Annotated in this window: 46 protein-coding genes and 1 riboswitch (2 of these 47 only partly in view); of the genes, 24 read left to right on the plus strand and 22 right to left on the minus strand. The window is 65.6% G+C overall.

Annotated elements, in window-relative coordinates:
- The 4 genes from AB0362_RS15785 to AB0362_RS15800 all read right to left on the minus strand — a co-directional run.
- A protein-coding gene (locus AB0362_RS15785) for an ESX secretion-associated protein EspG (protein ID WP_317809262.1) crosses the window boundary here: on the minus strand, positions 1–358 show its start. It extends 467 nt beyond the left edge of the window; 358 of the gene's 825 nt are visible here — the first part of the coding sequence; the start codon lies at positions 356–358; its stop codon lies off the left edge, out of view.
- Positions 355–1530 (minus strand): PPE domain-containing protein, encoded by a 1176-nt coding sequence (locus tag AB0362_RS15790; RefSeq protein WP_317809264.1) that lies wholly within the window; start codon positions 1528–1530, stop codon positions 355–357. Before AB0362_RS15790 ends, AB0362_RS15785 begins: the two co-directional genes overlap by 4 nt.
- Positions 1531–1606: 76 nt before the next feature.
- Positions 1607–1918: a PE family protein gene (locus tag AB0362_RS15795; RefSeq protein ID WP_032381057.1), complete on the minus strand. Its 312-nt coding sequence runs from the start codon at positions 1916–1918 to the stop codon at positions 1607–1609.
- Between the two features lie 88 nt (positions 1919–2006).
- Positions 2007–2573: a histidine phosphatase family protein gene (locus tag AB0362_RS15800; RefSeq protein ID WP_317785787.1), complete on the minus strand. Its 567-nt coding sequence runs from the start codon at positions 2571–2573 to the stop codon at positions 2007–2009.
- Positions 2574–2631: 58 nt separating this feature from the next.
- Positions 2632–2787, plus strand: a riboswitch (cobalamin riboswitch).
- A 47-nt stretch (positions 2788–2834) separates the two neighbouring features.
- On the opposite strand from AB0362_RS15800, the gene AB0362_RS15805 reads away from it, so the two are divergent.
- Positions 2835–3029, plus strand: a complete 195-nt coding sequence (locus AB0362_RS15805; RefSeq protein ID WP_032396459.1) for a CbtB domain-containing protein — start codon at positions 2835–2837, stop codon at positions 3027–3029.
- A complete protein-coding gene (locus tag AB0362_RS15810) occupies positions 3020–3811 on the plus strand; it encodes a CbtA family protein (protein ID WP_317785788.1) in 792 nt (263 codons plus the stop codon). The genes AB0362_RS15805 and AB0362_RS15810 overlap by 10 nt, the downstream gene beginning before the upstream one ends.
- A 166-nt stretch (positions 3812–3977) precedes the next feature.
- Here AB0362_RS15810 and AB0362_RS15815 read toward each other — a convergent pair whose 3' ends face one another.
- Both AB0362_RS15815 and AB0362_RS15820 read right to left on the minus strand, forming a co-directional pair.
- A complete protein-coding gene (locus AB0362_RS15815) occupies positions 3978–4310 on the minus strand; it encodes a metallopeptidase family protein (RefSeq protein ID WP_082073870.1) in 333 nt (110 codons plus the stop codon).
- A 13-nt stretch (positions 4311–4323) separates the two neighbouring features.
- Positions 4324–5409 (minus strand): septum formation family protein, encoded by a 1086-nt coding sequence (locus AB0362_RS15820; protein ID WP_317809266.1) that lies wholly within the window; start codon positions 5407–5409, stop codon positions 4324–4326.
- Between the two features lie 34 nt (positions 5410–5443).
- On the opposite strand from AB0362_RS15820, the gene AB0362_RS15825 reads away from it, so the two are divergent.
- Together AB0362_RS15825 and serS are read left to right on the plus strand one after the other, a co-directional pair.
- Positions 5444–5836 (plus strand): ankyrin repeat domain-containing protein, encoded by a 393-nt coding sequence (locus tag AB0362_RS15825; RefSeq protein WP_317785790.1) that lies wholly within the window; start codon positions 5444–5446, stop codon positions 5834–5836.
- Positions 5837–5847: 11 nt separating this feature from the next.
- The gene (gene serS / locus AB0362_RS15830) at positions 5848–7101 is read left to right on the plus strand and encodes a serine--tRNA ligase (protein WP_317809268.1); all 1254 of its coding nucleotides are present in this window, start codon (positions 5848–5850) and stop codon (positions 7099–7101) included.
- A gap of 7 nt (positions 7102–7108) precedes the next feature.
- On the opposite strand, the gene AB0362_RS15835 is transcribed toward serS, so the two are convergent.
- Positions 7109–7987, minus strand: coding sequence for a hypothetical protein (locus AB0362_RS15835; protein ID WP_317809270.1), 879 nt, complete (start codon positions 7985–7987; stop codon positions 7109–7111).
- A gap of 82 nt (positions 7988–8069) precedes the next feature.
- Between AB0362_RS15835 and AB0362_RS15840 the strand changes: the two genes are divergently transcribed.
- Together AB0362_RS15840 and AB0362_RS15845 are read left to right on the plus strand one after the other, a co-directional pair.
- A complete protein-coding gene (locus AB0362_RS15840) occupies positions 8070–8810 on the plus strand; it encodes a lysophospholipid acyltransferase family protein (RefSeq protein WP_068045361.1) in 741 nt (246 codons plus the stop codon).
- A 9-nt stretch (positions 8811–8819) separates the two neighbouring features.
- Positions 8820–9305: a GNAT family protein gene (locus AB0362_RS15845; protein ID WP_094638946.1), complete on the plus strand. Its 486-nt coding sequence runs from the start codon at positions 8820–8822 to the stop codon at positions 9303–9305.
- On the opposite strand, the gene AB0362_RS15850 is transcribed toward AB0362_RS15845, so the two are convergent.
- Entirely contained in the window at positions 9306–10724 is a 1419-nt protein-coding gene (locus tag AB0362_RS15850; RefSeq protein ID WP_317809271.1) for a HAMP domain-containing sensor histidine kinase, read from the minus strand.
- A complete protein-coding gene (locus AB0362_RS15855; RefSeq protein WP_317809272.1) occupies positions 10721–11404 on the minus strand; it encodes a response regulator transcription factor in 684 nt (227 codons plus the stop codon). The genes AB0362_RS15850 and AB0362_RS15855 overlap by 4 nt, the downstream gene beginning before the upstream one ends.
- A 127-nt stretch (positions 11405–11531) precedes the next feature.
- Here AB0362_RS15855 and AB0362_RS15860 point away from each other — a divergent pair, with 127 nt between their 5' ends.
- Positions 11532–12143, plus strand: coding sequence for a hypothetical protein (locus tag AB0362_RS15860; protein WP_317809274.1), 612 nt, complete (start codon positions 11532–11534; stop codon positions 12141–12143).
- A 72-nt stretch (positions 12144–12215) separates the two neighbouring features.
- Here the strand turns inward: AB0362_RS15860 and AB0362_RS15865 are convergent, their stop codons facing one another.
- From AB0362_RS15865 to AB0362_RS15890, 6 genes are all read right to left on the minus strand, one after another.
- Positions 12216–13628: a DUF222 domain-containing protein gene (locus AB0362_RS15865; protein WP_317809276.1), complete on the minus strand. Its 1413-nt coding sequence runs from the start codon at positions 13626–13628 to the stop codon at positions 12216–12218.
- Between the two features lie 140 nt (positions 13629–13768).
- On the minus strand, positions 13769–14344 hold the full coding sequence (locus tag AB0362_RS15870; protein WP_317809277.1) for a DinB family protein: 576 nt from the start codon (positions 14342–14344) through the stop codon (positions 13769–13771).
- A 5-nt stretch (positions 14345–14349) separates the two neighbouring features.
- A complete protein-coding gene (locus AB0362_RS15875) occupies positions 14350–15093 on the minus strand; it encodes a CPBP family intramembrane glutamic endopeptidase (protein WP_317532912.1) in 744 nt (247 codons plus the stop codon).
- A gap of 19 nt (positions 15094–15112) precedes the next feature.
- Complete coding sequence (locus AB0362_RS15880; protein ID WP_068044992.1) at positions 15113–16384, minus strand: DUF3533 domain-containing protein; 1272 nt, start codon at positions 16382–16384, stop codon at positions 15113–15115.
- Between the two features lie 113 nt (positions 16385–16497).
- On the minus strand, positions 16498–17010 hold the full coding sequence (msrA, locus tag AB0362_RS15885) for a peptide-methionine (S)-S-oxide reductase MsrA (protein WP_068054290.1): 513 nt from the start codon (positions 17008–17010) through the stop codon (positions 16498–16500).
- Between the two features lie 57 nt (positions 17011–17067).
- Positions 17068–18099: an NADP-dependent oxidoreductase gene (locus AB0362_RS15890; protein ID WP_094614758.1), complete on the minus strand. Its 1032-nt coding sequence runs from the start codon at positions 18097–18099 to the stop codon at positions 17068–17070.
- A gap of 75 nt (positions 18100–18174) precedes the next feature.
- Here AB0362_RS15890 and AB0362_RS15895 point away from each other — a divergent pair, with 75 nt between their 5' ends.
- Entirely contained in the window at positions 18175–19011 is an 837-nt protein-coding gene (locus AB0362_RS15895; RefSeq protein ID WP_317809278.1) for an HAD family hydrolase, read from the plus strand.
- Between the two features lie 79 nt (positions 19012–19090).
- Here the strand turns inward: AB0362_RS15895 and AB0362_RS15900 are convergent, their stop codons facing one another.
- Complete coding sequence (locus AB0362_RS15900) at positions 19091–21322, minus strand: N-acetylmuramoyl-L-alanine amidase (protein WP_317809279.1); 2232 nt, start codon at positions 21320–21322, stop codon at positions 19091–19093.
- A 182-nt stretch (positions 21323–21504) separates the two neighbouring features.
- Between AB0362_RS15900 and cobM the strand changes: the two genes are divergently transcribed.
- The 16 genes from cobM to AB0362_RS15980 all read left to right on the plus strand — a co-directional run bounded on the left by cobM (position 21505) and on the right by AB0362_RS15980 (position 45721).
- Positions 21505–22248, plus strand: coding sequence for a precorrin-4 C(11)-methyltransferase (gene cobM, locus AB0362_RS15905; protein ID WP_037187168.1), 744 nt, complete (start codon positions 21505–21507; stop codon positions 22246–22248).
- Positions 22245–22994 carry a precorrin-6A synthase (deacetylating) gene (gene cobF / locus AB0362_RS15910; protein ID WP_317809280.1) on the plus strand — a complete coding sequence of 250 codons (750 nt, stop codon included), beginning with the start codon at positions 22245–22247 and terminating at the stop codon, positions 22992–22994. The genes cobM and cobF overlap by 4 nt, the downstream gene beginning before the upstream one ends.
- Before the next feature lie 67 nt (positions 22995–23061).
- Positions 23062–24291 carry a UDP-galactopyranose mutase gene (gene glf / locus AB0362_RS15915; RefSeq protein WP_317809282.1) on the plus strand — a complete coding sequence of 410 codons (1230 nt, stop codon included), beginning with the start codon at positions 23062–23064 and terminating at the stop codon, positions 24289–24291.
- Complete coding sequence (locus AB0362_RS15920; protein ID WP_317809284.1) at positions 24288–26195, plus strand: glycosyltransferase; 1908 nt, start codon at positions 24288–24290, stop codon at positions 26193–26195. Before glf ends, AB0362_RS15920 begins: the two co-directional genes overlap by 4 nt.
- Complete coding sequence (locus AB0362_RS15925) at positions 26173–26709, plus strand: phosphatase PAP2 family protein (RefSeq protein WP_052047296.1); 537 nt, start codon at positions 26173–26175, stop codon at positions 26707–26709. The genes AB0362_RS15920 and AB0362_RS15925 overlap by 23 nt, the downstream gene beginning before the upstream one ends.
- The gene (locus AB0362_RS15930) at positions 26706–27611 is read left to right on the plus strand and encodes a decaprenyl-phosphate phosphoribosyltransferase (protein WP_068054311.1); all 906 of its coding nucleotides are present in this window, start codon (positions 26706–26708) and stop codon (positions 27609–27611) included. The genes AB0362_RS15925 and AB0362_RS15930 overlap by 4 nt, the downstream gene beginning before the upstream one ends.
- Positions 27589–29454 (plus strand): flagellar motor control protein ZomB, encoded by a 1866-nt coding sequence (gene zomB, locus AB0362_RS15935; RefSeq protein ID WP_317809286.1) that lies wholly within the window; start codon positions 27589–27591, stop codon positions 29452–29454. Before AB0362_RS15930 ends, zomB begins: the two co-directional genes overlap by 23 nt.
- 219 nt (positions 29455–29673) lie before the next feature.
- Positions 29674–30684: an alpha/beta hydrolase family protein gene (locus AB0362_RS15940; protein ID WP_176460222.1), complete on the plus strand. Its 1011-nt coding sequence runs from the start codon at positions 29674–29676 to the stop codon at positions 30682–30684.
- A 327-nt stretch (positions 30685–31011) separates the two neighbouring features.
- On the plus strand, positions 31012–32025 hold the full coding sequence (locus tag AB0362_RS15945) for an alpha/beta hydrolase family protein (RefSeq protein ID WP_068054320.1): 1014 nt from the start codon (positions 31012–31014) through the stop codon (positions 32023–32025).
- A 216-nt stretch (positions 32026–32241) separates the two neighbouring features.
- Complete coding sequence (locus AB0362_RS15950; RefSeq protein WP_317809288.1) at positions 32242–34143, plus strand: alpha/beta hydrolase-fold protein; 1902 nt, start codon at positions 32242–32244, stop codon at positions 34141–34143.
- An 83-nt stretch (positions 34144–34226) separates the two neighbouring features.
- Positions 34227–34775, plus strand: coding sequence for a DUF732 domain-containing protein (locus AB0362_RS15955; protein WP_317809290.1), 549 nt, complete (start codon positions 34227–34229; stop codon positions 34773–34775).
- A gap of 12 nt (positions 34776–34787) precedes the next feature.
- Positions 34788–35741, plus strand: coding sequence for a cutinase family protein (locus AB0362_RS15960; RefSeq protein ID WP_317809306.1), 954 nt, complete (start codon positions 34788–34790; stop codon positions 35739–35741).
- 207 nt (positions 35742–35948) lie between these two features.
- The gene (locus AB0362_RS15965; protein ID WP_094687486.1) at positions 35949–36947 is read left to right on the plus strand and encodes an LLM class F420-dependent oxidoreductase; all 999 of its coding nucleotides are present in this window, start codon (positions 35949–35951) and stop codon (positions 36945–36947) included.
- Positions 36948–37128: 181 nt separating this feature from the next.
- The gene (fadD32, locus tag AB0362_RS15970; protein WP_149407724.1) at positions 37129–39027 is read left to right on the plus strand and encodes a long-chain-fatty-acid--AMP ligase FadD32; all 1899 of its coding nucleotides are present in this window, start codon (positions 37129–37131) and stop codon (positions 39025–39027) included.
- A 43-nt stretch (positions 39028–39070) separates the two neighbouring features.
- Positions 39071–44173, plus strand: a complete 5103-nt coding sequence (gene pks13, locus AB0362_RS15975; protein ID WP_317809292.1) for a polyketide synthase Pks13 — start codon at positions 39071–39073, stop codon at positions 44171–44173.
- Between the two features lie 3 nt (positions 44174–44176).
- Positions 44177–45721, plus strand: coding sequence for an acyl-CoA carboxylase subunit beta (locus AB0362_RS15980; RefSeq protein WP_317809293.1), 1545 nt, complete (start codon positions 44177–44179; stop codon positions 45719–45721).
- A gap of 95 nt (positions 45722–45816) precedes the next feature.
- On the opposite strand, the gene AB0362_RS15985 is transcribed toward AB0362_RS15980, so the two are convergent.
- From AB0362_RS15985 to AB0362_RS16010, 6 genes are all read right to left on the minus strand, one after another.
- Positions 45817–46788, minus strand: coding sequence for a hypothetical protein (locus AB0362_RS15985; protein ID WP_317784811.1), 972 nt, complete (start codon positions 46786–46788; stop codon positions 45817–45819).
- Positions 46789–47113: 325 nt separating this feature from the next.
- Entirely contained in the window at positions 47114–50326 is a 3213-nt protein-coding gene (locus AB0362_RS15990; protein ID WP_317810234.1) for an arabinosyltransferase domain-containing protein, read from the minus strand.
- 181 nt (positions 50327–50507) lie between these two features.
- The gene (locus AB0362_RS15995; RefSeq protein WP_317810219.1) at positions 50508–53678 is read right to left on the minus strand and encodes an arabinosyltransferase domain-containing protein; all 3171 of its coding nucleotides are present in this window, start codon (positions 53676–53678) and stop codon (positions 50508–50510) included.
- 10 nt (positions 53679–53688) lie between these two features.
- Positions 53689–55458, minus strand: coding sequence for a glycosyl transferase (locus AB0362_RS16000; protein WP_366235856.1), 1770 nt, complete (start codon positions 55456–55458; stop codon positions 53689–53691).
- A 93-nt stretch (positions 55459–55551) separates the two neighbouring features.
- Positions 55552–56742 carry an FAD-dependent oxidoreductase gene (locus AB0362_RS16005; RefSeq protein WP_366235857.1) on the minus strand — a complete coding sequence of 397 codons (1191 nt, stop codon included), beginning with the start codon at positions 56740–56742 and terminating at the stop codon, positions 55552–55554.
- Positions 56743–57671 carry the 3' portion of a cytochrome P450 gene (locus tag AB0362_RS16010; RefSeq protein ID WP_317784816.1) on the minus strand. 460 nt of this gene lie beyond the right edge of the window, so 929 of the gene's 1389 nt are visible here — the last part of the coding sequence; the start codon falls outside the window, past its right edge — the gene reads right to left on this strand; it ends in the stop codon at positions 56743–56745.

Consider the following 57671-nt stretch of genomic DNA (forward strand, 5'->3'; position numbering starts at 1 on the left):
ACACCGTCATCCGATCGTCGGATGCAACGCAGATCCGAGTGGTCGGAACGGGCTCTGGGTTCTCGACGTCGAAGACGCGAGCCGAGACGTACCAGTGAGGTTGTTCGAGAACTCGCATCCACTGCTCGAGATCCTCGTGGACGTGGCCGTCGGTGATCAGGCCGGCGTTGTTCAGTGCGCTGCGCCCGTGCTCGAGCGCGCGATCTCGGGCACCGACGTCGTCGAACCGCGGGAACACGTCCAGGACCACCGGTAGTTCGGCGATCGACAGTTCCTCGACGAGGAAGTCCATCTCGTCCACGCCGAGTGAGGCGATCGGTAGCGTGTGGCCCACCGGCACGGTTCCCAAGTCGATCAACGGCCGTTCCCGCTGGTGTGGGGCAGGGTCGGGTCCGCGCCGATGACGGACGGCGCGACGGTCCGGCCGTCGGAGAAGTGCTCGAATTGCTTGAGGTAGTCCGGGGTCTCGTGTTCGTCGTCCTCGGCCTGCCCGCGCGTGCCGGAGGCAGGAGCGCCTGCCGCGCCCGTTCCGCGCTGAGCGAGGCCGGCATCGGCCGAGGTGGGTGCGCCGAACGCGGACGGACCGCTCTGGCCTGCACCGGCCTGCATCGAGCCACCACCGGCGGGACCCAACGCGGAACCGGGCATTCCGACGCCACCGCCGATGCCACCGAGCCCGGCAGCTCCACCTGCCCCGCCGAACGACACCGGACGCGTGGACGCCGGACCGACAGCAGGAGAGGCCGAACCACCGGGTGTGAATCCACCACCGGCCCCGACGCCACCGGACAGGGCACTCGACCCGATGGTGGACGCAGCGGTGGCGACGGTCGAGACGCCGGTACTGGCGATGGAGGTGGCAGCACTACCGATCTGACCGGCCGCCGCCGCGACGCCGGGGTTCTGGGTCGCGGCCATCAAGCCGCCGATTGCGGCCTGGACCGGAGACGTCATGAGTGCTCCGTTGGCGAATTTGCCGAGGCCGCTCCCGGAATCGGAGACGATGGCCGGCGGGTGATCGAACGTCGTCTGGACGATTCGGTGCGAGGAGACCAGCTCGAAGCCCTCCATCACCATCGCAGCGCGGATGTCGAGCAGTCGATCGGCCACCTCGGCAGCCTCGTAGCTGCCGTTCATCACGCCACCCGTCGAGGCGGCGGTGACCTTGGCGGCCTGCACGGCTCCGATTTCGACGAGCGAGGGCATGGTCGCCAACGCGACACCGTACGAGGTTCCTGCGGCCGGGGCCTCCACCGAGAGCGCCGCCGCCTTGACTGCCGTGGCGGCGGTCCAGGTCGCGAAACGGCCGAGCGCAGCCTGAGCCAGCAGTGCCGACTCGCCCTCCCAGCCTGCGGTCAGAGCCGCGGTGACAGCGGCAATGCTCGCCGATGCCTCGGTGAACGCCGCAGCGACCGAACCCCACGCGCCGCCGGCGACGTGCAACGGCACCGGTCCCGGCCCGAGCAATCGCGTCGAGTTTCCCGTCGCCGTGCGTGGCAGCCACACCACACCTGTCACTCCGAGCGTCATCCTCTGGCCCCCATGATGTTCGAGCTTCGTGTCGTTTCGAGCGTTGTGTCTTGGCGTTGCGGTCGAGTGCGGTGCGTCAGATTCCGGGTAGGCCGGGTAGGCCCCCGGCCGTGTCGTCGTCGGTGGCCACGTAGTCCGCAGCCTGTTTCCGCAGTTCCTCGGCCGCTCGGTGCAACTCCGAAATACCCTGCGCTGCAGCAGGTCCGAAGGTATCGGCCGCGGTGCCGAAGAATCGTTCGGTGAGCAGCGAGACCTCGTCGGTACCGGGCGGCAGTGGCCGCACGGGGATTGCCGTCGCAGTGACAGCCGCCTGCAAGCGCGCGGCGACCGCATCGAGTTCGGAGGCAGCGAGCTGCAGGGCCACCGGATCCACCTTGATGACGGTCATGAGCCACGCTCCCTGATCGAAGAACTTTGCGCTGTCGGTAGGTAAGACGCCGCCGTGTTCGGTTCGGTTCCCTCCACGCGAGAAAAATTCAGACGAACTTCTGGGCCACCGCGCCGACAGTCCAGACGCCGCCCCGATGGCTGACCGACGTGCGCGTCAGCGGGGAAACGTCGACCCGCCAAAACGAGCGGATCGGGGCGTCCAACACCAGCACCACCACGGCTCGGACGACGGCAGGAGAGGTCACCGCCAGAGTGCGGCCGGGCGTCGATCCAACAGCGCTCAGCCACTTCTCGACGCGAGAGAACAACGCGTCGAGAGATTCTCCGCCGGGAGGAACGAACGCCGGATCGCTCAGCCAGGCCATCGCGTCGGCGTCGGGCAGATCGGTCATCTCGAGACCGGACCACCGGCCGTAGTCGATGTCGGCCAACGCGGGCTCGACGGAGATCTCTGTTCCGAACACCTGCGCGGTGGAGATCGAGCGGGCTTCCGGGCCGGACAGGACGCGGTCGGCGCGGGGAAAGTCGGTCACAGCGGCGAGATCGCGCAGGCCCGCGTCGTCGAGTGGTTCGTCGCCGGGAAACCGGCCGGTGCGCATCGCGTCGGTTCGCGCGTGAGCGACCAACATCAGTCGGGTCACGGGTGCGGGCACTGCGTCATTGTGGCACCGCAGCTTCGTGGCATCGAGCTGCAGTCGGTCGGGACAGCGATTGACACAGAGTCCGGAGCGATGCCACAGTTCGCTGGTAATACGCGATGTACGCAGGTAATCCGGTGAAAATCCGGAGCGGTTGCGCCACTGTGATCGACGTCGGCGAAATGCCCGAATTCGAGAGTCAGAAAACTCGTTCATCGCATGGCCGTCCCCGTTTTCGAGCGGGGACTACGGGACGCACAATCCCAGGAGGACACCATGGCAATCATTCACGCACCCAGTAATACGACGGAGTCGGCTGCTCTTGCCGTCATCGTCGCCGCAACGATTCTGCTCGCTTTCGTCGTGCTCTACCTCGTCGGTTTCGATCAGGGCGCGATCTCCCGCAGTGGCATGTACATGCACGAGTTGATGCACGACGGCCGCCATCTGCTGGGCCTGCCATGCCACTGACCGACACCCACGGCCGGCCGCTGCAGGGCACATTCGTCCAACTACTGGTGCGAGGTCTGCTCGCCGGACTTCTCGCAGGCCTGCTCGCCGGAGCAGTCGCCTACGTCGTCGGTGAACCGCACATCGACTCGGCCATCGCCATCGAGGAAGCGGCCGGAGCGGACGCTCATCACGCCGAGACCGATGCGGCCGCGCACTCCCACGGCGAGGACGCACTGGTCAGTCGAGACGGACAACGCGTCGGACTGTTCCTCGCCACCGGACTCGCCGGCCTGGCGCTCGGCGCGATCTTCGCCTCGGCGCTGCACTACGGGCGACGCTTCACCGCACTGCCGGGTTCGATCCTCGCGCTCGTCGGAGCCGGTGCGGGCTGGTTGGCCATCGAAGCGGTGCCCTTCTTCAAGTACCCGGCGAACCCACCGGCCGTCGGAGATCCCGAGACCATCACCCAACGCACCTGGCTGTGGTTGGCGTCGGTGATTCTCGGTTTGCTGGCCGTCGCGGTGGCCGTCTACGCGGCGAAGGCGGTGGCGTCGCAGCATTCGGTGGCGATTCGCGTCGGAGCGCCGTTGCTGGCGTTCCTGGTTGTGGTCGGCATCGGTTATGCGTTGCTGCCCACCGTCAACGAGGTGGGCGCGGACTTCCCGGCAACCCTGCTGTGGGAATTCCGACTGTCGTCCCTGGCCACCCAGGCAACCCTGTGGCTGGCCTTGGGATTGGGATTCGCATTCCTCACCGATCGCGCTGCTCGACCCACTCGCCGAGAGACAGTCGCGGCGTAGCCCTGCTCCGCGTCAATGGACCCTTGCACGGCTGAGACGTATGCAAAGTGCCATCGACGCGGGGTGGTCGGCTCACGCCGGGGCGGGTGGATGGACCCTTGCACTGCCCAGACGTATGCAAGGGTCCATTCACGCGTTCGGGGGGGCGGGCGACGAGTGAGTGCCGTCAGCCGAATCCCAGTTGATGCAGTCGCTCGTCGTCGATGCCGAAGTGATGTCCGATTTCGTGGGCGACGGTGATCGCAATTTCCCGTCGCGCCTCGTTTTCGTCGTCGACCATCTCGAGGATCGGTTTGCGGTAGATGGTGATGACGTCCGGTAGGTGGCCGCTGTATTCGTAGCGCTCGGTCAGTGCGATGCCCTCGTACAGTCCGAGGATGTCCTCGGTCGGGTGCTCTTCCTCGACGAGAACGACCACGTTGTTCATGAAGTCGGTGAGCTCACGCGGCAGAGTGTCGAGGGCGTCGGACACTGCTTCCTCGAAGTCGACGCGCGTCATGTGCGTGGGAATGTCACCCTCCGGTGGTGATCGGTGCGGCACCGGGCAGCGGTGTCGGCAGTGCGCGGCCGTCGGGAGCGGAGGGCGGCGGGACGGGGGCTGCACCGTTGATGAGGATGTCGCCCTTGGCGGTGCCGACGATGGTCGCGAAACCGCCGGAATCGAGTTCGGCACCCACCGAGCACGTCACCTGGCGACTTCCGGCCAGCCAGCTCGCGACGTCGATGGTGTCCCAGAACAGGGTCAGCGTCTTGTCGCGCAACGCGGTGTCCGAGCCGAGGTAACCGTTGACCGCGTCGGTGCACGTCCGCTCGAGGTACGCATCCTGGTCGCCCTCGGACGGGTGCGCGCCGGGGAACTGCTGCGTCAGGTTGATCACCGACGCCACCTCGTACGCGTGCGGAGCGGCGCAGTCCACCGGATCGGCCGGCACGTTCTGGTTGATGCCGATGCAGGTTCCGGTAGGCCAGACCTTCGACTGGTCCTGATCGAGAATCGACCCGGTCATCTCCATCAACGCGCCGGTGTTCGACGGCATCTGCACACCACAGCGCAGCGTCCGCTCACCCTTGGCCCATCCGGCCTGACTGGGGAACATCAGTCCGACGCCGAAGCGTCCGTTCGGATCGAATTTGGCACCGACGTAGTCGTCGACGGCGGCCGCGCAGTGTTCGTCGCGCAACTCGCTGAACCGGATGGAACCGGGATACGCCGCGGCAGGACCGAACTCGACGCCGGGGTAGACGCTCATGTCGATGTCGCGAGCCACCTCGAAGCGATGGGGATCGGCGCACGAGACCTCGGCGAGGTCCTGCCGATCGGTCTCGGGATCGTCGGTGGGCGTCCACTGCAGGCAGGCACCAGGGTCGGCGGCACCGAAGGAGGACGCCGAAACGGGCCCGTCGGTCGCAGGCCCACTGGCCGTCGCATGAGTGGTGATCTTCTCGGGTGTCGAGAACCCGTCGGAGAGAAAAACCGTCGCCCCGGCGGCCAGCACCGCACCGACCGCAACCATGGCGAGTCCACGTCGAGCTGTGGTTGCAGACAGTGTTCGCCGAGACTTCTCGCTCGTCGGGGGGTCTGTTTCGTATCCGGACATCGCCCTCCATCATGCCCGAGTATGTTCGGTCCTCATGAGCGACCCAACGGGTGACGACGACCTCAGCGAGCTCGCCGGTCGACTGTTCGCGATGGCCCGCACCGGTGACGGCACCGCTCTGGCGAGTTACGTGGACGCGGGCGTTCCGGTGAATCTGCACAACGAATCAGGCGACACGCTGGTCATGCTCGCCGCGTATCACGGCCACGCCGACGCCGTGCGTGTGCTGGTCGAGCGTGGTGCCGATGTGAACAAGCCCAACGACAAAGGGCAGACCCCACTCGCGGGCGCGGTCTTCAAAGGTGAGGACGAGGTGGTGCGCGTGCTCGTCGACGGTGGAGCCGATCCGCACGGCGGCCACCCGTCGGCGATCGATGCCGCCACGATGTTCGGACGCGAGGACTATCTGGGGTTGCTCGGCAAGTAAGGTTCGTTCTCGTGATCGACCTGAAATTCCTTCGCGAGAATCCCGACGCAGTGCGCGCCTCGCAGCGCACCCGAGGCGAGGACCCCGCTCTCGTCGACGCACTTCTGGGTGCCGACGCGTCCCGCCGGGCCGCGGTGCTGGCCGGCGATCAGCTGCGTGCCGAGCAGAAGGCGCTGGGAAAGCAGGTCGGTAAGGCCTCCGCCGAGGACCGTCCGGGTCTGCTCGCCGGGGCATCGGAACTCGCCGCCAAGGTCAAGGCCGCCCAGGCCGCCGAAGCCGAGGCCGACGCAGCCCTCGACGCGGCCCACCGCGCGATCTCCAACATCGTTCAGGACGGCACGCCCGCAGGCGGCGAGGACGACTTCGTGCTGCTCGAGACCGTCGGGCAGATCCCGGAGTTCGACTTCGAGCCCAAAGATCACCTCGAGCTGGGTGAGTCGCTGAAGTTGATCGACATGGAACGCGGAGCCAAGGTCTCGGGCTCGCGCTTCTACTTCATGACCGGTTACGGCGCATTGCTGCAGCAGGGATTGCTCCAGCTCGCCGCCCAGAAGGCCGTCAAGAACGGCTTCACGATGATGATCCCGCCGGTGCTGGTTCGCCCGGAGATCATGTCGGGAACCGGATTCCTCGGCGCACACGCGGACGAGATCTACCGCCTCGAAGCCGACGACCTCTACCTCGTCGGAACCTCGGAAGTTGCTCTCGCGGGTTACCACTCGGGCGAGATCATCGACCTCGCCGATGGCCCGAAGCGCTACGCCGGATGGTCGTCGTGCTTCCGCCGCGAAGCGGGCAGCTACGGCAAGGACACCCGCGGCATCATCCGAGTCCACCAGTTCGACAAGATCGAGATGTTCTCCTACATCAAGCCCGAGGATGCAGCGGCCGAACACCAGAAGCTGCTGGAGTACGAGAAGGAAATGCTCGCCGCAGTCGAGTTGCCCTATCGGGTCATCGACACCGCAGGCGGCGACCTCGGCTCCTCGGCCGCTCGCAAATTCGACTGCGAGGCTTGGGTTCCCACCCAGAAGGCCTACCGCGAGCTGACCTCGACCTCGAACTGCACGACGTTCCAGGCCCGACGCCTCGGCGTGCGGTACCGCGACGAGAACGGCAAGCCCCAGACCGCAGCGACGCTCAACGGCACCCTCGCCACCACCCGCTGGATCGTCGCGATCCTCGAGAACCACCAGCAGGCCGACGGCACCGTCCGCGTCCCCGAGGCGCTGGTGCCCTTCGTCGGGACGGATGTCTTGAAGTAGAACTGGCTCAGGCGATGTCGCCGATGCAGTAACCCTCGCCGCCGACGGCCAGCACGAACGTACGGTTCTGGTACGCCCCGGACCCGTCGATGATGTCTGCGTTGACCTGGGTGTAGATGCCGTTCTGCCCGGTGACGAACACGCTGTCGGGATCGAACGAGGTGATGCCGGGCAGGATGTTCGGATTCTGCACCAGAGGCGGCGCAGTGGGAACGCCGGTGCCGAGGGCATCCCAGGTCTGACGCCCGTCGCACACGAGTGGATAAGTCTCTTCCACATCGCTGGGGTTCACCGGAATCCCGGCCAGACGCCCCAGGTAGCGATCGACGGTGTAGACGGCGTCTGCCGCGTCGAACACGGGGGCGGTGCCGGTGGGGTAGACGGTGGGGCACGCATAGCCGGACGCGATCTCACTGCGCTTGATGCCGACCGTGGAGGTGGGGCCGGTCCACGTGACGGCGTACTGGCCGTCGACGCCGGGGGTGGCGACGGCAGCGAGGATGGCCTGGGCGTCGACGTACATCGCCGGGATCTCGGTGGGCGGAACCGTCCAGCACCGCGCCGTGACGACGCCGATTCCGCCGCCGATGAGATCGCCCACGAACGGTCGCAACGCCATCGCGGCGTCCGGGTTTCCGGGAACCTCGCCGACGGGTGGGCCGGGCGGGATCGGTGGGGTCGTGGTGGTGGTCGGGGCTGCCGTGGTCGGAGTTGCCGCCTGTGAGTCGTCGCTCGGTGTCTCGGTGGTGCTGCTGGCCGAGTCGGGTTGCTCCGCCGGGATTCCGACTGCCGAATCGCAGGCTCCGACCAGAGCGAGTATTGCGATCAGCGGCAACGCGGTTCGGGTCACTCGCTTCCGTCGCAGTGGTGCCGCTCTGTTCTTCACTCGATCTCTCCCCGTTGCTCTACCGGACCGCAATCGCGCGGACCTTCTCTCCTACCCCGTCCACCGACTACGCTAACGGACTGTGGAACCCGTCTACCGATCAGTCATCGGCATCGCTCGTGCAGTGTTCGCGTTCGAGGGCCTGAAATTCGATGTCAAGGGCGAGGAACACATCCCTGCCACCGGCGGAGCCGTCATCGCCGTCAACCACACCGGATACATGGACTTCACCTACGCCGGGCTGCCGCCGCGACGGGTGAAGCGCTACATCCGGTTCATGGCGAAGAAGGAAGTCTTCGACAACAAGATCTCCGGCCCGATCATGCGCTCGCTACGGCACATCCCTGTCGACCGTGGAGCCGGCGCGGAGTCGTACAAGTCGGCCGTGGAGAGCCTGCGCAACGGCGAGCTCGTGGGCGTGTATCCCGAGGCGACCATCAGCCGCAGCTTCGAGATCAAGGAATTCAAGTCCGGCGCAGCACGCATGGCCATCGAGGCAGGCGTGCCGATCATCCCGACGGTGATCTGGGGCGCGCAGCGCGTGTGGACCAAGGGATACCCGAAGCGGTTGGGCCGCACCAACACTCCTATCTCGATTGCTGTCGGTGAGCCGCTGCCTCCGGTCGGTCCGCCGAACGAGCTGACCGAGAAACTGCGTACGGTGATGCAGAAGATGCTGCTGGAACTGCAGGAGAACTACCACCACGAGCCGGGCGCGTACTGGGTTCCGGCACGATTGGGCGGCAGCGCACCGACTCTCGAAGAAGCGGACAAGCTCGACGCCCAAGACCTCGCGGCCCGTGCCGCGAAGCGGGCCGAGTAGAACTGTGCGATGAACCTCCGCGGTGAACGGGTCGTGTTGCGGCCCGTCACCACCGAGGACGTGCCGGAGCTCCGCCGAATACTGCACACCCCCGAGGTGTACGCGCGGTGGGGCGACGAGGACGCCGACGAGAACTGGCCGTTCGACAACCCCGAAGAGCATCGATTGGTCGTCGAAATCGACCGCGCAACAGTGGGATTGATCCAGTACGGCGAAGAGACCGATCCGATGTACCGGCATGCGTCGATCGACATCTTCCTGGACCCGGCGGTGCACGGTCGCGGCGTCGGAAAGGACGCCGTGGGCACGCTGGTGCGATACCTGACAGTCGACCTGGGTCATCACCGCTTGGTGATAGATCCGGCCGCCGACAACGCGGTAGCGATTGCCTGTTACAGCGCAGTCGGTTTCGAGCCCGTCGGGATCATGCGCAAGTACGAGAAGGGCCCGACCGGCTGGCACGACAGCCTGCTGATGGACCTGATCGTCGAGTAGCTACCGATCTACTCTCGGCAGTGTCAGGCGGAATCTCGCGCCTGTAGGCCCTGCGGCACAGACGAGTTCGCCTCTGTGCGCTCGCGCCAACGTGCGCGCGATCGACAATCCGAGCCCGACGCCGCCGGAGGAACGGTCCCGCGCGGAGTTGAGTCGAACGAGCCGCTCGAAGATGCGCTCACGGTCCGCCTCGTCGACCCCGGGGCCGTCGTCGTCGACGGTGACGAACGCCTGTGAGTCGGCCCCTGTCTGCACTCGGATTCTCCCGCCGGGCGGAGTGAACCGAGCGGCGTTGTCGAGGACGTTCGACAGAATTTGCTCGACGCGGCCCACGTCCACCCTGACCGGTACCGATTGCGATGCGTCCACCTCGAACCGAACCTGTGGGGACAGCAGTGCTGCGCGCTCGACGGTGCGTCGGACCACATCGGTGAGGTCTGCATCGGTCAGCTCGAGCTCCGAAGTATTCTCTGCGCGAACGGAATCGAGCATGTCACCCACCAGGCGCGACGCTCTGGAAGATTCGCCGACGAGGAGTTCGCTCCACCTGCCGACCCGATCGGGGCGGTGCTCGGCGTCGCGTTGCAACGACTGAGCCAGCGCCGAGATCCCGGCCACCGGGGTGCGCAATTCGTGGGCCGCGTCGGCCAGGAATCGGCGCATGTCCTCCTCTGCTCGACGCGCCGATTGCGCTGCAGCAGCCTCTTTGCTCTCGGCGTTCTCGAGGGCGTCGAGCATCTCGTCGACGGCCGATGCAGTTCGCCCCAGATCGGTGTTCGGCTTGGATGGAAGCAGCCGTCTACCCCTGTCGCCGTTGGTGATTCGGCGTGCAACCGATGTCATCGAGTCGAGGGGTGACAGTGCGCGCCGCACCGCATAGGTGAGCGCGGCCGCGGCCAACAACAGCGTCACGGCTCCGGCGACCACCATGAGAAGTCGCAGTTGCTGCCGAACATCGGCGATGGCCGTGGTGTCGCCCAGCAGCGAGAGCGTTGATCCGTCCGGTAGTGGCTCGGTGATCTCCAGTGAATCCGATGGTGGGGCAGGGGGATTGGGCGGACCAGGGGGAGCGGGAGCGTCGGAGGGGCCGGGAGGCGGTGTGGCCGGCCCGGGTCTGTCGTCCCGAGATCGGGCCTCGCCGCCCGGCACACCGTAGACCGTGCCGTCGGACGTGGTGACCCGAACTCGAATGGCATCGCCCTGCAACGCCTGCACCAGATCCTCGGAGCCGACGCCGCTCTCGACCAGTTCGACTGCGCGGTCCGCTCGATCGGTCAGTCGTGCATCGAGATCGCGGCGGAGCTGCTGTCCCAGAACGACATCCACCGAAAACCCCACCACGACGAGCAGAACCGCGAACAGTACGACGACGGTGGCGACCACGCGCTTGCGCAACGAGGGTGTCGGCGTGTGATTCACTGCGGCGCTCGCAGTGCATAACCGAGGCCACGGACAGTGTGGATCAACCGCGGGCCATGGGTCTCCATCTTGCGACGCAACGCACTGATGTGTACTTCCACCAGGTTGGCGTCGTACGCGCCGTAGCCCCAAACCGATTCGAGGATGGACGTTTTCGAGACGGTGCGACCGCGCTGCGCGACGAGGAAGGTTGCCAGCCGGAGTTCGGTCGCCGTCAGATCGAGCACCTGACCGGCGCGAGTGACGACGCCGGCGGATTCGTCGACCAGTAGATCGCCCACTTGGATCGCATCCGAGGATCTGCCGCGTCTACGCAGCACCGATCGCGCTCGGGCAACCACCTCGTCGAGTTGAAACGGCTTGACCACATAGTCGTCGGCACCGTCGCTCAAACCGCGCAGTCGGTCCTGGAGCTGGTCCTTCGCGGTGACCATGATGATCCCCGCGTCACTGCTCTGGCGGACGACGTCGATGAGAACGAACCCGTCCCGCGTACCGGGCAGCATGACGTCGAGGATCACCACGTCCGGGCGGAAGCCTGCCATCGTGGTCTCGAAGCCGTCGCCGTCGGGCAAGGACGCGGCGGTGAATCCCGCGTCCTCGAATGCGGCCACCAGCGCTTCTCGGATGGGCAGCGAGTCCTCCACCACCATCACCCGGGGAGCGGAACTGTATGTCATTCCTCGATTGTCACTCACCAGCTGAAGTGATCCTGAAGATACGCGCGGCTTCAGGGTGACTTCAGCTAGCGGCGGCAGGGTCGGTGACAGAACGAAACGAACGAGACAGTCCGAACAAGGAGTGAACGTGAACGATCAGACCCAGCCGATCCCGGCGGCATCGAACCCGGCCGAGCCCGCTGCTCCCCAGCAGAACAAGCCGAAGCGATGGAAGGGCCGTGTGCCACTGGTGGCAACAGCGGCCGCGGGACTCGCAGTAGGGGCGCTTGTCGCATCGGCAGTCTTTGCTGCCACCGGGCCGGACGTCTCGCCCGGAGTGTCCACGGTCGCGTCGTCGTCGACGCTCGGGGAGCGTACCGACGGCGGTGGCGGGTCGGATGTACCTGCGGTGCCGGCCGCTCCGGACTCCGGTGACGGATCGACGGCTCCCACCCCGTCCGACGGTGCTACCCCGCCTGCTCCGGGTAATGGCGAAACCCCGCCTGCTCCGCCCGCGGGTGGTCCGGGCAAGGGTGGTCCGGGCAAGGGTGGACCGGGAGAGGGTGGACCGGGTAAGGGTGGGCCGGGTGCCCTGTGCGCACCGGAAGACGGTGCGACGCCGCCTGCTCCGGCTGATGGTTCGACGCCGCCTGCTCCGCCGACTCCGGGTGCTGAGGGAGACGATGCGACTGCGCCTGCACCCCCGGCTCCGGCTGATGGTGCGACGCCTCCCGCGCCGCCCGCAGCACCCGCTTCCTGAATCAACCTCTTCCAGCCCCGCACCGTATTCTCGGTGCGGGGCTGGTGTCGTTGTGTGGACGGTGTGCTCGGTTCAGGCGATGTGGGGGCCTGCTCGGGCGTGTGATGGTCTGGGTTCTCGATACGGGTCGACGGTTGCTGGCGGTACGAACCAGGGGTGGTTGTCGGTGCCGATGAACACTTCCCAATCGGAGTGGTGCATGAGGCGGTGATGGAATCCGCAGAGCAGAACCAGGTTGTTCATGTCGGTGGGTCCGCCGTCGCCCCAGTGCCAGGTGTGGTGTCCTTCGGTCCAGGCGGCGGGTTTTCCGCAGCCGGGGAATGCGCAGCCGTGATCGCGGGCGGTGAGGGCTTTGCGTTGTTTGGCGGTAATGGTGCGGGCGGTGCGGGCGAGGTTGAGTGGGTTGCCGTTCTCGTCCATCACGATCGCAGTGAGGACACAGTCGCAGGCGAGTTGGCGGGAGGTGTTGCGGGAGAGCGGTCCCATCCACGGCAGCCACCCGACCGAAGTGCCGTCGCCGAACAAGTCGCGATACGCGCCGCGATCGGCGGCAGCTCCCGCAGCGCTGCCGGCCTCGGGTTCATCCGCCGCGTCCGGTTCTGCCGTGTCGGGGCGGATCGGGCCACCGGTGTTGATGTCGACGGGATCGACTGTGTCGGTGTCGGATTCTGTTGCTGCGCGTGAGGTTTCGTCGTCGGTGATGTCGTCTTCGCCGCCGCAGTTCTGGAGGTCGGTGAGGTCCTGCAACCGGATGTGCAGGTTCAGGTGGGGGCGTTCTCCGCCTTCGATGGGGCGATCACTGGAGGCGAGGTATTGGTCGAGGATGTGTCCGAAGGCGTCGGCTCTGCGCCGGGCGGGGCTGCGCTGGTCTTGGGTGCCGTCGGCGGCGGGGTGGGGTTCGGTCAGCGGGGAGAGTGCAGTGAGCAGCTTCTCGCCGGTGACAGCGTCGAAATCTCCCTTGAGCACCAGCCGACCGTTCAATGTTGTGGAGGCGAAGAGTTCGTTGCGGTCGGTGTTCTCGGCGGGTGGTTTCTTGTTACCGAAGCTGTCTTCGAGTCTGGTGATCGCTGCTCGGATGCGGCCGGTACGAGCGTCGGGTCCTGTCGCAGATTTGATCAAGGCTGCGCGGGCCATGTCGCGACCCTCTTCCGGGAGATCCTTCGGTGGTGTTTCGGCGAAGGTGAGGATCAGGGCGGCGTGGTCGATGGTCATGACGCCGGTGTTGACGGCGTCGGCGATGTCGGGAAACGCAGCCATACCGCGGGCGAGGGCGACGATCTTGGTGGCTTTGGACGGTGAGAGCAGGGTGGTGGAGGTCAGCCAGCCGGCGGGTCCGGGGAAGCCGAGTTTCTCGCGGGTCACGCGGGTGTCGATCTCGGCGACGAGGGCGATCCGCCGGGCTTCGAGCAATTGGATCCGGTGGGAGACCGCGGCGGCGTCGGCGAGCAGTTCGCTCTCGCTCAGTTGCCAGATCTCCGTGGTCATGGGAGCAAGTGTATCGAACAGGTGTTCTATGTACAACCATAGTGCAATCGAAAACTATTGCTCTGCAGAACTATTCGAGATCTAGAACCTGTCGGTGGCGTGTGATAGGCGTTGGTGGAACCTGACGTCAGGCGATGCGCTCAGTCAGCTTCTTTGGCAACGGTTTCCAGCTCGGCTCGATATGCGGCCCACCAGGCTGCGTCGCCGTCGGTCATGTTCTCGTTGCCGAGTCGTAGGCCTACGGAGTTGTCGATGAGTTCGCGCACGATGTCCGCATGCCCAGCGTGCCGGTTGGTTTCGGCCACGAGGTGCACGAGCACGCGGTGCAGGGTTACTTCCTGCTTCTCGACGGGCCAGTGCAGGACGCGTCCGACGGTGTCGAGGTCGTTCGTCTCGATGGTCCTGTCTGCGTGCTTCCAGGCCTCGCGGTACAGGGCGACAATGGATTCGGTCGATTCGTCGGCAGCGGCCCACATGTCGGAGTTCAGGCGGGCCATGGCCGCTGCCTCCAATTCCGCGAACCGAGCTGGAAACTCACGTCCGAAGGTGGGGCCGAAATAGCCGTATTCGACGATCGACAGGTGCTTGATCAAACCCAACAGGTTCGTACCGGTCGGCGTCATCGGCCGTCGTTTCTGGTATTCGGTGAGGCCGTCGAGCTTCCACAACATGTTCTCGCGGGCAATCCGCAGGTACTGGTGCAGCTCGTCCTTCATGCCGTTCAGCTCACCGACGCGTGCCAGACGAGAGCGGCAGCCAGCGCACCGAGTCCGTTCAACGACCAGTGCAGGGCGATGGGCGCGATCAAACTGCCGCTACGACTACGCAGCCACGTGAACACGACACCCGCCGCCGCAGTTGCCACCACCGCCAGCGCTATGCCGACGATCTGCCCGAACAACCCGCCGCCGAGAAATCCGCTCAGCCCCACGTTGCCCGCCGTCAGTCCCAGCGAGGATGCGATGTGCCACAGACCAAACAGCAAAGACCCTGCAGCGAACACACCCCGAGCCCCATAGATGCGGCCCAAGGTACCGTGCAGCACCCCGCGGAACGCCAGTTCTTCCGGGATGACGGTCTGCAGGGGGATGACGATCATCGATGCGACGATGGCGGCGGAGACGGTTGCGTATCGGTCGGCCATGAAGAACGGGCGAGTCAGTGGCAGCAACGCGCCGATCGCGACGACAGTGAGGACGACCCCGACGGCTCCGAGTGCGTACAGGGATCCGGTCTTCCACTGCTTCGGAGACAGTCCCAGCTCGGCCCATCCCAGACCGCGTCGGTTCGCCAAGACGACGAGCAGAACAGCGGCGATCGGGACCGTCGCGATACTGGCCCACACCGTGGTGAAGTGCGCGATGAGGTTGGTGCCTACGAGCACGAGGACGACGATGGCGACGTCGAGGTAAGCGTGGAAGGTGCGTCGGGGTGCCACGCTCCCGGCTGGATTCACAGCAAGCATTGGATCGAGTGTACTGGCGTCAGCTGTGAGTGACCGATGAATCGAGGCTTCGGTCGAGGCCTTTGCCGTCGTAGATGCGGGTGAACACCACGCCGAACACGAGTCCGATGAGCAGGCCGAGAGACGTCATGCCCACCGAGTGCTGCAGGCCTGCGTCGAGCGAGGCGTTGAAATACAGGATCGAGCGGGTGCCGAGGAAGATCTGATGCATCGGCTCGAACTGCGCGAGCCAGGTGAAGATCGGCGGACTCGCTTCGAGGGGGATGGTGCCGCCCGATGACGGCAACGCCAGGATGATGAACACGATCAGATTGATCAGCAATCCGGCCGTGCCGAACGCAGACATCACCGCCAACGCCGTGATGCCCACCGCGGTGATCGCGAACGCGCCGTACGTCCACAGGGTCCATGCATGGGTGATCGGCATGCCGAGCAGATGGCTGATCAGCAGATACAGGGCAGACACCAGCATGGCGAGAACGACCATCACGAGCCATTTCACGAGCAGCGTCTGGAAGCGGTTGATCAGGGTCGGTCCGCGGTGGATGTACTTGGGACCGATCTCTGTGGGTGTGAACCCGAGTAGTCCGTCGACGAGTGCGCTGACGATGGTCGCTCCGGTGAAGCCCGCCAGGACGAGCAAGAGCGCGTAGTAGAAGGCGGACAAGCCACCGCCGGTGCCGTCGGGCAGAGGATCGTATTGGGCAACGATCACATCGATCGGTTGTGCGAGGGTGAGGGCACTCGCACCGGCGAGCTGAGTATCGCCGAGCTGCTGGCGCACCTGTTCGGTGATCTGTTGTCCTACAGTTTCATTGACCGACTCGAATGCCGGTGACGCCACTCCGGTCACGAGCGACATCCCGAAACTGCCGGCACGTGGGTTGGTGTAGACCGTGATGATCGGCTTCTCGACGTCCCCGGGAATCACACTCGCCTGAGCGAGGATTCCCATCCTCTTGGTGAAATCGCTCGGGATGACGATGGAGCCGTAGGCCTCTGCCGTCGACAGCAGTGATTGCGCCTGTGCCGGACCGACTTCCCGGAAGTCGACCTTCTCCGAATCGACGTTCTGCAGCAGACCCTCGACGATGTCGTTGCCGATGTTGCGCTGCTCGCCTGCGAGGGTGTCGCCCTCGTCCTGGTTCACGATCGCGATGGGGAGGTCGTGCAGATTGTTCCTGGGATCGAGCACACCGCCCAGGTACAGCGCGGCGAGGAACGACATCAGTGCCGACACCACCAGGATGGGCGCGAGCCAAAAACGCGGCGAACGAAGGACGTCGGCCATCGACCGAGGGGTTCTGTCGGAGGTCACCGGATCAGTGTCACAACTTCGGCTCCCATGTGCGCGTTTATTCGTAGCAGGCTACGAGTAAACACGCACATACGGCGCAGCCGCTCCTAGGCGTTGGCCCGACGCGGCAGCTTCCATTCCGGACGCACCCAGTGGCAGGTGTATCCCTCGGGGTACTTCTGCAGGTAGTCCTGGTGCTCGGGCTCGGCCTCCCAGAAATCTCCGGCCGGGGTCACCTCGGTGACGACCTTGCCGGGCCACAGTCCCGACGCGTCGACGTCGGCGATGGTGTCCTCGGCGACGCGCTTCTGCTCGTCGTTCAGGTAGAAGATCGCCGAGCGGTAGCTGGCTCCGATGTCGTTACCCTGACGGTTCTTGGTGGTGGGGTCGTGGATCTGGAAGAAAAACTCCAGCAGATCGCGGTATGTCGTCTGGGTGGGGTCGTAGACGACCTCGAGGCCCTCGGCGTGATTGCCGTGGTTTCGGTACGTCGCGTTGGGGACCTCGCCGCCGGTGTAGCCGACGCGGGTCGAGATCACTCCCGGGAGCTTGCGGACGAGCTCTTCGGCTCCCCAGAAGCATCCTCCGGCGAGAATGGCGGTTTCGGTGGCTGCAGACATCGTTGCTCTCCTATTTCTTTATCGGTCGATACGTGGGGTTCAACGAACGAGGCGGCGTCATAATTCCGAGTCGTGGGTGCGTTCGCCGACCTCGAGAACCAGCTTGCCGGTGTTCGCCCCGTCGAACAGCAGGTTCAGGGTCGATCCGAAAGCGGGGACGCCGCCGATCTCGATCTGCTCGCGTGCGGTCATCTTGCCGCTGGTGAGCAGTTCGGACAGCGCGTCGATGCCCTCCTGGTAGCGATCGAGGTAGTCGAAGATGATGAACCCCGTCATCGATGCCCGATTGATCAGTAGCGACAGGTAATGCGCCGGGCCGGGCTGCGGGTCCGTCGCGTTGTAGCCGGAGATGGCTCCGCACAACACCACTCGCGCTCCCTTGCGCAGTCGGGAGAGGGCCGCGTCGAGAATTTCGCCGCCGACGTTGTCGAAATACACGTCGATGCCCTTCGGTGCAGCCGCCTTCAGGCCCTTGTACACCGACTCGTTCTTGTAGTCGATCGCCGCGTCGAAGCCCAGTTCTTCGGTGAGCCACGCGCACTTCTCGGGTCCACCGGCAATGCCGATCACAGTGGCTCCCTTGGCTTTCGCGATCTGCCCCGCGATACTGCCCACGGCACCGGCGGCTCCGGAGATCACCACGGTATCGCCTTCGGTGAGCTTGCCGACGTCCATCAGACCGAAATAGGCCGTGAGCCCGGGGAATCCGAGTGCCCCGAGCCAGGTGGGAGCAGGCGCGATGGATTCGTCGACTTTCTGTACCCCCGTACCGTCCGACAGTGCATGCTCGGTGACGCCGAACGAACCCGAAACGATCTCTCCGACTGCATAATCGGGATGGTGGGATTCCAGCACCCGGCCCACGGCGTGCGCCCGCATCACCTCGCCGATGCCGACGGGCGGCACGTACGAGCGCGCATCGTTGAGCCAGCCGCGCATCGCCGGGTCGAGAGAGACGTAGTCGACGGTGACGACGAATTCGCCGTCGCCAGGAGTGGGAATCGGTTCCTCGGTGAGGTTCCACGTCGATTCGTCGGGACGTCCCACCGGGCGCTGAGCCAGCCGGATCTGACGGTTCACAGATGTCATCTACCGTTCCTTCCACATCGAAGACGTGCATGTCGAAAACAGGGCACTTCGACACTAGGGCAGAATGACGTCACGATGACCAACGCGCCGAACACCACCCGCCCCGCCCCCCGACTCGTCGCAAGCGACGTCGACGGCACCTTGCTCGACCAGCACGAACGTGTCACCGAGCGCACCAAGCGCGCCGTCTCGGCCGTCGTGGCCGACGGAGTTCCCTTCGTGTTGTCCACCGGCCGGCCGCCGCGGTGGATCCACCCCGTCGTCGATCAGCTGGGATACGCGCCGATGTCGGTGTGCGCCAACGGTGCGGTCATCTACGACGCCGCCAACGATCGCGTTCTCAGCGCCGAGACGCTCTCGGTGCAGACGCTGCAGTGGTTGGCCGATGTCGCGTATCGCGCGCTCCCGGGCTGCGGACTTGCCGCCGAGCGAGTGGGGCAGACGGCTCACGACTCGGCCACGCCGCAGTTCGTCAGCTCCCCGGGATACGAGCACGCCTGGCTGAACCCGGACAACGTCGAGATGACCGAGGACGACGTGGTCGACGTTCCGGCCGTCAAGCTGCTGATCCGGTTGTCCGGTTCCACCAGCGGACACATGGCCGACATCCTGTCCCCACTGATCTCCGGTCGAGCCGACCTGACGTTCTCCACCGACAACGGACTCATCGAGCTGTCGGCACCGGGCATCACCAAGGCATCGGGCCTGGCCAAGGTCGCCGAGACTCTGTCGGTGGACGTCAAGGACATCGTGGCGTTCGGCGACATGCCCAACGACGTGCCGATGCTGTCGATGGTGGGACTGGGCGTCGCGATGGGCAACGCGCACCCCGCTGCCGTCGCGGCAGCGAACGAAGTGACCGTCACCAACGCAGAAGACGGAGTGGCACAGGTTCTCGAACGCTGGTGGTGACCCTCAGGTCTCCCGGTGTATCCGAACACGACAAGGGCCGAGTCACCACGGTGACTCGGCCCTTGTCGACTGTCGGAACTCAGCCCGCGGGTGCGGGCTCCGGTGCGGGAGCAGGCTCAGGTGCAGGAGCCGGTTCCACCGGTGCTGCGACGGGGTTCTGCATCTCCGCGTTGTAGGTGTCGTTGTACGTCTTGATCACCGTGGTGACGATTCCGGTGAGCTCGTTGAAGATCAGCGAACCGTTCTCGAAGTCGGTCCGGAAGCCCTCCGGCACCCGGAACTCGTCCGTGATCGGCAGACCGAGCACGCCGTCGACGCCACCCTGCTGCGCGTACTGCTGGAAGATCTTGCCGATCACGGCCACGGCCTGACCGGCCATGTTGGTGATGATCTCGCCGTTGGCGAACTGCGCCTTCTCACGGCCGCCGCTCACCTGCACCAGACCGCTCACCGGAACGCCGAGCGAGCCGGTTTCTCCGCCCGACGCCAACCACTTCTGTGCGACGGGACTGGTCGCCGCCAGCCGCTGCAGCTCGGCGACCAGGGCCGGGATGTTCTCGCCCAGAGTGGAACTGGCGTCCGTGCCCGGTCGTGACGGTGCCGGGTCGGTCACCGCGGTATCGGGTGCGGTATCGGGAGCATCGGGCGATACCGGAGTGGCATCTCCGCCGCCGAGGTTGGCCGCAGCGATGTCGCGGATCTCCCCGAGCCGTGCGTATCCGGAGTCACCCGGGCATTCGGTGTTGCCGACGTCGCGGTGACCGAAGATCACCGGCAGGTCGACGCTCTTGCCCTTGCCGACGAACGTGAAATCCGTTCCCTCCGAGGTCATCGTGGTGGTGCCCTTCGGGTCGAGACCGGCCTTGCCGAGTCGCCATCCGAGGAACTTGCCGACCGAATCGATGGTCTCCTGCGAGGGATCCTCGTTGGAGTAGTCGCCCATCATGGCGATGCCCATCGTGTTCTCGTTGAACCCGCCCGAGTGTGCGCCCTGGACCGGCTTGTCCAAGCCGCCCGCGCGGCCCTCGAAGATCTGGCCGTACTTGTCCACGAGGACGTTGTAGCCGATGTCGCACCAGCCGAGTGTCTGCGCGTGGTACGCGTAGATGGCGCGAACGATCTCGGCCGATTCGGACTTGGAGTAGTCGTTGCTGCCTGCGGTGTGGTGCACGGTGGCACCGCCCAGGAAGTCGTCGACAGTCGGTGTGGCGCAACGAATCGACTCGTCGGCACCCCACTGAGCGCGGGTGATGACCTTGGGGCCTGCGTCACCGGCGACGGGAGTGGCGATGTCGTTCAATGCCGAGTCGACCGGCGACGTGCCGGGGGTGATGAGGACGGCGCTGATGTCATTGACCGCAGCAGCCAACTGATCCGCCGTGCCTTCCGGCGCGGTTTCGGGCTGGGCGGGATCCACTGCAGGTGCTTCGACTGCAGGTGCCGGGGCCGCGGGATCTACCGGGGCCGGATCCTGTTGGCGCAGTGGCTTGCTCGACGATGCCGGGGTGTAGCCCAACGGCTGTTCCGCAGCAGCGGGAGCCTCGGCTGGAGCGTCGGCGGCAGGCAGTTCGACGACCGGAACCTCGGGAACCGGTGCAGCCGCGAAGCTTTCGGGAGCTGCACTGCTCGTCAGCGGCGTCAGCAGAACCTGCACCGCGTTGGTCAGTCCGACGAAGATCGGTTCGGTGCCCTGCTTGGCAGGCGCGGGAGCCGAGTCGTCCGCCGTGCTGTCCACCGGCGCAGTCTCCAGCCACGGGCCCCAGGATCCGTCCTCGAGCTGGCGGCGAACCTGAGCGGTCGCACCGTCGAGCTGTTCGGAGGTCAGGGCCACCATACTGAACGGGGTGTCCTGCTTGATCTCCTTGACGGCGGCACCGAGCGGCGGGCCGGTCGGATCGGCAGCTTCTGGATTGACCGGCAGGGGACTGACCGGCGCGGACGCATCGACCCGGGGAATGGGTGCCTGAGCGGTCGCGTTGCCCGGCGCGGGCGTGGTGAGACCCGGGATGTCGGGAATCTCGATCGGCGGGATCACGATGGAATCCGGCAGCGGCAGGTACTTCAGATCGGAGAGCCGCAGATCCGGCAACGGCAGTCCGGTGAGCTCCTGCAGCGGAATCACGATGTCCGGTGCAGCGCTCAGCGCGGTCTCGACGATCTTGGTCGGCACAGTGACGGGGGTTGTCTCGTTGGCCGGTCGAACTCCGGTTGTCGTGCTGTCGGTGAGGCCTGCGACCGCAAAAGGGGTCGCGACGGCCAGCAGTGCGACAGCACCGAGAACGATCGACGGCTTCGTTCGACGGTTCGGCAAGGCGGTACTCCCTGGTTGTTGGTAGGTACGCGTCGTAGGATCTCCAGTTGCTGAACAACATGAATCACATCAGCAACATGAGTCCCATCAGACACAAGGCTAAACCTTAGCTTGACAGTTAGCCATCGGCGGGAAGTTCGAGCGGCGCGGCGCGTCGGACGTGTCCTCTACGCTTTCGAGCTGTGACTGTGCACTTCATCGGAGCCGGACCAGGTGCTGCCGACCTGCTCACGCTGCGGGCCGTCGAGTTTCTGCGGTCGAGCCCGGTCTGCGTCTACGCCGGTACCTACATCGACGACGCGATCCTCGAACACTGCTCTGCAGGCACCCGACTGGTCGACACCGCGAAACTCGACCTCGACGCCATCACGGAAGAGCTGGTCGCCGCGCACGAGCGCGGGGAGGACGTCGCGCGGCTGTGCTCGGGGGACCCGTCCCTCTACTCCGCGTTGGCGGAGATGTCCGCTCGACTCGACGCCGCAGGCGTGCCCTGGGACGTCACCCCTGGCGTTCCGGCCTACGCCGCCGCAGCCGCCGCATTGGGCGTCGAGCTGACGGTTCCGGAAGTGACGCAGTCGGTGGTGCTGACGCGCGCGCAGGCCCGCTCGACGGCGATGCCCGATACCGAGGCGCTGAAGAACTTCGCCGCCACCAGGGCAACGCTTGCGCTGCACCTGGCGATCACCCGCACCCGCATCATCGCCGACGAACTGACCGAGTTCTACGGTCCCGAGTGCCCCGCCACGGTCGTATTCCACGCCAGCAAGCCGGACGAGCTGATCCTGCGCGGCACTTTGGCCGACATCGCCGACCAGGTCGAGGCCGCCGACCTGCGACAGGCGGCGGTGATTCTGGTGGGGCCAGCCCTGGCTCGACGCGTCGTCACCGAATCCCACCTGTACGACGCGTGCCGGGACCGCTCGTGAGAATCCATCTGATCGGCATCGGCGGTGGCCACCCGGATCAGGTGACCGTCCAGGCTGTCGAGAAACTGCGGGCCGTGGACGTGTTCATCGTCGCGGACAAGGGTGCCTCCGTCGGCGATCTCGCAACAGCCAGGCAGGAGGTCCTCGAACGCCACCACGGCGGCAGCTACCGGGTGATCGAGGTGCCCGACCCGCCACGCGACCGATCGCCCCGGCAGTACGAGACCGCTGTCCTCGATTGGCACGACGCCCGCGCCCGCGCCTACGCCGATGTGCTCGACGCCCTCGCCGAAAGCACCGTCGTCGGATTCCTCGTCTGGGGAGACCCCGCGCTCTACGACAGCACGATCCGCGTCGTCGAGCGGCTGGCCGCGTTGCGCGGCGACATCGAGTTCGATGTCACACCCGGCATCTCCAGCGTGTCGATGCTGGCGGCGAGTCACCGCCTCGTGCTCAACCGCATCGGCGGGCCGATCGTCATCACCACCGGCCGCAACTTGGCAGGCGACGTCGCCGCCGGTCTCGACAACCTCGTGGTCATGCTCGACGGCAATCTGGCCTGCAGCGCGCTGACCGGCGCAGGGTGGGGCATCCACTGGGGTGCCAACCTGGGGACGGCGGACGAGAAGCTGGTGTCGGGTCCGCTCGACGACGTGCTGGGCGAGATTCGCCGCGCCCGCGAGGAGGTCAAGTCCCGGCACGGCTGGGTGATGGATACCTACCTGCTTCGACGCCTGCCCGGTTGACCTCCGACCTGCCGACCGACGCCTGGCGGGGCAGAGCGGTCACGATCGTCGGATACCCTGGTTGCCCGTGACTGCTGTAAGCCCCGAGACCACCTCTTCCGACGCCTCCGTGACCGGCCGATACGACCTCATCGTCGTCGGATCCGGGTTCTTCGGACTGACCGTGGCGGAGCGGGCGGCGTCCCAGTTGGGCAAGCGTGTCCTCGTGCTGGATCGGCGGCACCACCTGGGCGGCAACGCGTACTCCGAGGCCGAGCCCGAGACGGGTATCGAGATCCACAAGTACGGCGCGCATCTGTTCCACACCTCGAACAAGCGGGTCTGGGACTACGTCAACCAGTTCACCGATTTCACGAGCTACCAGCACCGTGTCTTCGCCCTGCACAAGGGCCAGTCGTATCAGTTCCCGATGGGCCTGGGCCTGATCTCGCAGTTCTTCGGCAAGTACTTCTCGCCTGCCGAGGCGCGGGCACTCATCGAAGAGCAGTCCAACGAGTTCGACTCGAAGGATGCGCAGAACTTCGAGGAGAAGGCGATCTCGTTGATCGGGCGCCCGCTGTACGAGGCGTTCATCAAGGATTACACCGCCAAGCAGTGGCAGACCGATCCGAAGAATCTGCCCGCGGGCAACATCACCCGGTTGCCGGTGCGGTACACGTTCGACAACCGCTACTTCAACGACACCTACGAGGGTCTGCCGGTCGACGGCTACACCGCGTGGCTCGAGAAGATGGCCGCCGACGAGAAGATCGAGGTCCGGTTGAACACGGACTGGTTCGACGTCAAGGCCGAGCTCGTGGCCGAGAGCCCCGACGCTCCCATCGTCTACACCGGCCCGCTGGACCGCTACTTCGACTACTCCGAGGGCGAACTGGGCTGGCGGACAATCGATTTCGAGACCGAGGTACTCCCGACGGGTGACTTCCAGGGCACCCCGGTGATGAACTACAACGACGGTGACGTGCCGTTCATCCGGATCCACGAGTTCCGTCACTTCCACCCCGAGCGCCAGTACCCGACCGACAAGACGGTCATCATGCGCGAGTTCTCCCGCTTCGCCAAGAGCGGCGACGAGCCGTACTACCCGATCAACACTCCCGACGATCGGCAGAAGCTCGAGGCCTATCGCGACCGCGCCAAGGCCGAAGCGGCCGCGAGCGGAGTGCTGTTCGGTGGCCGACTCGGCACCTACCAGTACCTGGACATGCACATGGCCATCGCGAGCGCGCTGAACATGTACGAGAACACCCTGGCCCCGCACTTCGAGACCGGTGCACCCCTGGCAGGCGACAAGTGACCGCCAAGCACCTCCTCGAGGACGGCATCGCCGACGCCGCGCCGGTTCTCGGCAAGTCACTGTTGCAGCGAGTATTGCTGCCACGTTCCGGTGAACCGCTCGACGTACGCACGCTGTACCTCGAAGAAGCGCTCACCAACGCCAAACGGGCACACTCGCTCTCGCGGACCTCGGTCACGATCGGCTCCGAGTCCGAGGTGTCGTTCTGTACCTACTTCAACGCGTTCCCGGCCAGCTACTGGCGGCGCTACAGCGTCCTGAAGTCCGTGGTGCTGCGCGTCGAGGTCTCCGGACACTGCCGAATCGACGTCTACCGGTCCAAGGCCGACGCGTCGCGCATCCACGTCGAGGGCCGCGAGGCCGTGGACGGCGATGCAGCACAGGAGTTCCTGATCGACCTCGGTCCGTTCGAGGACGGCGGCTGGATCTGGTTCGACATCACCTCCGATTCCGAGGTGGTGCTCGAGAGCGCGGGTTGGTACGCGCCGATCGACGCGCCGGGCGAGGCCACCGTCGCGGTCGGCATCCCCACGTTCAATCGCCCGACCGACGCCGTCAAAGCCCTTGTGGCTCTTGGCTCGGACCCTCTGGTGCTGGATGTGATCCAGGCGGTCATCATGCCCGATCAGGGCACCCGCAAGGCCAAGGACGAGCCCGGATTCGACGATGCCGCAGCTGCCCTCGGCGGCCGACTCGCCATCCACGATCAGGCCAACCTCGGCGGGTCCGGCGGATACAGCCGCATCATGTACGAGGCACTGAACAACACTGCCTGCCAACACATCCTGTTCATGGACGACGACATCGAGATCGAGCCCGATTCGATCCTGCGGGCGCTGGCCATGTCGCGATTCGCCAAGGTCCCCACGCTCGTCGGTGGCCAGATGCTCAACCTGCAGGCGCGCAGCCACCTGCACGTCATGGGCGAAGTGATCGATCGCAGCAACTTCATGTGGACCGGCGCACAGAACGTGGAGTACGACCACGACTTCTCCGAGGACCCGCTGCGCACCAGCAAGCTGCTGCACCGCCGCATCGACGTCGACTACAACGGCTGGTGGATGTGCATGATCCCCCGCGTCGTCGCCGAGGAGCTCGGCCAGCCACTGCCGCTGTTCATCAAGTGGGACGACGCCGAATACGGCTTGCGCGCACGGGAAGCCGGCTACCCGACGGTGACACTGCCGGGTGCGGCCATCTGGCACATGGCGTGGAGCGACAAGGACGACGCCATCGACTGGCAGGCGTACTTCCATCTGCGCAATCGCCTCGTGGTCGCATCGCTGCACATGCCGGGCGACGGCAAGGGCCTGGTGCTCGACACGATCAAGGCCACGGTCAAGCATCTGCTGTGTCTCGAATACTCGACGGTCGCCATTCAGAACCTCGCGATCCGCGACTTCCTGGCCGGCCCCGAGCACATCCTCGAGATCCTGCCCACCGCGCTGCCGACCGTGCACGCGCTGCGCAAGGAATTTCCCGACGCCGTCGTCGTGGGCAGTTCCACGGAGCTGCCCCTCGCCTCCGGTGAGGAAGTGGGAGCCGTCGGGCTGCCGACCAACCCGCTCGCCAAGATCAGCCGGTTGGCAAAAGGCTTGCTGCACAACGCAAAGCCCGCGCACACCCAGCATCACGACCGCCCACAGCTCAACGTCCCGACTCTCGACGCGCGCTGGTTCCTGCTCTCTCAGGTCGACGGCGTCACCGTCACCACAGCCGACGGCCGGGGCGTCGTCTACCGCAAGCGAGACCGCGCTCAGGCCGCGGCGCTGCTCAAGGAAGCACTGTCGCTGCGCAAGCAGTTGGCGGCCGAATTCCCCGCCCTCAAGGCTCGGTATCGCGATGCCGTGCCGCACCTGACCAGTAAGGAAACGTGGGAACGTGTCTTTCGTTACCAGGCGTAAGGGCCAGACCGAGGCCCCGACGGAAGTCAGGATCCTCGAGAAGGTGCAGAGCACCGTCGGCAGTGCCCCCGGCGCGATCACCGTCGCCCGCGGCATGTCGCACTTCGGCGAACACGCACTCGGCTGGGTCGCGATCGCCGGTATCGGTGCTGCGCTGGACAAGCCGCGTCGGCGTCAGTGGGCCTCGGTGGCAGTCGGGGCAGTGGGCTCCCACGCCGCGTCGATCGTCATCAAGCGAATCGTGCGTCGGCCACGTCCCCACGATCCGGCCGTGCGCATCAACGTCTCGACGCCCAGCAAGCTGAGCTTTCCGTCCTCGCATGCGACATCCACCACAGCCGCCGCGGTTCTCCTCGGCCGGGTGACCGGGCTACCGTTACCGGCGGTCCTCGTCCCACCCATGCTGCTCTCGCGCTTGGTGCTCGGAGTCCATTACCCCACCGATGTGCTGGCAGGATCGGCACTCGGCGCGTTGACGGCTGCGGCCGTCGTGAAGTTCGAAGGAGACAAATGAGCGAGGATGCCGCACCCGTAGGCGCGCCGCCGAAGAACCTGGCGGACGGCATCGTCAAGGCGCTTCGTCCGCGTCAGTGGGTCAAGAACGTCCTGGTGCTCGCTGCACCCCTGGCCGCGGGCTCGGTCACCGACCCCGACGTGCTGCTGTCCGTCGCGCTCGCATTCGTCGTGTTCTGCTTCGCCGCGTCCGGGGTCTACCTCGTCAACGACGCCCTCGATGTCGAGGCCGACCGCGCACACCCCACCAAGCGGTTCCGGCCGATCGCCGCGGGTGTGCTGCCCGTCAACATCGCCTACGCGATGGCCGTGGTGTCCTTCGCCCTCGCCATCGGTCTTTCGTTCCTCGCGAACTGGAAACTGGCGCTGGTCATCGGCGTCTACATCGTGATCCAGCTGGCCTACTGCTTCGGTCTCAAGCACCAGGCCGTGCTCGACATCTGCATCGTGTCCTCGGGCTTCCTGCTGCGCGCGATCGCCGGTGGCGTCGCCGCCTCGATCCCGCTGTCGCAGTGGTTCCTGCTGATCATGGCGTTCGGATCGCTCTTCATGGCTGCCGGTAAGCGCTACGCCGAGCTGCAGCTCGCCGAACGCACCGGAGCGAAGATCCGCAAATCGCTCGAGAACTACACCACCACGTACCTGCGATTCGTCTGGACGCTGTCGGCAACGGCCGTCGTCATCTGTTACGGCCTGTGGGCGTTCCAGGAAGACGCCGGCACGGACGCCAACTGGTTCGCGATCTCGATGATTCCGTTTACCATCGCAATCCTGCGATACGCAGTGGATGTCGATGGCGGCGAGGCAGGCGAACCCGAAGAGATCGCGTTGGGAGACAGGGTTCTGCAGCTACTCGCCATAGCGTGGATCGGAGTGGTTGGTGTCGCTGTCTACCTCGCCTGACCAGCGAGACGCGCGAGAAGAGAACTCCGCTCGGGCATCGATCACCCGGCCCGTCTTCTGGATCGGGACCGTGGTCACCGGGGCGTTGTTCCTCTGGGGTGCGTGGGAGCGCCGCTGGATCGCCGACGACGGGCTGATCGTGCTGCGCACCGTCCGCAACCTGCTGGCCGGCAACGGACCGGTGTTCAACGCGGGCGAACGAGTCGAGACCAACACCAGCACCATCTGGACGTACCTCGTCTACGCAGGCAGTTGGCTGAGCGAGGGACGCCTCGAGTACGTCGTCCTGACGATCGCGCTCGTACTGTCCACGGCGGCCGTCGTCATCGCGATGATCGGCACGTTCGCGCTGCGAGGGCGTACTGCGTCGAAGACCCTGTTCCTGCCCGCAGGCGTCCTGGTCTACATCGCGGTTCCTCCTGCCCGCGACTTCGCGACGTCCGGCCTCGAGACCTGCCTGGTCATCTTCTGGCTGGCGATGCTGTGGCTGCTGATGGTTCGCTGGGGCCAGCGCCGGAGCGGTGGTGCCGAGCTGCTGCTGCTGGCGTTCTTCGCCGGCCTCGGCCCGCTGGTGCGTCCGGAACTGTCCATCGTGGCGGTGCTGGCCCTGGCGATGATCTTCCTGGCCCCGCAGAGTTGGTTGTCCAGGCTCCGAGTGTTCGTTTTCGCCGGAGCCGTGCCGGTGCTCTACCAGATCTGGCGCATGGGCTACTACGGCCTGCCGTACCCCAACACCGCGGTGTCGAAGGATGCCGGCGGAGCCAAGTGGTCGCAGGGGTTCGAGTACCTGTCCAACCTCGTGGGCCCGTACCTGCTGTGGCTGCCACTCGTACTGCTCGTCGTCGGTGCCGTTCTGTCGGCCTCCCGAGTGCGGTTGTCCCTGCCCCGCACCGTCGGCGGCTGGCTCGCAGCGCTACGGACGCCGACCGCCGTGGTCGTCTTCGTGGTGATCAGTGGCCTTCTGCTGGCTTTGTACGCGATTCGCGTCGGCGGCGATTTCATGCACGGCCGGACATTGTTGCCGGCATTGTTCACGCTTTTGTTGCCGATTTCGGTGCTGCCGGTCGCCCTTCCGAAACGGTGGTCTGCAGACCGCGCCACCGCGATATTTGTCGCCGATCTTTTCGTCTGGGGCGGCATCGTGGTCTGGGCCGTCGTGGCCGCCAATACGACGGGTATGCCGCAGGGTTCGATCGTCGGCCGGAGCGGCATCGTCGACGAGCGGGCGTTCTACTCGCTCAACACCGGGCACGCCCACCCGATCCTGGCCTCGGACTACCTCGACTACCCGCGGATGCGTGGGATGGTCGAGGCGATCGAGGACACTCCGGACGGAGGCCTGCTGTTGCCGTCGGCGCAGTTCACCTACTGGGATGTCGTTCCCCCGCCGCTCCCCATCCCGGAAGGTGGCTTCGGTCACACCGTCTTCTTCCTGAACCTCGGAATGACCAGCATGAACGTCGGCCTCGACGTGCGGGTCATCGACCAGATGGGGCTGGCGTACCCGTTGGCGTCGCACACCGAGCGGCTCGAGAACGGCCGGATCGGACACGACAAGAACCTGTATCCGGACTGGGTGGTGGCCGATCTCGGCCTCGTCGCCGTTCATCCGTACCTGCCCTGGTACATGGACGAGGACTGGGTCACCGAGGCTCAGGTTGCGCTGACCTGCCCCGACACCCAGGAACTGCTCACCTCGTATCGAGCTCCGTTGACGAAGGAATTGTTCGTCCGGAATGTCAAGCGTTCGCTCTTCTACGCCGGATATCGGTTCGATCGGGTGCCGAAGTACGAAATACAACGATGTGATCTTCCGGCCCCGATATTGAAGGCGGACAATTAGGTGTCCGAACACGAAAAGGTCACCGGGTTGCGCCGAATTGGTGTCGACGCCAAGATGAGCTATCTCGATCATGTAACGGGGGTCGTCCTTCGCGCGATAAGTGCGGAGGATGTGTATGCGTCCGACCTGTGTGGTCGGGCGGCAGACATGATGGACTTGCGAGATCAAGCGTTGATTGCGTAACCGATGTGACGACGAAGCAGCTGAGAGGTCGAGTGCATGCTGGGTAGAAGGAAGAGCCGGTCCGAGGACAAGCGGGGTGGGTCCTGGGGACGCCGCGCCGCCACGTCCATGCTGATGGCAGTGGTCCTACCACTGGGATTGGCTGTAGCCGGCGGTGGCGCGACTGCAAACGCGGCCTTCGACGGCAATGCCATCGACGTATGGACGGACTCGTCGATGGGTCCGATCAAGAGTCGCGTCTGGCGCGCCGCGGACGGTAACACCGACCGCGTCGTCTACCTCCTCGACGGGCTGCGGGCCACCACCGACATCTCCGGTTGGGAGCACGAGACCGACGCCGGTGCCGTACTGGCCGGGTACAACATCAACGTCGTCCAGCCGGTCGGCGGACAGTCGAGCTTCTACTCCGACTGGTACGCACCGTCGAACTTCAACGGCCAGCAGACCACGTACAAGTGGGAGACCTTCCTGACGCAGAACCTGCGTGAGAACCTGCGCGCCAACTGGGGCTTCAACCCCAACCGCAACGGTGTCATCGGTATCTCCATGGGTGGATCGGCCGCTCTGACGCTCGCCGCCTACCACCCGGACCAGTTCAGCTACGCGGGCTCGCTGTCCGGCTACCTGAACATCTCTGCTCCCGGCATGCGTGAAGCGATGCGTCTGGCGTTGCTCGACTCCGGCCGCTACAACATCGACGCGATGTGGGGACCGCCGTGGGATCCGGCGTGGCTGCGCAACGACCCGTTCGTCTTCGCGCCTCGTCTGCGCGACAACGGAACCCGTGTGTGGGTGTTCGCAGGTAGCGGTCTGCCCGGCGGACTCGATCGCCCGCAGAGCTTCATCGACTACTACAACACCGCCAACGGCATGGGCCTCGAGGCCATCGCGTTGGCGAACAGCCGGGCGTTCCAGATCCGGATGGCGAGCATCGGCGCCAACAACGTCACGTATGCGTTCCCGGCCGTCGGTACCCACCAGTGGGGTTACTGGGGCGAGCAGATCCGCATCATGGCACCGGACCTGAGCGCCAACATCGGTGGCTGACCGGTCACACTTCGTTTCGGTCGTTTCTCCCGCTTTTCGGCCCTTCGTGAAACTTCACGACTTTTCAGGCCTGTTCAGCGGGGGCCGAGCAGGATAGTCTCCTGTTTCAAGGAAACGTCGAGGTGAAACTGGGACGCTGATCACAGTTTTGCCTTGGAACCGCTCGATGGAATAACCTCCATCGAGCGGTTTGCCTGTTTTCACAGCAGAACCTCAGTTTTTCGGGACCACATCGTCCCTGGCCTCGAGGGGCCACCCAGAAAGCCCTGTTCGATTGCCGGGGGCCGCATGTCGCGGAGACCGCGTAGATGAGAGAGAGCACGATTCATGCGATTTGCCGGCCTCAGCAGAACCCCGAAGGCGTCTTCACGCTGGCGTCAGCGCCTGCTCGGCGTCGGTGCTGCCGCGCTCGTCCTTCCCATCGCAGCCGGTGTCGTCGGTGGAGCGGTAGCTGTTGCAGCGCCTGCTCCCGTCGTGCACCAGACGCCTGCCGGTGGCCGTGAGGACCTGATCGTTCCGTCCGAGATGGGCCCCATCAAGGTTCAGGTCCAGTGGGCGGCCCGCGGCGGCAACGCTGCTCTCTACCTGCTGGACGGACTGCGCGCCCGCGACGACCGCAACGCCTGGACGTTCGAGACCAACGCGCAGGATCAGTTCGCCAACGACAACGTGACCCTCGTCATGCCCGTCGGCGGTCAGTCGAGCTTCTACAGCGACTGGTACACCTCGTCGAACTTCAACGGCCAGGAAGTCACCTACAAGTGGGAGACGTTCCTGACCCAGGAGCTGCCCGCGTTCCTCGAGAACTACGGCGTCTCGCGCAGCAACAACGGTGTACTCGGACTGTCCATGGGTGGTTCGGCCGCTCTGACGCTCGCCGCGTACCACCGCGATCAGTTCAAGTTCGCCGGTTCGCTCTCGGGCTACCTCAACATCTCCGCGCCCGGCATGCGTGAGGCCATCCGCGTCGCCATGCTCGATGCCGGACGCTTCAACGTCGACTCCATGTGGGGACCGCCCTGGAACCCGGCGTGGCTGCGTAACGACCCGTTCGTCTTCGCACCGAGGCTCGAGGGCATGTCCCTGTACATCTCGGCCGCCAGTGGTCTGCCCGGCGAGTTCGATCGACCGGCCGCGCCGATCGATTTCTACAACACCGCCAACGGCATGGCGCTCGAGGCCCTCTCGCTCGCCAACACCCGTGCATTCCAGATCCGCATGAACACCCTCGGCATTCCGGCCACCTACAGCTTCCCGTCCAACGGCATTCACGCATGGCCGTACTGGGGAGCCGAGCTGTGGAAGGCTCGCGGCCAGATCCTGGAAGCCCTGAACGCCTGACGTTCACCATCTCCATGTTCTCCGGAAGTGCCGCCCGCGTCCCTACGCCGGGCGGCATTTCTGTTCCACCGGATCGTTAGCGGCACCTCTGTTCACAATTGCACCACCAGTCACAGCGCGTCTGCTTCTCGTCGGCAGCGGGCACGTGTAGAAAGACATACGAAGCATGTCTCGATAGGAGACCTTCGAATGTCACGTCGAAAGAGAGTCACCATCATGCGCACTGAGCTTGTTCGGTTCGGTCGGACTACATCGGCCGGTACACGGGCTCGGCGAGCGGCAGCAGCATTGACCGTCGCTTCCGCGCTGATGATCCCCTTCGCGACGACAACCGTTGCCTCCGCTGCCCCCGTCGCCAGGACGGCCCCTGTTGCACTGGCCGGCCCCGCCTACACGCAGACATCCGGTGCCACCGTCACTTCGGTGGACTGGCTCTCCGATCGTCGCGTCGCGCTGTGGATCCAGTCGCCCTCGATGGGAACGCCCATTCAGGTTCAGCTGCTGCTCGCGCGTGACTGGAACATCAACCCTCAGGCGACGTTCCCGCAGGTGTACATGCTCGACGGCCTGCGAGCGACCGACCAGGAGAACGGCTGGACGGCCGAGACCGACGCCGAGTCGTACTTCGCCGACAAGAACGTCAACGTGGTCCTGCCCATCGGCGGCCAGTCCAGCTTCTACTCCGACTGGGTCGATCAGGACAACGGGAAGAACTACCAGTGGGAGACGTTCCTGACCGAGGAGCTCCCGCCGATTCTCGAGCGCGACTGGCGTAGCACCGACAACCGCGGCGTCGTCGGACTGTCGATGGGCGGCACGTCCGCGATGTTCCTCGCCGCGCGCAATCCCGGCTTCTTCAAGTTCGCCGGTTCGCTCTCGGGCATCCTGAGCACCACCTCGCTGGGTATGCCGCAGGCCATTCAGTACGCGATGACCGACGCCGGTGGGTTCAACTCCAGCGCCATGTGGGGACCGCCGTCGAACTCGCTGTGGGCCCAGCACGATCCGTACGTGCTGGCCGACAAGCTCGAAGGTGTCAGTCTCTACATCTCGAGTGGCAACGGCTCGGCCGGACCCTACGATCAGCCGTCGCCCATTCCTGGTGTGAGCACCAACTACGCAGGCATGGGTCTGGAGATTCTGTCGCGACTGACCTCGCAGACGTTCGCCACCAAACTCAACCAGCTCGGCATCCCCGCTCAGGTCAACTACCGGCCGTCGGGCACGCACTCGTGGCCGTACTGGCAGTTCGAGTTGCATCAGCTGTGGCCGCAGCTCGCCACCGCGCTCGGCGTCGAGGTGGACAAGCCCGCGTGCAGCGCCGCCGGCCTGATCGGCAACGCGAGCGGAGCCAATTCGTGGCTCGGCCCGTGCTTGACCGCCGAATACAACGTGGCCGGTGGACGCGCACAGGACTTCACCTTCGGTCGAGTCTTCTTCACTCCCGACACCGGTGCGCAGGTCGTCGCCGGTGCCATCGGTGGCATCTATCAGGGCAACGGGGGCCCCGAGGGTGCTCTCGGTTTCCCGACGACCGGCGAGATCGGTACTCCCGACGGTCGCGGACGGTTCAACGCTTTCCAGAACGGCATGGTCTACTTCACGCCGCAGACCGGCGCGCACGCGGTCATGGGCGCTGTGCTCGACGAGTGGGCCGCCCAGGGTTACGAGGGTGGACCGCTCGGCTACCCGGTGCTCGACGAGGTCGAAACCCCGACCAAGCCCGGATCGGTGCAGGGCTTCGAGATCGGTGCCATCTACACCTCGCCCGAGGCCGGTGTGCACTCGGTGCAGGGCATGATTCTGGGCAAGTACGGCGAATTGGGTTGGGAGGGTGGACCTCTCGGGTTCCCCAAGTCCAACGAGCTCGGTCCGATCAGGGACGGCGGACGCTTCAACCAGTTCGAGACGGGCAACATCTACTGGAGCCCGCTGAGCGGTGCCTGGTCCACTCCGTACGGTCCGATCTTCGACGCGTGGGGATCGGTCGGCTACGAGGGCGGCCGGCTCGGCTACCCCACCAGCGATCAGTTCGACATCGACGGTGGCGGCAAGCAGCAGAACTTCCAGTTCGGCATCATCACGCTGAAGGACGGCGTTGCCACGATCGCGCCGTAGAACCTGCCGATAGCAGCTCAGAGTTCTCACAGAGCGCGGCGGTACTCTCGCCTGCGAACCCGACGACCGAAGGATTTCGATCGATGACGCGTAATTCCCTCACCAGGACTCTGTCGCTCGGTGTGTTCGCCGTTGCGGCGAGTTCGATGCTGGTGGCCTGCGGGAGTGACGACTCGACGGCGACCGGAGCGCCGACGAGCACCACCTCGGCCGTCGAGACGACGACCGAGGCGAGTTCGACGACGTCGGCTGCAGAGAGCACCACCACCGCTGCGCCGACCATGAGTCCGGGGGAGGCGGCCACTGCGCCGCCCGAGCAGCCTCAGCCCGTCCCGGACGATTTCCCGGGGCCGACGGAAAGTCAGATCGACGACCGCGGTCAGAGTTTCCTGGACGAGTTGAGGAAGCAGGGCATCACCCCGGCGGGCAACGGCGACATCGCGGTCTCGACGGCCAATTACATCTGTGCCGCGCAGGCGCAGGGCGTCACGGCCGAGGAGATCTCGACCTTCGTCACGGCGAACGTCGGCGTCGAGGCCAGCGCTTCCGGAACCCAGATGAGCGAGACGCAGGCTCAGCAGGCGGCTCAGACCTACATCGCCGCCGCGCAGGCGACCTACTGCAGGCCGTAGAGATCCACGGTGATGGCCAAGCGTAAGCGCAGAATCCTTCCGGTGATCGCCGTTGCGGCGATCCTCGGTCTGATCATCGTCGCACTCTGGTACCTGCTTGCCGGAAGGCTGCCGAAGGAACCGGGAATTCCGGTGCCTCCGGGCCCCCAGGAGCCGACGTCGCAGCCGGCCGATTGCCCCGACGTTCAGGTCATCGCCATCCCCGGTACCTGGGAGTCGTCAGCCACCGACGATCCGTACAACCCGACGGCCAACCCGGTGTCGTTGATGCTCAACGTCACTCGCCCGTTGCAGGAGCAGTTCCCCGGCTCGCGAGCGGACGTCTACACCGTGCCGTACGTGGCGCAGTTCTCGAATCCCATCGCGCTGCCGCCGGACGGCCAGGAGTCCTACAACAACAGCCGCACCCAGGGCAAAGCCGTCGCCGTGCAGAAGATGACCGATGTCAGCGCGCGTTGCCCGTTGACCAATTTCGTCCTCGCAGGCTTCTCGCAGGGCGCGGTCATCTCCGGCGACATCGCAGCGGACATCGGAGCGGGCAACGGTCCCATTTCGGCCGATCGTGTTCTCGGCGTCACCCTCATCGCCGACGGTCGACGCGACGGCGTCTCCGGCACCGATGTTCCGGCCCCGCTCGACGGCGTCGGTGCCGAGGTAGCGCTCGGCGGACTCGACCTGCCCGGTATCACGATGACGGGGCGTCGGGAAGGTGGCTTCGGTGCTCTCGACGACCGGACCAATCAGATCTGTGCTCCCGGCGATCTGATCTGCTCGTCGCCGTCGGATGGATTGTCGCTCCGCAACATTCCGCAGAGCATCCAGATTCTGATCGGTGCTGCAGGCAACCCCGTTCATGCGTCGTACAACAGTTTCGTCGTCGACGAATCCGGTACGACGGCTACTCAGTGGACCGCTTCGTGGGCCGCCGGACTGATCGAGAATGCCCCGACGCCCCCGCATTCGTGAGCGCTGACGCTTTTATAACGGAAACGTCACAACGCGACGTGTGGCGATCTATTGCCGGGCACAAACCTGGGTCGTGAAACCCCCAGCCGGTGTGATCGCGTCGGGCCAGCGGCTAGAGTGGCGCCTTGGACCTGCGCAGATCGGCCCCGGCCGGGCTGCTCTCGCCACCCGAAACAAGACCGCTCCACACTCCGAGGAGAGCAATAGATGAGTTCCGCCGAGGCCGCGACCCCAGGGCCGCGTAAATTCCGATTCGCTGCGGGCGGAGAGGGAAACGCCGAGGAGGGCGGGGCTCGGAAGTTCATCAAGCTGGCGCAGCAGGCCGAGGAACTGGGCTACGACAGCTTCATGATTCCCGATCACCTGGGCAACCAGGTCGGTCCCATCGCAGCACTCGGCGCGCTCGCCGTCGCCACCGACAAGATTCGGCTCGGCACCGCTGTGTTGGCCAACGGCTTCCGGCATCCCGCGGTGCTGGCCAAGGATGCGGCCACCATCGATGTGCTGTCGGGCGGGCGGCTCGAACTCGGTCTCGGCGCCGGTTGGATGCGTGAGGAGTACGACAAGGCGGGCATCACGTACGACCGCCCGGGCGTGCGCATCGAGAAGTTGGAAGAGACGCTCGAAATTCTCGACGTGCTGCTGCGCGGTCAGGAATGCAATTTCGAGGGCAAGCACTACACGATCACCGGTCTCAAGGGCAGTCCTCGGCCGCGGCAGGGACCGCGTCCGCCGATCTGCATCGGCGGTGGCGGTCCGAAGATGCTCGCGTTGGCGGCCAAGCATGCCGACATCATCTCCGTGGTGCCGAGCACCTCGAAGGAGGGCAAGCTGTTGCTCTCGGGCATGACCATCGAGAAGACCCTCGAGCGAGTCGAGCTCATTCGCGCCGCCGCGGGCGATCGGTTCGACGACATCGAACTGAACTGGGCCATCACCACGATCGTGGTCACCGACGACCGTGAACAGATGGCCGAGATGGCGCTGGCGGCACTCGACAACGGCTATCCGCCGAACGTGGACGTCGACGTCAAGCTCACCGTCGAGGACATCCTGTCGTCTCCATACCTCGCATTCGGGACATACGAGGAAATTGCCGATCAGATCCGTAACGTTCGCGCGCGGACGACGATGTCCTATGTCGGGGTTTTCCCTACTCAAATGGAAGCATTCGCGCCGGTTGTCGACTTGCTGAAAGGCGAGTGACGCAGGCGCGTGTCGGTACCATGTAGCTGGCCTTTCAAACCAGGTGCCAAACCGACACCGTAAGAGCTACTAGTCAGTAACATAAAACGCTGTTCGGTGTCTGCATGCACGCAGCCGGTGGTGCGGGCCCAGGTCACGCAGGCTGTGTGGCAGCGGATTCGTGTCGGAGGAGATTGAAGTAATGAGCCACACGTTCGATGATTTCATCGATGAGAACGGCCACATCACCATCGGTGAAGGGCAGACGCTCGTCCGTCACGTCGAGGTGAACGTGCAGGAGAATTCCGACACGCTCGCGTACCGGTTCGTCGACTACTCCCGGGAACGTGACGGCGAGGCTCACGAGCTGACCTGGGCCGAGTTCGGTACTCGCCTCAAAGCGGTCGCGGCTCGCCTGCAGCAGGTCACCCAGCCCGGCGATCGAGTGGCGATCCTGGCACCGCAGGGCCTCGAGTACGTCATCGCCTTCTTCGGTGCGATCTACGCGGGCACCATCGCGGTGCCGCTGTTCGATCCCGACGAGCCGGGCCACACCGATCGCCTGCATGCCGTCCTCGGTGACTGCAAGCCGAGCGCCATCCTCACCGCGAGCAACTCGGCCGCAGGTGTGCGCGCGTTCTTCCGCGCCCTGCCCGCCGCGGAGCGTCCCCGCATCATCGCCGTCGACGCCGTCCCGGACAGCGTCGGTGAGACGTGGGTCGAGCCCAAGGCCGGGCTCGACGACATCGCCTATCTGCAGTACACCTCCGGTTCGACGCGGACGCCGGCCGGCGTCGAGATCACGCACCGCGCAGTGGGCGTCAACGCGCTGCAGATGGTCGACAGCATGGAGATCAACCACGACTCCCGCGGCGTCACCTGGCTGCCGATGTTCCACGACATGGGCCTGCTGACCGTCATCCTCCCGGCGCTCGGCGGCAAGTACATCACCATCATGAGCCCGCGCGCCTTCGTGCAGCGGCCCTGGCGCTGGATCAAGGAACTCGCAGCTGTCTCCGACGGCGCAGGCACCTTCGCGGCAGCACCGAACTTCGCGTTCGAGCACGCCGCGCAGCGTGGATTGCCGAAGAACGGCGAGCCCCTCGACCTGTCCAACGTCATCGGTCTGATCAACGGCAGTGAGCCGGTCACCACGTCGTCGATGAAGAAGTTCAACGAGGCGTTCGGTCCCTACGGACTACCCAAGTCCGCGATCAAGCCGTCCTACGGCATGGCGGAGGCGACCCTGTTCGTCTCGACCAGCAAGCACGCCGACGAGGCCAAGGTCGTCTACGTCGACCGCGTCGAGCTCAACGCAGGCAACTTCGTCGTCGTCGCCCCCGACGCCCCCGGTGCCATCCCACAGGTGTCCACCGGAACCGTCGCGCGCAGCCAGTGGGCTGCCATCGTCGACTCCGAGACCGCCACCGAGGTTGCCGACGAGCACGTCGGCGAGATCTGGTTGCACGGGGAGAACATCGGCAAGGGCTACTGGGGCCGTGAGACCGAGACCACGGAGACCTTCCACAACAAGCTCGTCCACCGCAACTCCGAGGGCTCGCACGCAGAGGGCGCTCCCGAGGGTGGCAACTGGATGCGTACCGGCGACTTCGGCGTCTACCACGACGGCGAGCTCTACATCACCGGTCGCGTCAAGGACCTCGTCATCGTCGACGGTCGCAATCACTACCCGCAGGACCTCGAGTTCTCGGCCCAGGAAGCCAGCAAGGCACTGCGTCCCGGCTTCGTCGCGGCGTTCGCCGTTCCGCTCAACCAGCTACCGGACATCGTGTTCGAGTTCAGCGGCGCAGCCCTGACCAAGGACTCCGACGACAGCTCCGAGCAGCTCGTGATCGTCGCCGAGCGTGCACCCGGCTCGGGCAAGGCAGACCCGGCTCCGATCGCCGACGAGGTGCGTACCGCAGTATCGGCACGGCACGGGGTCACCGTGCGCGACGTCCTGCTCGTCCCGGCCGGTTCCATTCCGCGTACGTCCAGCGGCAAGATCGCTCGACGCGCCTGCAAGGCCGCGTACATCGAGGGCACGCTGCGCGGCGGCTACCAGCAGACGGCCTTCCCGGATGCAGAACTGCCCGACTGACGGACGCATCCTCCGTTCTTCCTCCGATACGACTTGGTGAGTAATGGCTGAACAAGAGACAGACAAAATCGAGCGCGTGGACGGCGGAGACCTCACGGTTGCGCAGCTGCGGGACTGGCTGCGCAACTGGGTTGCGGACGCGACCGGGCAGCCGGCGTCGGCCATCTCCGACGACCGCCCGATGGAGGAATTCGGTCTGTCCTCTCGCGATGCCGTCGCACTGAGCGGCGAGATCGAGGAACTGGTGGGGGTCACGCTGACCGCCACCGTCGTCTATCAGCACCCCACCATCGCCTCGCTGGCCAAGATCATCATCGAAGGCGAGCCGGACGAGCCCGTCGGCACCGTGGACGACGCGTTCTACACCAGCGGCGGACAGTCGGGCGACGCGCACGACGTCGCGATCGTCGGCCTGTCCTCCCGGTTCCCGGGTACCGGACAGACCCCCGAAGAGATGTGGTCGCTGCTGATCGAGGGCCGCGACGGCATCACCGATCTGCCCGACGGCCGCTGGCAGGAATTCACCTCCGACCCCGTCATCGCTGCCGCGGTGGCCGCGACGGTGACCAAGGGCGGTTACCTCGACGACGTCAAGACCTTCGACGCCGAGTTCTTCGCGATGTCGCCCAACGAGGTCGTCAACGTCGATCCGCAGCAGCGGCTCGCGCTGGAACTGACCTGGGAAGCGTTGGAGCACGCGCACATTCCGGCCAGCTCGATCAAGGGCAGCCAGGTGGGCGTCTTCATCGGCAGCTCGTCCAACGACTACCAGCTCATCGCCGTCAGCGACCCGGCCGTGCACCCGTATGCCCTCACCGGCACGTCCACCGCCATCGTCGCCAACCGAGTGTCGTACTTCTACGACTTCCGCGGGCCGTCGATCGCCGTCGACACCGCGTGCTCGTCGTCGCTCGTCGCCGTGCACCAGGCGGTACGCAGTCTGCGTACCGGCGAATCCGATCTGGCCGTTGCCGGTGGCGTCAACATGCTGCTCGCGCCGCCCATCACGGTCGGATTCGGTCAGACGGGTGTGCTCGCGCCGGACGGCCGAATCAAGGCCTTCTCCTCCGACGCGAACGGCATGATCCGCTCCGAAGGCGGCGGACTCGTCGTGCTCAAGCGACTCGAAGACGCCGAGCGCGACGGTGACCAGGTGCTTGCCGTCATCGCCGGCTCCGCGATCAACCAGGACGGCCGGTCCAACGGTCTGCTGGCACCGAACCCGGACGCACAGGCCGACGCGTTGCGGTTCGCCTACCGCGACGCCGGTATCAACCCGTCGGGCGTGGACTACATCGAAGCGCACGGCACCGGAACCATTCTGGGCGATCCCATCGAGGCCGACGCTCTCGGTCGTGTGGTCGGCCGTGGTCGCGACGCCGACAAGCCTGCCCTGCTGGGATCGGCGAAGACCAACTTCGGGCACCTCGAATCTGCCGCAGGCGCAGCAGGTTTGATCAAGGTCGTCCTGGCGATGCAGCAGAACAAGCTTCCCGCCTCGCTCAACTACGTGGGCCCCAACCCGTACATCGACTTCGACAAGGCGCACCTGAAGGTGATTCCGGAGGCCACCGACTGGCCGCGGTACACCGGCAAGGCCGTCGCAGGCGTCTCCGGCTTCGGATTCGGTGGCACCAACGCGCACGTCGTCGTCCGCGAGTACGTCCCGGGTGAGACCGCAGACGCATTCGATCCAGCGGCGGTGGATCCGGAAGCCGTTCTCGTCGAGGGTGTCACCGACATTTCCGGTGCCGAGCTGCCGATCGTCGCCGAGCCCGAGCCCGTCTTGTCGGAGGTCGAGACCACGGATCCGGTGGCCGAGGCCGAGACCATACTGTCCGACGCTGAAACAGGTTCGGAGACAGTGATTCTCGCTGTGTCCGCGGCCCTGCCCTCGCGTCGTAAGCGGGCCGCATCGGAACTGGCCGACTGGCTCGAAACCGAAGAGGGCAGCACGACGCCTCTCGTCGACGTGGGCCGCACTTTGGCCCGCCGCAACCACGGGCGTTCGCGCGCAGTGGTTCTGGCGTCGACCACAGCCGAGGCCATCGCCGGATTGCGTGCCATCGCCGCAGGCAAGCCGGGCCCCGGTGTGTTCTCGGCAGATTCGCCCGCGTCCAACGGGGCGGTGTGGGTGTTCTCCGGCTTCGGTTCGCAGCACCGCAAGATGGCATCGCGGCTCTACCGCACCAACGCGGTGTTCGCCGCCGAGGTCGACAAGGTCGACGAGCTGCTCGTCGACGAGGCCGGTTACTCCATCCGCGAGATCATCCTCGACGACTCGCAGACCTACGAGTTCGAGAACTCCCAGGTCTCCATCTTCGTCATCCAGATCGCCCTGGCGGCAACGCTTCGCGCGCACGGTGCCGAGCCGGCGGCCGTCATCGGACACTCGATGGGCGAGGTCGCGGCGGCATACGTTGCCGGTGGCTTGAACCTCGAAGACGCAGTGCGCATCATCTACGCCCGTTCGCGACTGCTGGCCGAGGGCCAGGACGGACTCGGAGCCGCATCGCAGGGTGCCATGGCTCTCGTCGAGTACACCCCCGACGAGGTCAAGACCCTCACCGATCAATTCCCCAACGTCGAACCGTGCGTCTACGCAGCACCGACGCACACCACCGTCGGAGGACCACGCGCCGAGGTCGAGGCCCTCGTCGAAATGGCCGAGGCCGCAGGCAAGATGGCCCGCCTGCTCGACGTCAAGGGCGCCGGACACACCGCGGCAGTGGATGTCCTGCTCGGTGAGTTGGCCGCCGAACTCGCCGGAATCGAACCCAGCAAGCTCACGGCCGGCGTCTACTCGTCGGTCGATCGCGAGGCCCACTATCGCGTCGGGCATGCGGCTATTCACGGCGTCGAGTACTGGACCAAGGGAATGCGTCATCCGGTCTGGTTCACGCAGGCCGTCAATGTCGCTGTGGGAGACGGTCACACGACGTTCGTCGAGCTCGCCCCCAACCCGGTTGCGTTGATGTCGGTCGCCGCCACGGCGTGGGCTGCAGGCGTTGCCGATTCGACTCTGATCCCGACGCTCAAGCGCAAGGAGGACGAGTCCGAGACCTTCCTCTCCGCTCTGGCGCAGCTCTACGTCCACGGGCACGCCCTGGAACTGGCCACGCTGTTCGAGTCCGGCCCGTACGCAGCCATCCCGCGTACCGCGTACCTGCGCAAGGAGTTCTGGCTGAACTCGCAGGTCAGCTCCAGCGGCAACGCGCGAGTTCCCGGTGCGCGCGTCGCCTTGCCTGATGGCCGCCACGTCTGGGAAGTTCAGGCCTCGGCCGTCACCTCATTCGATGCATTGGTCACGGCCGCTGCATCGCAGGTGTTCTCCGATGTGGCCCTGGGTGTTTCGGTCTCCCATGCTGCGGTACCGAAGGCGGGCACGGTCGTCACCACGTTGACCTCGCACCTCGGTGGCGCGTCGGTCCAGGTGCACGCACACGAGGGCTCGGCGTTCACCCTGCTGCACGAGGCCGTCGTCACCTCCGGTGATGCGCGTCCGGAACCCGTTGTGGCGGTGGAGGAGCGATCCTCGTCCCCCATGGAGGAGTTGCCGGAGGTCGTCGAGACGTTCGGTGACCGTTGGGATCCCAACGGCAATCAGAAGCTCGAAGACCGATTGGCCATCATCGTCGCGGAGTCCATGGGCTATGCGCCCGAGGATCTGCCGCCCGAGGTTCCGCTGATCGAGCTCGGCCTCGATTCACTCAGCGCCGTGCGGATCAAGAACCGGGTGGAGTACGAATTCGACATTCCCACAGTGCAATTGCAGGCCGTGCGTGATGCGAACCTGCGTGAGGTGGAGAAGTACCTGCGCTACGCGATCGAGAACCGCGACGAGGTGCAGGCACTGGCCGACAAGCAGGCGGCGGAGAAGGCAGCCGAACAGGCTGCCGAGAGCGGTGCGGCAGCTCGCGAGGAAGCGCTGGACACCGCTGTTGCGGCACCCGACGCTGCGGTACCGAGCGCCGAGTACCAGCCTGCGCCTGCTGTTGCTGCCCCGGCGGTTGTTGCTCCGGCGCAGACCGACCTCGGCGGCAAGGAAGCGTTCGCCGAGGCTGCTGGGTCCGACGTGCCTCCGCGCGACAATGCCGAGCGGATGACCTTCGCGACATGGGCTGTGGTGACGAAGGAATCGGCCAAGGGCATCTTCAACACCCTGCCGATCCTCGACGACGAGACGGCCGAGAAGCTGGCTGCTCGTCTGACCGAGCGGGCCGGCGGCGAGATCACCTTCGACGACGTCCTGGACTCGGAGACCATCGAGCAGCTCGCAGACAAGGTTCGCCCGCACCTCGAGGACGGTGAGATCGACGGCGTCGTACGCAATCTGCGTGCCCGCCCCGAAGGTTCAACCGCCACACCGGTGTTCGCGTTTCACTCGGCCGGTAGCTCCACCGTCGCCTACGAGCCCTTGCTGAGGAAGCTGCCCGCGGGCACTCCGATGTACGGACTCGAGCGCGTCGAAGGACCCATCGCCGTACGAGCCGCGGAGTACGTGCCGCTGATCAAGGCGATCCAGCCCGAAGGGCCGTACGTGTTCGTCGGCTGGTCGCTCGGCGGCATCCTCGCCTACGAGGTGGCGCGGCAGATGGAGGAAGAGGGGATCGAGGTCGCCTACGTCGGGCTGCTCGACACCGTCATGCCCGGCACGCAGATCCCGGACACCAAGGACGAGGTGCGTAAGCGCTGGGAGCGGTACGCGGCGTTCGCGAAGAAGACGTACAACGTCGATTACCCGATTCCGTACGACAAGTTGGTGGACTCGGACGACGAGGGGCAGATCCGCATCATTACCGATCTGGTGAAGCTCAGCGGCGCGAAGATCCCCGGCGGCATCATCGAGCACCAGCGCACGTCGTGGCTCGACAATCGGGCGATCCAGACGGCCGAGCTCAAGAAGTACGGCGGGCACGTGACGCTGTACATGGCCGACAAGTACCACGACGACGCGATCGCCCTCGAGCCCGCGTACGCCACCCGCGAAGAGCACGGTGGCTGGGGACCGGTGGTCGAGGACCTCGAGATCGTGTACGTCGGAGGCGATCACCTCGCCGTCGTCGACGAGCCGTACATTGGAAAAATTGCGGCCCATTTGTCGAAGACGCTCGAGAACATCGAGTCTGCAAGAACCGGAGCGTAGATCTTGAGTGGCACCACTGCGGAGAAGCTGGCCGAACTACGGACGAAGCTCGAACAGGCCAAGGAGCCGGCCGGCGACATCGGCGTAGCGAAGCGCGCGAAGAAGGGCATCCCCAGTGCCCGCGATCGCGTCAACTCGTTGATCGATCCCGGCAGCTTCGTCGAGATCGGCGCACTGGTGAAGGCCCCGAACGATCCCGGCGCGCTCTACAGTGACGGCGTCGTCACCGGCCACGGAACCGTCGACGGCCGCCCGATCGCCGTGTTCTCGCACGATCAGACCGTGTTCGGCGGAACCGTCGGCGAAATGTTCGGTCGTAAGGTCGCCGGCATCATGGACTTCGCGATCAAGATGGGCTGCCCGGTCGTCGGCATCAACGACTCCGGTGGAGCTCGTGTGCAGGACGCGGTGACGTCCCTGGCCTGGTACGCCGAGCTGGGTCGACGCCACGAGGCGTTGTCCGGTCTGTGCCCGCAGATCTCCCTGATCCTCGGCAAGTGTGCCGGCGGTGCCGTGTACGCGCCGATCAACACCGACATCGTGGTCGCCACCGAAGAGGCGTACATGTTCGTCACCGGCCCGGAGGTCATCAAGTCCGTCACCGGTGAGGACGTCAGCCTCGACGAACTGGGCGGTGCGCGCGTCCAGGCCGTCAACGGCAACGTGCACCACGTGGCAGCGGACGAGAAGGCTGCGTTCGAGTGGATCCGGAACTACCTGAGCTACATGCCGTCGAGCTGCCAGGAAGAGTCGCCGGTGATCAATCCGGGGCTCGAGCCGGAGATCACCGAATCCGATCGCAAGCTCGACTCGTTCATGCCCGACGCCGACAACGCCGGTTACGACATGCACGACATCATCCTGCGCATCTTCGACGACGGTGAATTCCACGAGCTCTCGGGCCAGACGGCACCGAACGTCATCACCGGATTCGCCCGCGTCGACGGCCGGCCGGTGGGAATCGTCGCCAATCAGCCGATGCACCTGTCCGGGGCACTCGACGCCAAGGCAGCGGACAAGTGTGCTCGGTTCATCCGACTCAGCGATGCCTACAACATTCCGATCATCTTCCTCGTCGACACACCCGGCTTCCTGCCCGGCGTCGACCAGGAGACGCTCGGCGTCATCCATCGTGGTGGCCGCTTCATCTTCTCGTTCGTCGAAGCGACGGTGCCGAAACTGACTGTGGTGATTCGTAAGTCGTACGGCGGCGGATACGCGGTGATGGGCTCCAAGCAGCTCGGATCCGACATCAACCTCGCCTGGCCGACCGCCCGCATCGCCGTCATGGGTGCCGAAGGTGCCATCAACATCATGAGTCGCAAACAACTCGCCGAGGCCGGAGAAAATGCACCGGCACTGCGCAAGCAGCTCATCAATTTCTACAACGAACACGTGGCAACGCCCTGGATCGCCGCCGAGCGTGGCTACATCGACGCGGTCATCGAGCCCTCGCAAACGCGCCTCGAAATTCGTAAGGCCCTGCACATCCTGAAAGACAAGGAAGTGCACAAGAGTCCGCGGAAACACTCGTTGCTTCCGATCTAGCCGGACTGAAGTGGTGCCCCAGCCCTCGCGGGGTCGCTTCGCTCCCGTTCGCGTCAATGGACCATTGCACTGCCGAGACGCATGCGATGGTTCATTCACGCGCGGGCACCGGTAGATTCACGCGGCACCATCACCACATCCGGTCGTGGTCTGGCGAGAGCGTGCTGGAAGTTCCTCCGTAAGTCTTCGAGCACCTGTGTCGGCCGATCGCGGATGTCTTGCGGTGAATGGGACACGACGATCAGTCCGTGCGCCTGCATTCGGTTGCGTCGGGCTTGTGTGCGCTGGTAGTCGGCTGGTGACAGATGGTGGGTCACGGAATCGATTTCACGTGCCAGCGCCACGGCGTCGATCCAGCCGTCCGTGTTGGCGATGAACTCTCCGCTTCGAGCGTAAATATCGCAGTTGTGCGTCATCGCTGGCAGCCCGCTGGTTCGGTACAGGCGTTGGTCCTCGAGTTCTGCCACCGAGTGCGCGTTGTCCCGTAACTCCAGAAGTACGCGGCGGGTGAGCGCGCTGTAGCGGCGCGGCCCTTCGGCCAATTCGGTGGCGATCTCGTCGATGGACACGCCTCCTCGTTGGAGTACTTCGGTCAGCAAGGCGACGCACCGTGCCTCGGACTTCGCGGCCCGTGTGGCGTCGACCAATGAACGCACCAGAGGAGCAACTCGTGTGCTGCCCTTGGTGATCGGCTCGGGAAGCCGCCACGTCCGCTCTGCTCGGACGAAAGACACCGATGCCCGACGCATCTCTGCGGGTAGCAGCAGATGAACCTCCCCGGCGGATCCGTTGGTCCCGTATCCGAACGAATCGAGTCCGACGCAGCCGGTGATCATGCTCGTCGGTCCGCCGTATGCGAGCGCCGCCGCTGAGCGTTCGAGCGTCGACGGATTACCGTTGCGCAGCAGTACGACACCCGGCAGCAATCGCTGCCACGGACCGCCGGCCGCGCATCTGCTGTCGATCGCTGCGTCACTCACGCCCGCCTCGCGAAGCTGCCGACGCGTCACGACGCCGGTCGAGCTGAGGTCGAACAATGAACCTGTGTTCCACAATCGTCTTTTCATGCCCGAAGAGTGGAATCCGGCACCGACACGTTTGTCGCGTTCGGGCGCTGTCGCAGCTTCTCTGTGGATGGTCGACCAGTCTGTGGATGGATTGGCCTTCACCAGTCGCGAGTTGCCAAACATTGTCGGGCTCGGATGTTAGGGCCGGCAGATGGAGTCCTATGAAGCCCGCGGTCCTTGCCCCCCACCGGAGGGTGAATGGACCACCTACGCGCTCAGACGTATGCAACGGTCCATTGACCCACTACGGGCCGAAATGTAAATGGACCCTTGCACGGTCGAGACGTGTGCAAGGGTCCATTGACGCGGAGCGGGGGGCGGGTGGTCAGTCCTCGAATACGCGCAGTTGTCCGTCTTGGTACCAACCGGATCGGGTGACGTCGGCGGTGTCGAGTTCAGCGGGTACTGCGCTCGGGTAGTACTGCTCGTAGCGTTCCAATGAACCCCAGTCCCTGGCCCAGTCGTTTTCGAGGTAGGTGGGGACGGTGACGGGCTTGGCGAGTAGTTCGGACCAGCCCAGTGGGCCGCCGTTTTCGCCGGATTGCCAGGTGTCGGTGGAGCTGACGGCGAGTGGGCGGTCGGGGAGGATGCGGTATCCGGGCACCTCGGCGACGCCGTTTCGGTGGTCGAAGGGGCGTTGGCACGGGAATTGCAGTCCGACGGCCCAGTCGAGCAGCACGGGTTGTTCGCCGCCGATCATGGTGTTGAGGTTTTCCATCACGGGCACCCGCGGCGGGGTGAATGCGAGCCATTGGTCGCCGGTGAGGTTGGGATCGTTGGCGACGATGCGGACGGCGTCGGCGTCGGGTGCGATGTCCGCCAACGGGATTCGGAGGTTGCGCCACGAGGGTGCGGGTCCGATGTCGCGTGGCAGGTAGGTGCCCTGGGCCTGGACGCTTCCGTCGGGCTGACGCTTACCGTATTCGAGCAGTAGCGACTGTCCGTAGGTAAGGGCTCCGGTGTCGTCGTAGGACCAGATGCGTCCGGCGGCGGAGAAGACGACGAGAGGTGCGTCGTCGCTGCGGGCGGGTAGTTCGTACCAGCTCGACGTCGCCTCCGCGGGCTCCTGGACGCCTTCCTGGTAGGAGCCGAGGACGGGGGTGGTGGCCGGGTCGAGGCCGAAGGGCAGGGCGGCGGAGGAGCCGTTGACGCCCACTTCGCCGGTGCCGCCTGCGGTTCCGGAACTCTGGCCTTCCTCGAAGGCTGGCCCGACGGACTGCTGATCGGTATTGCCTTGTCCTGGTTTGACTTCCACGGCGTCGGCGCTGAGGTCGCTGGGCACGCCGTTGGCGGTGAAGTTGCGCAGGGTGCTGCTCGATCCGCCGAGGGGGCCTGCGACGGGGTCGAATTCTTCCGGCAGTGGGCTCAGTACACCTGCGTTGGGGTTCGACTCGACGAGGACGTCGTTGGCGAGTCCACACGAATTGCCCAGCACCGATTGCACGTTGGAGCGGGCCAGCGAGTAGGCGGGGTACTGAGAGACGGCTCCCTTGACGAGCGAGAGCACCTCGAACAGCACCATGATTCCGGCGATGACAGTCAGCGGCGCGGCAGCGAACTTGCGGATGCGTTTACCGCGCGCAGACGTCGGTTTCGGTTGCGGCGGAGCGTATCCCTCGCGCAAGTACTGGAAAGCTGCAATGGCGAGGACCAGTCCGAACAGGATGAGGAACAGGGTGCCCGATTCGTTGCCACCCAGCGAGACCGTCTTGTCGAACCACGGCACGCCGTAGCTCGAGACGTACCAGTAGCCGTTGATACCCGAGAACGACAGTGCCAGAACGAACATCAGCCCGGCAGCGAACAGCGATCGGTTGCGTCGCGAGCGCAGGGCACTGGCCGAGACGGCGACGGCCGTCAATGCCGCCAGTCCACCGGCGATTCCGGCGTAGGAACCGAAGTGGTGAGTCCACTTGGTGGGGTTGAACATCATGAAGAAGATGGTGCCGAGGACGACGCCGAGCAGACGCCATGCCGGTCCGTTCGCAATGCCTGGGATGCGTCGTCGACGAAGCAGCACGAACAGTGTGGTGAACAGGCACAGGATCATCGTCAGGAACGCGAAGCGGCGTGCGACCGAGCCGTCGACGGTTTGGACGAAGAGGTAGTAGTACCGCAGGAAGTCCTGGTACCAGGCCTCGTTGGGGCCGATGATGGTGCGGACTCGGGTGGACTCGATCACCGTCGCGTACGTTTGGTCGGCGAAGACGACGACGAGTACCAGCACGCCTGCTGCCGCCAGCGGGGCCAGCATCGCGAGGGTGCCGACCTGACGGTGGCGTCGGACGACGATGCGCGCGATGGGCCGGGCCCCGGCGAGAAGTGCTGCCACACACATCAATCCGGTCGGTGCTGCGGCGAGGGTGAAGGCTCCGATGAGGCAGGCTGCGGCGGCGGGGAGCAGTCGGCCGGTGGCGATGGATCGTTCCACCGAGCACCAGGTCAGGAGTGCTCCGAGCGCGACGATCGGTTCGGGACGCAGACCGTTGTTGTACGGCAGCCAGAAGGCGAGGAACACCAGTCCGCCGGTCCACAGGGCGACGTTGGATTTGCGCACGGCGCGGCCGAGGCGCGGGACCACCTCACGGCTGATCACCATCCAGCACAGGACGCCGGCGATGAGGGCGGGCAGTCGCATCCACGGGCTGGCGGTCGAGATCTTGGCGAACACGGCGAGTACGTCGTAGTACCAGCCGAACGGGGCTTCGGGGACGCCGAACCAGCGGAAGTAGTTGGCCATGTAGCCGGAGTGGTCGGCGGCGCGGGCCATCGTGAGGAGATAGCCGTCGTCCGAGGTGTTCGCGCCGACGAAATGCCAACCGACCAGAACGCCGAGGACGGTGACGTCGACGCCGGTGAACCTCCACCAGTGGGAGGGGAAGAAGCGGCGGTGCGCTCGACCGTCGGTGCCGTCGAGCCGTCCGAGTGCGCCGATAGCCAACAGCGTGCAGGCGATCGCGAGGATCATGATCAGAGATTTGAGCAGCGTCGGCGACGACGAGAAGCGGGAGTCGACGTCGACGGTGACGGACATGTCGGCCGGGGCCGCGCCGCTGAGATCGCTGAAGATGCCGACGACCTGGGGGCGTAGATCGCCGTCGAGCCTGCCTTGCAGAGGCTGGCCGTCGTCGTCGGTCAGTCCGGTGAAGGCCGCGGAGGTGTACTCGTCGTTCGAGGTGATCTCGATGGCCGCGCAGCGGGTGCTCTCGACGTCGGCGCGCGGTGCCGTCGCGACCACTACGTTGCGGTCGAGAACGTCCACGTTCGATTCGCCGACGCGCACGAACAGACTGTTCAGTGCCGCGCCTTCGCCCTGAGGGGGCGCAGTCGCCAGCAGCAACCCGCCCGACGCGGGGAGTGCTGCGACGGCAGAGCACGGGAGGGTCGCGGTGAGGCTCAGGGGTGCCTGGGACACCAGCGGGGCGTCCACGTCCTGCAGGAGGCCGTTCTGCGGCCATTCGATGGTGGCCGTTGTCTGCGTGACGGGTGCGAACGGAGTGATCAGCGCGAACAGCACACCGAGCACGCCGGCCACCATGGCGATCAGCCGGGGAACTCGTACCTGAGCACGAAGTTCGTCCGAGGCTCGCAGTGGAGCGGGGACGGGTGGACCAGCTGATGAATCTGTCACGACGTCGGGCACGAGAGTCGATGTTATGCGAGCGTGACGAAGAGGTCACACAGGCACCGTCCCCGGGAATAAATGCAAAACCAGGGAATCAGTCTGTTTTCATCGGTCCGTCGCTGGCCAATCCGGACCGAGACTGCTGCTCGACGGCGATCTCGGCCGTAGTCGCGTCAGGATCGAGTGGCGTGTATCTCTCGATGGATCCCCAGTCTCGGGCGTAGTCGTCGGCGAGGTACGACGGCAGTGTCTCCGCACCGAGGAGCAGTTCGGTCCAGCCGAGCGGGCCGCCGCCGATCGAGTCCTGCCAGGCATTGGTGGATTCGGCACCGGTGCGGTCGGGCAGGATGCGGTACTTCGGTACCTCGGCGACGCCGTCGCGATGATCGAACGGACGCTGGCACGGAAACGCGAGTCCGACGGCCCAGTCCAGCATCACCGGATCGGTCGATCCGACCAGTGAGTTCAGCGTCTGCGTCTTCGGGACGCGCGGCGGGGTGACGGCGAGCCATTGATCGCCGGCCAGGTCGTTGTCCTCGGCGACGATGCGCACGACGTCCGCGTCGGCGGGAAGGTCGTTCATCGGCACGCGCAGGTTGCGCCACGACGGCGACGGACCGATGTCGAGCGGGGTGATGCGTCCCAGCGCGATCACGTCACCGCCGTCGCGGCGTCCGTATTCCAGTTCGACGCGTTGGCCTTCGGTGACGATGCCGTCCTCGTCCACCGATCGGATGCGGCCGGCGGCGGCGATTGCGATCAGGTCGCCTTCCCCCGGCAATGCGTACCAACCGGAGGTCAGGGATGCGGGCTCGGTGGCTCCGAAGCTGCCGAGTACCGGTGTGGTGCTCGGATCGAGGCCGAACGGCAGTGCGACTGTGCTGCCGTTGATTCCGACGTTCTCGGTGGTTCCGCCGGAGGTGCCCGCGGAGTTCGACGAGGTGGCCGCAGCGCTCTGTTCGGAGTCCTCGGGGCGGATGGAGTTCGCGCTGCCCTGCGCGGTGTCCTCGGAATCGGCCGTCAGGTCCTGGGCGACGCCGTCGGGGGTGAATCCGGTACTCCCACCGGCACCGAGGGCGTCGGCTGCGGGATCGATCGGTTGCAGGACCGAGCCGTTGACGTCGGTCTCCACCTGTACGTCACCGGCGAGTCCGCACGAGTTTCCGGCGAGGGCAGAGAAGTTCGAGCGAGCGATGGAGTACGCCGGGTATTGCGCCACAGCACCTTTGACGAACGAGAGCACCTCGAAGGCCACGACCCCGCCGGCGACGATGGTCAGCGCGGACGGCGCGAAGCGTCGACGCGTGGTCGGTTCTTCTCTGCGATAAGGCAATCGGACGTGCTGATAGGCCGCGTAGAGCAGCGTCAGCACCGTCAGGCCGAGCAGGATCGTCGAAAAGCCCTTGCCGGCAATGGACGGCGGCTTGTCGAACCACGGTATGCCGTAGCTCGAGACGTACCACCACCCGTTCGAGCTGGTGAACGCCACCGCCGTCAGGAACAGGACAGCGGCGGTGAACAGTGTTCTGTTGCGCGGAGATCGGACGGTCGCAGCGGTGACGGCAACGGCAGCCAGCGCGGCCAACGACGCCGCGAGACCGGCGTACACACCGAAGTGGTGGGTCCATTTGGTGGGCGTGAACATCATCAGAGCCAGTGCGCCCAGAATGATTCCGAGTATCCGACGCGACGGCCCGGTGGCCGTCCCGGGGATGCGTCCGTTCTTGCGGAGCATCACCGCGATGCACACGACGATGCAGAGCAGCATCGCGAACATGCCGAATCGTCGGGCGAGCGAGCCGTCGGGAGAAATGGTCATCAGCGCGTCCCAGCGGACGCGTTCTTCGAACCACGGCACGTTCGGTCCGATGGCCGAGCGCACTCGGGTCGCTTCGAGGACCGTGGCAAGAGTCTGGTCGGCGAAGATCGCGATCAACACCGCCAGTCCCGACGCGACCAGCGGCGCGAGAACGGCGAGCAGTCCTACCTGGCGAGCTCGCTTGACCACGATCATCACCAGCGGGCGCAGCCCGGCGAGCAGGGCTGCGACGGCGATCAGTCCGGTGGGTCCGGCGGCGAGGGAGAACGCGGCGATCAGGGTGCCGATGGCGGCGGGCAGCAGTCGTCCGGTGGCGATGGCGCGTTCGATCGAGCACCACGTGAGCAGTGCGCCGAGGGCGATGATCGGTTCGGGGCGCAGTCCGTTGTCGTAGGGCAGCCAGAAGGCGAGGAACACGAATCCGGCGGTCCACAGCGCGACCCGGTTGGTGAGAACTGCGCGACCGAGGCGGGGGATGACCTCGCGGCTGATGACGAGCCAGCACAGCAGCGCCGCGATGGTGGCGGGCAGGCGCATCCAGATGCTGGCGGTGCTGACCTTGGCGAGGGCGGCGAGCATGTCGTAGTACGGCATGCCGAACGGTGCCTCGGGGACGCCGAACCAGCGGAAGTAGTTGGCCATGTAGCCGGCGTTCTCGGAGACGCGGGCCATGTTGAGCAGGTAACCGTCGTCGGAGGTGTTCGCGCCGATGAAATGCCACAGCACCAGCACGCCCACCACGACGGCGTCGACGCCGGTGATGGACTTCCAGCGTGACGGGAGGAATCGGCGGTGGCGTCGACCGTCCATGCTGTCGAGGCGATGCAGCGCGAACAGGGACGCGATCACGGCGAGTGCGCCGACGATCATGGCCAGCAACTTGAACGTGGTGGGGCTGGAGGAATAGCGCGAGTCGATGTCGGCGCGCACGTTCAGGCCGTCGACCGGTGCGGTGAGGTCGGTGTAGATGCCGACGACCTGCGGGCGGACGTCGCCGTCCATCGTGCTCGTGTCGCCGTCGAGGTCGACGACAGTGCTGGTGGCGTTCGACGAAACCGTCACGGCACAGTCGGCGGACAGCTCGGACACGGGAGCCTCGGCGAGAACGCGATCACGCAGCAGCACCTGCAGTCGGCCGTCGTCGACCCGCACGATCAGTGCCTTCTGCTCGGTCTTCGCAGCTTCGATGGGTGCGGTGGAGATCAGCGTGCCGCCGTCGGTGAGAGCAGTGGCGGCGCTGCACGGAATTGTTGCCTCGAGGTCGACGGGCGAGTAGCTCACCAGCGGAGCGTTGACGCTGCCGAACGAACTCTGTGGCCACGACAGCGTCGCGACGTCCTGCTGAACCGGCAGCAGGGGAGTCACGATGGCCAGAACCGCACCGATGATGCCGGTGACGATCGCTATCAGCCGGGCGGTCGCGAAGTTCGGAGCGGTCTCGGGCACGCCGACGATGCTAGGGGACGAGCGTCCGCACGTCCCACACCCATACGCCTCCGGTGTACCGAGGCTCCACGCCGACGAGGTCGGTGACGGTGGTCCGCAGAGCGAGAGTGTTCTTGCCCGGCGGCAGGACGACGACGTCGGCTTCCCAGAACGCCATGTCCTCGGCGGCGTCGCTGCGCTGATCGGCAGTGATCTCGGGGACGGTGCCCGAGTCGTAGACCGAGCCGAGCAGCAGCGCCGTCGGACGGTCGACGGCCCCGTACTTGGCGACCTTCTCTTCCTTGTCGCTCGGTCCGACGAAGTATCCGGCGGCCAGCTTGAAGCCCATGTCGGCGTCCATCTGCCAGCGCAGCGGGCGTGCGTCCTCGGGCCGTGGGAGGGGAACGGTGACGACGGAACCGTCGTCGACGAAGTTCTCCCACTCGCCGTCGGCGAAGAACTCCGGCGTCGGGGACTTGTCGACGGTCACCAGCGGCGTCGGGATCAGGGGTACGAGTGCGAGCGTGAGTCCGGCGATCCAGAACGCAGGCAATGGGCGAAGTCCGTTGCGGAACGTGCGATCGGTGGCCAGGACGACCAGCAGGGCCAGTGCAGGCACCGCGCCCAACGCGAAGCGGGTTTCGAGCACGGATTCGACGAGGGGGTACTCGGCCAGCTTCGTCCACGGCAGCGTGATGCCGGTGTCGTCCTTGCCGATCACCAGTGTCGCGCCGAGTGACAGCACGCTCATGACGATCGCGGTCGCGGCGGCCGCACGGGCGCAGGCGACGCGCCACATCCACACCGCTGCCACCAGGGACAGCACCAGTAGTGGCCAGCCGAAGTATGCGTTCTCCTCGGTGGCGTTGATGCGGACGTTCTGCCCCGGAGTCGCTTCGCCGCCGAGCGATTGCGTCGGGAATTGGAACAGTGCTTTGGCGTCGTTGCCCATGGCACCGTGTTCGAGGAACGAGTACGACTGCGGGCCGAAGAACTGCCACCACAGCGGAAACGCCACGAGCGTCAACGCGATGCCGGCCGAGACCGCGAGTCGGGGCACGGCGTTACGGACGGCAGGCCACAGCGAACGGGGCCTGGACACGTAGTAGACGACGGCGAAGATGGCGAACGACATCGCGAAGATGAGCAGCGGCTCTTCGCCGAGCAGGATCTGCAGCGCGACGATCAACCCGAGTCCGACGGTGTTCTTGGTGGTCCCGCCGCCATGTGCGATGCGGGTGACCAGCATGGCGATCACCGGAAGCAGGAACAGCACCACGAAGTTGGGGTGCCCGTTGGCATGTGAGATCGCGCCGGGCGCAAAGCCGCACAGCGCGCCGCCCATTGCCGCGGCACCCTTGGACGCGTTGAGCTGACGGGAGAACAGCCAGAACCATGCGAACGCGGTTCCCGCCAGGCCGACGGTGAGGGCAATTGCCCATGTCACCGTCGGTCCGAAGAGCAACGTGATCGGCGCAAGGGGGATGGAGACTCCGAACATCGCCGTGTTCGCCATCAGATTCACCCCGAGCGGGTAATTCTGCAGGTCACTCCACAGTGGATTGTCCAGATGCGCGACCGAATTGGCGGCGACGGAGAAGAACCACTCCCACATCGTCTGATCCTGGCCGCTGTTGTAGAGGTAGCCGCCGCTCAGATTGCGCCACTGGCCTTGCAGGACGTAGACGGCGGCGACCAGAAATCCGACCGCCGCAACGACGTCGCCACGCCCGACGCCGGAGTGTCGAGCCGGTGCCGTTGTCGGCTGCCGCTCGAGAACACTCTGGTCGTGGGTGGTCATCGCGTCGAGGTTACAGAAAGATCACGATGGGCGAAAACTCGAACGACCTGCGTCACACGGTGAGCGAGGTGGTGGTGCAGGGGCGTGAAGTTCTCATCCGATCAATTCCGCGAGTTCGACCGTGGAGTGCTCGGCGATTTTCTTCTTGCTGGTCATGAAATCGCGCGGACGGTTGATGCAGTCTGCGGCGATGAGTTGGCCGTCGCGGAGGTAGTAGCAGGTGAAGTCGCGATCGCGCTCCGGGTCGCCGTTGACGACGACCTCGTCGTATCCGGTGCCCAGTCCGGCGATCTGAAGCTTGAGGTCGTACTGGTCGGACCAGAACCACGGCAGCGCGGTGATGGCGGCGGACCCTCCGGTCAAAGTCGATGCCGCCACCTTCGCGTGTTCGTTTGCAGCACAGACTCCTTCGAGGCGGACGCGCCGCGAGTAGCGGGCAACGTGGTAGGCGGCGCAGTCGCCGGCAGCGACGATATCGGGATCGTCGGTGCGGGTCCGATCGTCGATGACGATTCCGTTGTCGACGGTGATCCCGGCCGCTTCGGCGAGTTCGGTGTTGGGCACGATGCCCACCCCGATGACCACCAGATCTGCCGGGAGCGTGTCTCCGCCGGCCAGCACGACCTCGCGCACACGGCTGTCTCCGCGGAACTCCTCCACGAGCGCACCCGTCCGGATCTCCACGCCCGCTTCGCGGTGGATTCGGGTGAAGAACGTCGAGACCACCGGTGCGGTCACGCGTTCCAGAACACGCTCCGCGGCCTCGACGACGGTGACGTCGAGACCGGATGCCCGGAGGGACGCTGCCGTCTCCAAACCGATGTAACCGCCACCGACGACGACTACCCGTGTGCCCGGCGTCGCGGCCGAGCGTAGCGATGCGGAGTCGGCGGCGGTGCGCAGGTAGTGGATGCCCGCCAAATCTGCTCCGGGAGTTGCCAATCGGCGAGTTCGCGCGCCGGTGCACAGGGCGAGCTTGCTGTACGACTGCGTGACGCCGGAATCGAACGTGACTGTGCGAGCCTCACGATCGATGCTGCTCACCGAACCATCGACCAGCTCGATGTTCTGCTTGTCGTAGAAGTCCGCTCCGCGGATGGCCATGGCCTCGAGGGTGGAGGTGCCGGCCAGATACGCCTTCGACAACGGGGGACGCTGGTAGGGCAGCGTCCCCTCGTCACCGATGAGAACTATGTCCCCGGCCCACTTCTCGCGTCGCAGATGTGCGGCGAGCTGAGCGCCGGCGTGGCTGGCGCCGATGATCACCGCGCGTTCGGCGCTCACTCAGGCCTGCTGCTTCGGGGTGAGGGTGACCATCATCTTGGATATGCCTCTCACGAAGTTGGACTGCACGTACTCGGGCTTCCCGACCACTTCGATGTTCTCGAACCGGGTCAGCAACTCCTCCCAGAGGATTCGCAGTTGCATCTCCGCGAGCCTGTTGCCCATGCACCGGTGCACGCCGAACCCGAACGCGATGTGGTTGCGTGCGTTCTTGCGGTCGATGATGAAGTCGTCCGGCCGATCGAACACGCGCTCGTCGCGGTTGCCGGAGGCGTACCACATGACCACCTTGTCGCCCTTGCGGATGAACTGACCGTTCAGGATCGTGTCTTCCTTCGCGATCCTGCGCATGTAGGCCAGCGGCGTCTGCCAGCGGATGATCTCCGACACCATGCCGGGCACGAGATCGGGATTCGCCTTCAGCTTCTCGAACTGATCGGGAAACTCGTTGAGCGCCAACACTCCACCGCTCATCGAGTTACGCGTGGTGTCGTTGCCGCCGACGATGAGCAGGGTGAGATTTCCCAGGAACTCCAGCGGCCGGTCGATGAGATCCTTCGTGTCGTCATTGGCTTGTAGCAGTGAGATCAGGTCGAAGCCGGGCTCTTCTCCCGCGGCCTTCCGCGCGGCCTTGTCGTGCCAGAGGGCGCTCAGGCCCTTGGCTGCGTCGACCATGGCCCCGAACACCTCGTCGTTGTCCGAGGGGCCACCGTTGGTCTGTTCCATTGCCGTCGCCAGGTCCGACCACTCGACGAGCTTGTGTCGCTGCTCGTACGGGAAATCGAGCAACGTCGCCAGCATCCGTGCCGTGAGTTCGACGGACACCGTGCGAACCCAGTCGAACGGCTGGTTCACGGGAAGGTCGTCGAGAACCTCCTGAACCCTGGACCGGATCAGGTCCTCCATCTCGCGGAGATTCTTCGGGGCCA

The organism is Rhodococcus sp. NPDC079359, assembly GCF_040702585.1.
Taxonomy (GTDB): Bacteria; Actinomycetota; Actinomycetes; order Mycobacteriales; family Mycobacteriaceae; genus Rhodococcoides.

What these genes read in the sequence shown, in the direction of transcription:
- AB0362_RS15855 (WP_317809272.1), bottom strand. Translation starts at nt 11,404, where the DNA reads ATGACATACAGTTCCGCTCCCCGGGTGATGGTGGTGGAGGACTCGCTG.
- AB0362_RS15815 (WP_082073870.1), bottom strand. Translation starts at nt 4,310, where the DNA reads ATGACGCGCGTCGACTTCGAGGAAGCAGTGTCCGACGCCCTCGACACT.
- pks13 (WP_317809292.1), top strand. Translation starts at nt 39,071, where the DNA reads ATGGCTGAACAAGAGACAGACAAAATCGAGCGCGTGGACGGCGGAGAC.
- AB0362_RS15880 (WP_068044992.1), bottom strand. Translation starts at nt 16,384, where the DNA reads ATGGCCGACGTCCTTCGTTCGCCGCGTTTTTGGCTCGCGCCCATCCTG.
- AB0362_RS15870 (WP_317809277.1), bottom strand. Translation starts at nt 14,344, where the DNA reads ATGAAGGACGAGCTGCACCAGTACCTGCGGATTGCCCGCGAGAACATG.
- AB0362_RS15960 (WP_317809306.1), top strand. Translation starts at nt 34,788, where the DNA reads ATGGCCAAGCGTAAGCGCAGAATCCTTCCGGTGATCGCCGTTGCGGCG.
- AB0362_RS15950 (WP_317809288.1), top strand. Translation starts at nt 32,242, where the DNA reads ATGCGCACTGAGCTTGTTCGGTTCGGTCGGACTACATCGGCCGGTACA.
- AB0362_RS15795 (WP_032381057.1), bottom strand. Translation starts at nt 1,918, where the DNA reads ATGACCGTCATCAAGGTGGATCCGGTGGCCCTGCAGCTCGCTGCCTCC.
- AB0362_RS16000 (WP_366235856.1), bottom strand. Translation starts at nt 55,458, where the DNA reads ATGACCACCCACGACCAGAGTGTTCTCGAGCGGCAGCCGACAACGGCA.
- AB0362_RS15955 (WP_317809290.1), top strand. Translation starts at nt 34,227, where the DNA reads ATGACGCGTAATTCCCTCACCAGGACTCTGTCGCTCGGTGTGTTCGCC.
- AB0362_RS15945 (WP_068054320.1), top strand. Translation starts at nt 31,012, where the DNA reads ATGCGATTTGCCGGCCTCAGCAGAACCCCGAAGGCGTCTTCACGCTGG.
- AB0362_RS15810 (WP_317785788.1), top strand. Translation starts at nt 3,020, where the DNA reads ATGCCACTGACCGACACCCACGGCCGGCCGCTGCAGGGCACATTCGTC.
- AB0362_RS15985 (WP_317784811.1), bottom strand. Translation starts at nt 46,788, where the DNA reads ATGAAAAGACGATTGTGGAACACAGGTTCATTGTTCGACCTCAGCTCG.
- AB0362_RS15825 (WP_317785790.1), top strand. Translation starts at nt 5,444, where the DNA reads ATGAGCGACCCAACGGGTGACGACGACCTCAGCGAGCTCGCCGGTCGA.
- AB0362_RS15890 (WP_094614758.1), bottom strand. Translation starts at nt 18,099, where the DNA reads ATGACATCTGTGAACCGTCAGATCCGGCTGGCTCAGCGCCCGGTGGGA.
- msrA (WP_068054290.1), bottom strand. Translation starts at nt 17,010, where the DNA reads ATGTCTGCAGCCACCGAAACCGCCATTCTCGCCGGAGGATGCTTCTGG.
- fadD32 (WP_149407724.1), top strand. Translation starts at nt 37,129, where the DNA reads ATGAGCCACACGTTCGATGATTTCATCGATGAGAACGGCCACATCACC.
- AB0362_RS15875 (WP_317532912.1), bottom strand. Translation starts at nt 15,093, where the DNA reads ATGCTTGCTGTGAATCCAGCCGGGAGCGTGGCACCCCGACGCACCTTC.
- AB0362_RS15940 (WP_176460222.1), top strand. Translation starts at nt 29,674, where the DNA reads ATGCTGGGTAGAAGGAAGAGCCGGTCCGAGGACAAGCGGGGTGGGTCC.
- AB0362_RS15930 (WP_068054311.1), top strand. Translation starts at nt 26,706, where the DNA reads ATGAGCGAGGATGCCGCACCCGTAGGCGCGCCGCCGAAGAACCTGGCG.
- AB0362_RS15865 (WP_317809276.1), bottom strand. Translation starts at nt 13,628, where the DNA reads ATGACCACGGAGATCTGGCAACTGAGCGAGAGCGAACTGCTCGCCGAC.
- AB0362_RS15965 (WP_094687486.1), top strand. Translation starts at nt 35,949, where the DNA reads ATGAGTTCCGCCGAGGCCGCGACCCCAGGGCCGCGTAAATTCCGATTC.
- AB0362_RS15845 (WP_094638946.1), top strand. Translation starts at nt 8,820, where the DNA reads ATGAACCTCCGCGGTGAACGGGTCGTGTTGCGGCCCGTCACCACCGAG.
- AB0362_RS15820 (WP_317809266.1), bottom strand. Translation starts at nt 5,409, where the DNA reads ATGTCCGGATACGAAACAGACCCCCCGACGAGCGAGAAGTCTCGGCGA.
- AB0362_RS15805 (WP_032396459.1), top strand. Translation starts at nt 2,835, where the DNA reads ATGGCAATCATTCACGCACCCAGTAATACGACGGAGTCGGCTGCTCTT.
- AB0362_RS15990 (WP_317810234.1), bottom strand. Translation starts at nt 50,326, where the DNA reads ATGGTGGCCGGCGTGCTCGGTGTGCTGTTCGCGCTGATCACTCCGTTC.
- AB0362_RS15790 (WP_317809264.1), bottom strand. Translation starts at nt 1,530, where the DNA reads ATGACGCTCGGAGTGACAGGTGTGGTGTGGCTGCCACGCACGGCGACG.
- AB0362_RS15895 (WP_317809278.1), top strand. Translation starts at nt 18,175, where the DNA reads ATGACCAACGCGCCGAACACCACCCGCCCCGCCCCCCGACTCGTCGCA.